This window comes from Ruegeria sp. BG10 (genome assembly GCF_056538575.1).
On sequence record NZ_JBQFTI010000005.1, the window covers coordinates 164,591 to 217,429 of the forward strand.

The 52,839-nt window shown below is 59.9% G+C and carries 66 protein-coding genes and 1 pseudogene (2 of these 67 only partly in view); 30 read left to right on the forward strand and 37 right to left on the reverse strand.

The features are described 5' to 3' along the window. Window positions 1-217, reverse strand: partial view of a LysE family translocator gene (locus tag ACR0D8_RS17895; protein WP_475163208.1) — the beginning only. Its footprint begins 380 nt before the window's first position; only the first 217 of its 597 coding nucleotides appear in the window; its start codon is at window positions 215-217; the stop codon falls past the left edge of the window. A 73-nt stretch (window positions 218-290) separates the two neighbouring features. Between ACR0D8_RS17895 and ACR0D8_RS17900 the strand changes: the two genes are divergently transcribed. Next, window positions 291-743 (forward strand): Lrp/AsnC family transcriptional regulator, encoded by a 453-nt coding sequence (locus ACR0D8_RS17900; RefSeq protein WP_480648543.1) that lies wholly within the window; start codon window positions 291-293, stop codon window positions 741-743. A 114-nt stretch (window positions 744-857) separates the two neighbouring features. Then, window positions 858-1,436 carry a PA14 domain-containing protein gene (locus tag ACR0D8_RS17905; RefSeq protein WP_480648545.1) on the forward strand — a complete coding sequence of 193 codons (579 nt, stop codon included), beginning with the start codon at window positions 858-860 and terminating at the stop codon, window positions 1,434-1,436. Between the two features lie 41 nt (window positions 1,437-1,477). Here ACR0D8_RS17905 and ACR0D8_RS17910 read toward each other — a convergent pair whose 3' ends face one another. Beyond that, the gene (locus ACR0D8_RS17910; RefSeq protein ID WP_480648547.1) at window positions 1,478-2,440 is read right to left on the reverse strand and encodes an L-malyl-CoA/beta-methylmalyl-CoA lyase; all 963 of its coding nucleotides are present in this window, start codon (window positions 2,438-2,440) and stop codon (window positions 1,478-1,480) included. 295 nt (window positions 2,441-2,735) lie between these two features. Here ACR0D8_RS17910 and dgcN point away from each other — a divergent pair, with 295 nt between their 5' ends. From dgcN to ACR0D8_RS17925, 3 genes are all read left to right on the forward strand, one after another. After that, a complete protein-coding gene (gene dgcN / locus ACR0D8_RS17915; RefSeq protein WP_480648549.1) occupies window positions 2,736-3,737 on the forward strand; it encodes an N-acetyltransferase DgcN in 1,002 nt (333 codons plus the stop codon). A gap of 64 nt (window positions 3,738-3,801) precedes the next feature. Further along, window positions 3,802-4,767 (forward strand): N-acetyl-D-Glu racemase DgcA, encoded by a 966-nt coding sequence (gene dgcA / locus ACR0D8_RS17920; protein ID WP_480648551.1) that lies wholly within the window; start codon window positions 3,802-3,804, stop codon window positions 4,765-4,767. Between the two features lie 11 nt (window positions 4,768-4,778). Beyond that, complete coding sequence (locus ACR0D8_RS17925) at window positions 4,779-5,639, forward strand: D-amino-acid transaminase (RefSeq protein ID WP_480648553.1); 861 nt, start codon at window positions 4,779-4,781, stop codon at window positions 5,637-5,639. A gap of 44 nt (window positions 5,640-5,683) precedes the next feature. Here ACR0D8_RS17925 and ACR0D8_RS17930 read toward each other — a convergent pair whose 3' ends face one another. The 3 genes from ACR0D8_RS17930 to ACR0D8_RS17940 form a co-directional block, all read right to left on the reverse strand. After that, on the reverse strand, window positions 5,684-5,998 hold the full coding sequence (locus ACR0D8_RS17930; protein WP_475163192.1) for a DUF1244 domain-containing protein: 315 nt from the start codon (window positions 5,996-5,998) through the stop codon (window positions 5,684-5,686). 101 nt (window positions 5,999-6,099) lie between these two features. After that, complete coding sequence (locus ACR0D8_RS17935) at window positions 6,100-6,339, reverse strand: DUF6868 family protein (RefSeq protein ID WP_475163188.1); 240 nt, start codon at window positions 6,337-6,339, stop codon at window positions 6,100-6,102. Window positions 6,340-6,425: 86 nt separating this feature from the next. Next, window positions 6,426-7,163 (reverse strand): N-formylglutamate amidohydrolase, encoded by a 738-nt coding sequence (locus ACR0D8_RS17940; RefSeq protein ID WP_480648555.1) that lies wholly within the window; start codon window positions 7,161-7,163, stop codon window positions 6,426-6,428. Window positions 7,164-7,280: 117 nt separating this feature from the next. Between ACR0D8_RS17940 and pyk the strand changes: the two genes are divergently transcribed. From pyk to rplT, 5 genes are all read left to right on the forward strand, one after another. Next, complete coding sequence (gene pyk, locus ACR0D8_RS17945) at window positions 7,281-8,726, forward strand: pyruvate kinase (RefSeq protein ID WP_480648557.1); 1,446 nt, start codon at window positions 7,281-7,283, stop codon at window positions 8,724-8,726. A 233-nt stretch (window positions 8,727-8,959) separates the two neighbouring features. Beyond that, entirely contained in the window at window positions 8,960-9,397 is a 438-nt protein-coding gene (locus tag ACR0D8_RS17950; RefSeq protein ID WP_475163180.1) for a universal stress protein, read from the forward strand. Between the two features lie 12 nt (window positions 9,398-9,409). Continuing rightward, the gene (locus ACR0D8_RS17955) at window positions 9,410-10,960 is read left to right on the forward strand and encodes an alanine/glycine:cation symporter family protein (RefSeq protein WP_480648559.1); all 1,551 of its coding nucleotides are present in this window, start codon (window positions 9,410-9,412) and stop codon (window positions 10,958-10,960) included. Window positions 10,961-11,142: 182 nt separating this feature from the next. Further along, the gene (rpmI, locus tag ACR0D8_RS17960) at window positions 11,143-11,343 is read left to right on the forward strand and encodes a 50S ribosomal protein L35 (protein ID WP_010443552.1); all 201 of its coding nucleotides are present in this window, start codon (window positions 11,143-11,145) and stop codon (window positions 11,341-11,343) included. 14 nt (window positions 11,344-11,357) lie between these two features. After that, window positions 11,358-11,723, forward strand: coding sequence for a 50S ribosomal protein L20 (rplT, locus tag ACR0D8_RS17965; protein ID WP_152457001.1), 366 nt, complete (start codon window positions 11,358-11,360; stop codon window positions 11,721-11,723). Window positions 11,724-11,837: 114 nt separating this feature from the next. Here the strand turns inward: rplT and ACR0D8_RS17970 are convergent, their stop codons facing one another. Both ACR0D8_RS17970 and ACR0D8_RS17975 read right to left on the reverse strand, forming a co-directional pair. Further along, window positions 11,838-13,397, reverse strand: a complete 1,560-nt coding sequence (locus ACR0D8_RS17970; protein ID WP_480648561.1) for a hypothetical protein — start codon at window positions 13,395-13,397, stop codon at window positions 11,838-11,840. Between the two features lie 202 nt (window positions 13,398-13,599). After that, window positions 13,600-14,991 carry an aminotransferase family protein gene (locus ACR0D8_RS17975; RefSeq protein WP_475163170.1) on the reverse strand — a complete coding sequence of 464 codons (1,392 nt, stop codon included), beginning with the start codon at window positions 14,989-14,991 and terminating at the stop codon, window positions 13,600-13,602. A 222-nt stretch (window positions 14,992-15,213) separates the two neighbouring features. On the opposite strand from ACR0D8_RS17975, the gene ACR0D8_RS17980 reads away from it, so the two are divergent. After that, the gene (locus ACR0D8_RS17980; RefSeq protein WP_480648563.1) at window positions 15,214-16,842 is read left to right on the forward strand and encodes an acyl-CoA synthetase; all 1,629 of its coding nucleotides are present in this window, start codon (window positions 15,214-15,216) and stop codon (window positions 16,840-16,842) included. Here ACR0D8_RS17980 and ACR0D8_RS17985 read toward each other — a convergent pair. The 9 genes and pseudogenes from ACR0D8_RS17985 to hmgA all read right to left on the reverse strand — a co-directional run. After that, window positions 16,839-17,096, reverse strand: a pseudogene (locus ACR0D8_RS17985) (DOPA 4,5-dioxygenase family protein); the annotation flags it as partial. The gene ACR0D8_RS17980 and the pseudogene ACR0D8_RS17985 overlap by 4 nt on opposite strands. Window positions 17,097-17,267: 171 nt before the next feature. Further along, window positions 17,268-17,906: a maleylacetoacetate isomerase gene (gene maiA, locus ACR0D8_RS17990; protein WP_480648727.1), complete on the reverse strand. Its 639-nt coding sequence runs from the start codon at window positions 17,904-17,906 to the stop codon at window positions 17,268-17,270. Window positions 17,907-17,910: 4 nt separating this feature from the next. Then, window positions 17,911-18,108, reverse strand: a complete 198-nt coding sequence (locus ACR0D8_RS17995; RefSeq protein WP_480648565.1) for a DUF2783 domain-containing protein — start codon at window positions 18,106-18,108, stop codon at window positions 17,911-17,913. A gap of 5 nt (window positions 18,109-18,113) precedes the next feature. After that, the gene (locus tag ACR0D8_RS18000; RefSeq protein ID WP_480648567.1) at window positions 18,114-19,724 is read right to left on the reverse strand and encodes an FAD-dependent oxidoreductase; all 1,611 of its coding nucleotides are present in this window, start codon (window positions 19,722-19,724) and stop codon (window positions 18,114-18,116) included. 134 nt (window positions 19,725-19,858) lie between these two features. Next, window positions 19,859-20,809, reverse strand: coding sequence for an MBL fold metallo-hydrolase (locus ACR0D8_RS18005; protein ID WP_480648569.1), 951 nt, complete (start codon window positions 20,807-20,809; stop codon window positions 19,859-19,861). Window positions 20,810-20,813: 4 nt separating this feature from the next. After that, window positions 20,814-21,350: a dihydrofolate reductase family protein gene (locus ACR0D8_RS18010; RefSeq protein ID WP_480648570.1), complete on the reverse strand. Its 537-nt coding sequence runs from the start codon at window positions 21,348-21,350 to the stop codon at window positions 20,814-20,816. A 3-nt stretch (window positions 21,351-21,353) separates the two neighbouring features. After that, window positions 21,354-22,610: a fumarylacetoacetase gene (fahA, locus tag ACR0D8_RS18015; protein WP_480648572.1), complete on the reverse strand. Its 1,257-nt coding sequence runs from the start codon at window positions 22,608-22,610 to the stop codon at window positions 21,354-21,356. Window positions 22,611-22,689: 79 nt separating this feature from the next. Continuing rightward, window positions 22,690-22,857: a hypothetical protein gene (locus tag ACR0D8_RS18020; protein WP_480648574.1), complete on the reverse strand. Its 168-nt coding sequence runs from the start codon at window positions 22,855-22,857 to the stop codon at window positions 22,690-22,692. Next, window positions 22,857-24,212 carry a homogentisate 1,2-dioxygenase gene (gene hmgA, locus ACR0D8_RS18025; RefSeq protein WP_480648576.1) on the reverse strand — a complete coding sequence of 452 codons (1,356 nt, stop codon included), beginning with the start codon at window positions 24,210-24,212 and terminating at the stop codon, window positions 22,857-22,859. The genes ACR0D8_RS18020 and hmgA overlap by 1 nt, the downstream gene beginning before the upstream one ends. 57 nt (window positions 24,213-24,269) lie before the next feature. On the opposite strand from hmgA, the gene ACR0D8_RS18030 reads away from it, so the two are divergent. After that, window positions 24,270-24,722: a MarR family winged helix-turn-helix transcriptional regulator gene (locus tag ACR0D8_RS18030; RefSeq protein ID WP_475163138.1), complete on the forward strand. Its 453-nt coding sequence runs from the start codon at window positions 24,270-24,272 to the stop codon at window positions 24,720-24,722. Between the two features lie 60 nt (window positions 24,723-24,782). Further along, window positions 24,783-26,018 (forward strand): adenylate/guanylate cyclase domain-containing protein, encoded by a 1,236-nt coding sequence (locus ACR0D8_RS18035; RefSeq protein WP_480648578.1) that lies wholly within the window; start codon window positions 24,783-24,785, stop codon window positions 26,016-26,018. On the opposite strand, the gene ACR0D8_RS18040 is transcribed toward ACR0D8_RS18035, so the two are convergent. Then, on the reverse strand, window positions 26,015-26,824 hold the full coding sequence (locus ACR0D8_RS18040) for a division plane positioning ATPase MipZ (RefSeq protein WP_475163130.1): 810 nt from the start codon (window positions 26,822-26,824) through the stop codon (window positions 26,015-26,017). The two genes, ACR0D8_RS18035 and ACR0D8_RS18040, sit on opposite strands and share 4 nt — an antisense overlap. A 217-nt stretch (window positions 26,825-27,041) precedes the next feature. On the opposite strand from ACR0D8_RS18040, the gene ACR0D8_RS18045 reads away from it, so the two are divergent. Then, window positions 27,042-27,929: an AEC family transporter gene (locus ACR0D8_RS18045; protein WP_480648580.1), complete on the forward strand. Its 888-nt coding sequence runs from the start codon at window positions 27,042-27,044 to the stop codon at window positions 27,927-27,929. Between the two features lie 80 nt (window positions 27,930-28,009). Next, window positions 28,010-29,605, forward strand: coding sequence for an MFS transporter (locus ACR0D8_RS18050; protein WP_480648582.1), 1,596 nt, complete (start codon window positions 28,010-28,012; stop codon window positions 29,603-29,605). A 44-nt stretch (window positions 29,606-29,649) separates the two neighbouring features. Here the strand turns inward: ACR0D8_RS18050 and ACR0D8_RS18055 are convergent, their stop codons facing one another. The 4 genes from ACR0D8_RS18055 to rplS all read right to left on the reverse strand — a co-directional run bounded on the left by ACR0D8_RS18055 (window position 29,650) and on the right by rplS (window position 31,462). After that, window positions 29,650-29,877 (reverse strand): hypothetical protein, encoded by a 228-nt coding sequence (locus ACR0D8_RS18055; protein WP_475163121.1) that lies wholly within the window; start codon window positions 29,875-29,877, stop codon window positions 29,650-29,652. 93 nt (window positions 29,878-29,970) lie between these two features. Continuing rightward, the gene (locus tag ACR0D8_RS18060) at window positions 29,971-30,717 is read right to left on the reverse strand and encodes a hypothetical protein (RefSeq protein WP_480648585.1); all 747 of its coding nucleotides are present in this window, start codon (window positions 30,715-30,717) and stop codon (window positions 29,971-29,973) included. Window positions 30,718-30,845: 128 nt separating this feature from the next. Then, window positions 30,846-31,067, reverse strand: a complete 222-nt coding sequence (rpmE, locus tag ACR0D8_RS18065; protein WP_170493714.1) for a 50S ribosomal protein L31 — start codon at window positions 31,065-31,067, stop codon at window positions 30,846-30,848. An 11-nt stretch (window positions 31,068-31,078) separates the two neighbouring features. Next, window positions 31,079-31,462: a 50S ribosomal protein L19 gene (gene rplS / locus ACR0D8_RS18070; protein ID WP_039541573.1), complete on the reverse strand. Its 384-nt coding sequence runs from the start codon at window positions 31,460-31,462 to the stop codon at window positions 31,079-31,081. A gap of 381 nt (window positions 31,463-31,843) precedes the next feature. On the opposite strand from rplS, the gene ACR0D8_RS18075 reads away from it, so the two are divergent. Further along, window positions 31,844-32,644, forward strand: coding sequence for a glycoside hydrolase family 25 protein (locus ACR0D8_RS18075; protein WP_480648587.1), 801 nt, complete (start codon window positions 31,844-31,846; stop codon window positions 32,642-32,644). Here the strand turns inward: ACR0D8_RS18075 and trmD are convergent. The 11 genes from trmD to ACR0D8_RS18130 all read right to left on the reverse strand — a co-directional run bounded on the left by trmD (window position 32,641) and on the right by ACR0D8_RS18130 (window position 39,579). Further along, a complete protein-coding gene (gene trmD, locus ACR0D8_RS18080) occupies window positions 32,641-33,438 on the reverse strand; it encodes a tRNA (guanosine(37)-N1)-methyltransferase TrmD (protein WP_475163116.1) in 798 nt (265 codons plus the stop codon). The two genes, ACR0D8_RS18075 and trmD, sit on opposite strands and share 4 nt — an antisense overlap. Continuing rightward, entirely contained in the window at window positions 33,435-34,250 is an 816-nt protein-coding gene (locus tag ACR0D8_RS18085; RefSeq protein WP_480648589.1) for a hypothetical protein, read from the reverse strand. The genes trmD and ACR0D8_RS18085 overlap by 4 nt, the downstream gene beginning before the upstream one ends. After that, window positions 34,250-34,753, reverse strand: a complete 504-nt coding sequence (gene rimM, locus ACR0D8_RS18090) for a ribosome maturation factor RimM (RefSeq protein WP_480648591.1) — start codon at window positions 34,751-34,753, stop codon at window positions 34,250-34,252. The genes ACR0D8_RS18085 and rimM overlap by 1 nt, the downstream gene beginning before the upstream one ends. Then, on the reverse strand, window positions 34,746-34,895 hold the full coding sequence (locus ACR0D8_RS18095) for a hypothetical protein (protein WP_480648593.1): 150 nt from the start codon (window positions 34,893-34,895) through the stop codon (window positions 34,746-34,748). Before ACR0D8_RS18095 ends, rimM begins: the two co-directional genes overlap by 8 nt. A 3-nt stretch (window positions 34,896-34,898) precedes the next feature. After that, complete coding sequence (bluB, locus tag ACR0D8_RS18100) at window positions 34,899-35,534, reverse strand: 5,6-dimethylbenzimidazole synthase (protein WP_480648595.1); 636 nt, start codon at window positions 35,532-35,534, stop codon at window positions 34,899-34,901. 12 nt (window positions 35,535-35,546) lie between these two features. Further along, window positions 35,547-35,936, reverse strand: coding sequence for a 30S ribosomal protein S16 (rpsP, locus tag ACR0D8_RS18105; protein WP_170350323.1), 390 nt, complete (start codon window positions 35,934-35,936; stop codon window positions 35,547-35,549). A gap of 71 nt (window positions 35,937-36,007) precedes the next feature. Further along, window positions 36,008-36,304: a chorismate mutase gene (locus tag ACR0D8_RS18110; RefSeq protein WP_475163106.1), complete on the reverse strand. Its 297-nt coding sequence runs from the start codon at window positions 36,302-36,304 to the stop codon at window positions 36,008-36,010. After that, window positions 36,301-36,852: a GNAT family N-acetyltransferase gene (locus ACR0D8_RS18115; protein WP_480648598.1), complete on the reverse strand. Its 552-nt coding sequence runs from the start codon at window positions 36,850-36,852 to the stop codon at window positions 36,301-36,303. Before ACR0D8_RS18115 ends, ACR0D8_RS18110 begins: the two co-directional genes overlap by 4 nt. Then, complete coding sequence (locus ACR0D8_RS18120) at window positions 36,849-37,403, reverse strand: GNAT family N-acetyltransferase (protein ID WP_475163101.1); 555 nt, start codon at window positions 37,401-37,403, stop codon at window positions 36,849-36,851. Before ACR0D8_RS18120 ends, ACR0D8_RS18115 begins: the two co-directional genes overlap by 4 nt. Then, entirely contained in the window at window positions 37,403-38,899 is a 1,497-nt protein-coding gene (ffh, locus tag ACR0D8_RS18125) for a signal recognition particle protein (protein ID WP_480648600.1), read from the reverse strand. The genes ACR0D8_RS18120 and ffh overlap by 1 nt, the downstream gene beginning before the upstream one ends. 161 nt (window positions 38,900-39,060) lie before the next feature. Further along, on the reverse strand, window positions 39,061-39,579 hold the full coding sequence (locus tag ACR0D8_RS18130; protein ID WP_480648602.1) for a hypothetical protein: 519 nt from the start codon (window positions 39,577-39,579) through the stop codon (window positions 39,061-39,063). A gap of 89 nt (window positions 39,580-39,668) precedes the next feature. On the opposite strand from ACR0D8_RS18130, the gene ACR0D8_RS18135 reads away from it, so the two are divergent. Next, entirely contained in the window at window positions 39,669-40,199 is a 531-nt protein-coding gene (locus ACR0D8_RS18135) for a prolyl-tRNA synthetase associated domain-containing protein (RefSeq protein ID WP_480648604.1), read from the forward strand. Here the strand turns inward: ACR0D8_RS18135 and ACR0D8_RS18140 are convergent, their stop codons facing one another. Both ACR0D8_RS18140 and ACR0D8_RS18145 read right to left on the reverse strand, forming a co-directional pair. Further along, a complete protein-coding gene (locus ACR0D8_RS18140) occupies window positions 40,200-40,940 on the reverse strand; it encodes an aspartate/glutamate racemase family protein (protein WP_480648606.1) in 741 nt (246 codons plus the stop codon). A 73-nt stretch (window positions 40,941-41,013) separates the two neighbouring features. Then, window positions 41,014-41,595: an FMN-dependent NADH-azoreductase gene (locus ACR0D8_RS18145; RefSeq protein WP_480648608.1), complete on the reverse strand. Its 582-nt coding sequence runs from the start codon at window positions 41,593-41,595 to the stop codon at window positions 41,014-41,016. Window positions 41,596-41,714: 119 nt separating this feature from the next. On the opposite strand from ACR0D8_RS18145, the gene ACR0D8_RS18150 reads away from it, so the two are divergent. From ACR0D8_RS18150 to ACR0D8_RS18165, 4 genes are all read left to right on the forward strand, one after another. Beyond that, complete coding sequence (locus ACR0D8_RS18150; RefSeq protein ID WP_480648609.1) at window positions 41,715-42,593, forward strand: LysR family transcriptional regulator; 879 nt, start codon at window positions 41,715-41,717, stop codon at window positions 42,591-42,593. Further along, window positions 42,590-43,504 carry a DMT family transporter gene (locus ACR0D8_RS18155; RefSeq protein ID WP_480648611.1) on the forward strand — a complete coding sequence of 305 codons (915 nt, stop codon included), beginning with the start codon at window positions 42,590-42,592 and terminating at the stop codon, window positions 43,502-43,504. Before ACR0D8_RS18150 ends, ACR0D8_RS18155 begins: the two co-directional genes overlap by 4 nt. 61 nt (window positions 43,505-43,565) lie before the next feature. Next, window positions 43,566-43,847: a hypothetical protein gene (locus tag ACR0D8_RS18160; RefSeq protein ID WP_480648613.1), complete on the forward strand. Its 282-nt coding sequence runs from the start codon at window positions 43,566-43,568 to the stop codon at window positions 43,845-43,847. A gap of 117 nt (window positions 43,848-43,964) precedes the next feature. Next, on the forward strand, window positions 43,965-44,378 hold the full coding sequence (locus ACR0D8_RS18165; protein ID WP_475163075.1) for a universal stress protein: 414 nt from the start codon (window positions 43,965-43,967) through the stop codon (window positions 44,376-44,378). Window positions 44,379-44,387: 9 nt separating this feature from the next. On the opposite strand, the gene ACR0D8_RS18170 is transcribed toward ACR0D8_RS18165, so the two are convergent. Next, window positions 44,388-44,720 (reverse strand): ArsR/SmtB family transcription factor, encoded by a 333-nt coding sequence (locus ACR0D8_RS18170; RefSeq protein WP_480648729.1) that lies wholly within the window; start codon window positions 44,718-44,720, stop codon window positions 44,388-44,390. A 231-nt stretch (window positions 44,721-44,951) separates the two neighbouring features. On the opposite strand from ACR0D8_RS18170, the gene ACR0D8_RS18175 reads away from it, so the two are divergent. From ACR0D8_RS18175 to ACR0D8_RS18200, 6 genes are all read left to right on the forward strand, one after another. Further along, window positions 44,952-45,284, forward strand: a complete 333-nt coding sequence (locus ACR0D8_RS18175) for an AtpZ/AtpI family protein (protein ID WP_480648615.1) — start codon at window positions 44,952-44,954, stop codon at window positions 45,282-45,284. A gap of 2 nt (window positions 45,285-45,286) precedes the next feature. Further along, window positions 45,287-46,045: a F0F1 ATP synthase subunit A gene (locus ACR0D8_RS18180; RefSeq protein WP_170694641.1), complete on the forward strand. Its 759-nt coding sequence runs from the start codon at window positions 45,287-45,289 to the stop codon at window positions 46,043-46,045. A 48-nt stretch (window positions 46,046-46,093) separates the two neighbouring features. Beyond that, complete coding sequence (locus ACR0D8_RS18185; protein ID WP_005981269.1) at window positions 46,094-46,318, forward strand: F0F1 ATP synthase subunit C; 225 nt, start codon at window positions 46,094-46,096, stop codon at window positions 46,316-46,318. Between the two features lie 86 nt (window positions 46,319-46,404). Beyond that, window positions 46,405-46,956 carry a F0F1 ATP synthase subunit B' gene (locus ACR0D8_RS18190; protein ID WP_480648617.1) on the forward strand — a complete coding sequence of 184 codons (552 nt, stop codon included), beginning with the start codon at window positions 46,405-46,407 and terminating at the stop codon, window positions 46,954-46,956. 5 nt (window positions 46,957-46,961) lie between these two features. Further along, window positions 46,962-47,522 (forward strand): F0F1 ATP synthase subunit B, encoded by a 561-nt coding sequence (locus ACR0D8_RS18195; RefSeq protein WP_480648619.1) that lies wholly within the window; start codon window positions 46,962-46,964, stop codon window positions 47,520-47,522. 173 nt (window positions 47,523-47,695) lie between these two features. Then, window positions 47,696-48,556: a glycosyltransferase family 2 protein gene (locus ACR0D8_RS18200; protein ID WP_480648621.1), complete on the forward strand. Its 861-nt coding sequence runs from the start codon at window positions 47,696-47,698 to the stop codon at window positions 48,554-48,556. Between the two features lie 27 nt (window positions 48,557-48,583). Here ACR0D8_RS18200 and ACR0D8_RS18205 read toward each other — a convergent pair whose 3' ends face one another. Then, window positions 48,584-49,072, reverse strand: coding sequence for a metal-dependent hydrolase (locus ACR0D8_RS18205; protein ID WP_480648623.1), 489 nt, complete (start codon window positions 49,070-49,072; stop codon window positions 48,584-48,586). Further along, window positions 49,072-49,842: an FCD domain-containing protein gene (locus tag ACR0D8_RS18210; RefSeq protein ID WP_480648625.1), complete on the reverse strand. Its 771-nt coding sequence runs from the start codon at window positions 49,840-49,842 to the stop codon at window positions 49,072-49,074. The genes ACR0D8_RS18205 and ACR0D8_RS18210 overlap by 1 nt, the downstream gene beginning before the upstream one ends. A 153-nt stretch (window positions 49,843-49,995) precedes the next feature. Here ACR0D8_RS18210 and ACR0D8_RS18215 point away from each other — a divergent pair, with 153 nt between their 5' ends. From ACR0D8_RS18215 to ACR0D8_RS18225, 3 genes are all read left to right on the forward strand, one after another. Beyond that, a complete protein-coding gene (locus ACR0D8_RS18215) occupies window positions 49,996-51,195 on the forward strand; it encodes an aminotransferase-like domain-containing protein (protein WP_480648626.1) in 1,200 nt (399 codons plus the stop codon). A gap of 57 nt (window positions 51,196-51,252) precedes the next feature. Beyond that, window positions 51,253-51,660 carry a hypothetical protein gene (locus ACR0D8_RS18220; protein ID WP_480648628.1) on the forward strand — a complete coding sequence of 136 codons (408 nt, stop codon included), beginning with the start codon at window positions 51,253-51,255 and terminating at the stop codon, window positions 51,658-51,660. Between the two features lie 138 nt (window positions 51,661-51,798). After that, window positions 51,799-52,839: the 5' portion of a chromosome segregation SMC family protein gene (locus ACR0D8_RS18225; RefSeq protein WP_480648630.1), read on the forward strand. 2,415 nt of this gene lie beyond the right edge of the window; 1,041 of the gene's 3,456 nt are visible here — the first part of the coding sequence; its start codon is at window positions 51,799-51,801; its stop codon lies beyond the right edge, outside the window.

Genomic DNA, 52,839 nt, shown 5'->3' on the forward strand with positions numbered 1-52,839 from the left:
TGTAGCTGACAGGGTAACGGTCGAACAGCTGAACCAGACCGGCCCCAACCAGTAGTACCATGAAGGTGAAACCCAACCCGATCCCCAGCATGTGCGGAACCGTTCGACGAAACCCGAAATTAGCCCCGGATGCCATCAGCATCAGATTGTTTGGCCCCGGCGTTATGGACGAGACGAAAGCAAAGGTGATCAGTGCCAGCAGGATGTCATAGGTCATGGCGCGGATATTTGCGGCAAATCTGCCAAATGAAATTGCGTTATAATGCGTGAGTGCGTTAGTTTTGCAATTAATGACGAAGATTGATCAGATAAACCGAAAGATATTGCGTGAATTGTCGCGCGATGGCCGCATTAGCAATCTGGAACTGGCCGATCGCGTCGGGTTGTCGCCCTCGGCCTGCCTGCGCCGGGTGCAGGATCTGGAACGGGCTGGTGTGATCTCGGGCTATCGTGCGGTGCTGAACCCGGCGGCGATGGGCGTCGGCTTTGTCGCCTATATCGGCGTGGGGCTGGGCGAGCATACAAAGGCTGCACAGGAAGGGTTCGAACGTGCGTTGCAGCGCGCGCCGGAAGTGGTGGAATGCCACAACATCACCGGCACCATCGAATACCTGCTGCGGGTCGAGTGCGCCGATCTTCCGTCCTACAAAACCTTCCATACCGAGGTGCTGGGCACCCTGCCGCATGTGACGTCCATCACCTCATACGTGGTGATGGGATCGCCCAAGGACATGCGTGCCTGACCGGGAAATGTGATCCTCAACCGACTTGCGGGGCAAATCCTCTCGTCCTACTGTCTTTGGGATAACCCTATAAGAACGGGAAAACCCAAGGGGTCCACACTCAGGGAGAAGATCATGAAATTCGTTCGGACCGGAGCGCTGGCCGCAGCTGTGGCGTTAATCGCCGGGGCAGTTATGGCCGCCCCGCTGAAACTGCAACCAGCCAGCCCGCAGCCCAGCCCAAAGGCGGGGCTGAATGTGAAATATGCGTGGGAAGGGAACCCGCCGCGCAAGATTCAGAACCTCACCAAGGTCAAGCAGATGGCCAAGAAGATGCAGCCGGGTCAGCCACTTCGGGGTTTGGACTATCGCGACACCACCGAGGGCGACCCGGTTCTGACCTTCAACGAAGCCTTCAACGTGGCGGCGGAAATCTCGGGTTACATCCGGTTCGACTCGCCCGGCATTTATGAGCTGGAAACCTGGTCGAATGACGGAATCGACGCCTGGGTCGGCGGGCAGCAGATCGGATATTTCAACGGTCGTCAGGGCTGTGAAGCCAATCAGCGCACCGAGGTCGAGGTACCGCAAGCCGGGTGGTACCCGTTGAAGATCAGCTATTTCCAGAAGTACGGTACGTCCTGCCTGATGATGAAATGGGGCAAACAGGGGGAGCGGTTCACCTGGACCCCCAACAACGTGTTTGGCCGATGAAACAAAAGGCGCCCATCGGGGCGCCTTACATTAGTACGGGATCAGCCGTTGGCGGCGATCAGTTCGGCCTGCGCCACGATCACCTCGGCCTGTTTGATCGAGGCGATATCGACCAAACGCCCCTTATAGACGGTCGCACCTTCGCCATTGGCTTTGGCCTGTTCCATCGCTGACAGAATCTCGCGCGCCTCCGAGACGGCCTCGTCCGACGGGGTGAAGACCTGGTTGGCCAGCGCAATCTGCTTGGGGTGAATGGCCCATTTGCCCACCATGCCCAGCGTGGCCGAGCGTTTGGCCTGTGCGATGTACCCCTCATCATCCGAGAAATCGCCGAACGGCCCGTCTACGGGCAGAACGCCGTGGGTCCGGCAGGCGGCAACGATGGCGGCCTGAGCCCAGTGCCAGGGATCTGACCAGTGTTTTTCACCCTCGCGCAGCATGTAATAGTTTTCCTGCGTGCCGCCGATCCCTGTGGTCTGCATGCCCATCGAGGCGGCAAAATCCGCAGCACCCAGGCTCATCGCCTGCATGCGGGGGGATGCGGCGGCGATTTCCTCGACATGCGCGATACCAGCGGCGGACTCGATAATGACCTCGAAACTGACTGGTTTTGTCCGGCCCTTGGCGCGTTCGATGGCAGTGACCAGCGCGTCGACGGCATAGACGTCTGCCGCGCAGCCCACCTTGGGGATCATGATCTGGTCCAGCCGGTCGCCCGCCTGTTCCAGCAGGTCGACCACATCGCGGTACCAATAAGGCGTGTCCAGACCGTTGATACGGACCGACATGTATTTGCCGCCCCAGTCGATTGTGTTCAGCGCGTCGATGACGTTGGCCCGGGCAGCATCCTTGTCCGACGGAGCCACCGAATCTTCGAGGTCGAGGTTGATCACATCCGCGGCCGACGCGGCCATTTTCGGGAACAGCTTGGTGTTCGATCCCGGCCCGAACAACTGGCAGCGATTGGGGCGCGCGGGTGCGGCGGGTTGAATGCGAAAGCTCATCTGGACCTCGTGCAAGAAAGGAAATTGCGATTTTCTTGCCTCATGGGGTATTAAATTGCGCAAGCATGCGCAAGCGTCTTTGTGCAGTCGCGGCAATGCATCCGCAGCATTTGCCGGATTGCGGGAAATATGAGGTGATTAAAGTTTAATCGCTTTGAAAACCTGAAAGATTCGTGCACGGATTTAAAAACTGACGCAAAATTTTCCCGCACGGCGGGGCGTTGGCGGTCGAAAACGCGAAACACTCGTCTGGCCCGTCCCATAGCCTGCGTCGGAATCAAAGGAGTGCACGGCAATGATCGAGACACCGTATCTGCTGTTTTTGGGCGACGCGCCCGACCAATTGGCGGCCAAGGTCGCAATCGGAATCCGCGACTGGCGCCCGGAAAATGCCGTTGGCCAATACAGGATGGACGGTTGCAAGGCGGATCTGGGGCTGACCGACATGTCCCTGACAGAAGCCAAAGAGGCCGGCGCCAAGACCTTGGTGATCGGCGTTGCCAACCGTGGCGGCGTGATCAGCCAGGACTGGAAAAAGGTTCTGGTGACGGCGCTGGAGGAAGGGTTCGATCTGGCGTCCGGCCTGCATAATCTGCTGCGGGACGAGCCGGATCTGGTCGCCGTCGCCGAAGCCACCGGCCGCAAACTGCACGATGTGCGCGTGCCCGAGGTCGAATACCCGATCGCCAACGGGATCAAGCGCAAGGGCAAGCGTTGTCTGGCCGTGGGGACCGATTGTTCGGTCGGTAAGATGTACACGGCGATGGCGATGGATGCCGAGATGCGCGCGCGGGGCATGAAATCGACCTTTCGCGCCACCGGCCAGACCGGGATCCTGATCACCGGTGACGGCGTTCCACTGGATGCCGTGATCGCGGATTTCATGGCAGGGTCCGTCGAATGGCTGACGCCGGACAATGATGACGACCATTGGGACCTGATCGAAGGGCAGGGATCCTTATTCCATGTGTCGTTTTCGGGCGTGACCATGGCTCTGATCCATGGCGGCCAACCGGATGCGCTGATCCTATGCCATGAGCCGACCCGCGAACATATGCGCGGCCTGCCGACCTATACTTTGCCGTCGCTGGAAACCCTGCGCGATACCGCACTTGCGCTGACCAAGGTCGCAAACCCGGAATGTCAGGTCGTGGGCATCTCGGTCAACACCCAGCACATGAGCGAGTCCGACGCGACCGCCTATCTGGCCAAGCTGGAGGCGGACATGGGTCTACCTGCAACCGACCCGTTCCGCTTCGGGTCGGGCAAGCTGGTCGACGCGCTGGCCGCAATGTGATCAAAGGACCCCGCCGGAGGATACTTTCGGCGGGAAATTTTCGAATAGATAAAGGAGCAGGCGCGTGCAGATTGAGGTCTCTCGTGATGTATTCCGGCTGGCTCAGGTCTTTACGATCTCGCGCGGGTCGCGGACCGAGGCAAAGGTGCTGACGGTTCGTGTCTCCGATGCAGGCCATCAGGGGTTGGGCGAATGCGTGCCCTATGCCCGATATGACGAGACGCTGGACTCGGTCGCGGCTGAGATAGCCAGTTTGCCGGATGCGTTTGATCGCACTCAATTGATGGACCTGCTGCCTGCCGGCGCGGCCCGCAATGCCGTGGATTGCGCGCTGTGGGATCTTGAGGCCAAGCGCGCGGGCAAACGCGTCTGGGAACTGGCCGGGCTGCCCGTGCCGGGGCCTGAGATTACCGCATATACTCTGTCCCTGGACACGCCTGAGAAAATGCAGGCCCAGGCAGCGGCCAACGCGCACCGCCCTTTGTTGAAGATCAAGCTGGGCACGCCGGATGACATGCCCCGGCTGGAGGCCGTTCGCGCGGGCGCGCCCAATTCAACGATCATCATTGACGCCAATGAAGGCTGGTCAGCCGAAGTTTATGCTGACCTCGCACCGCATCTGGTGCGGCTGGGTGTGGCGTTGGTGGAACAGCCATTGCCGGCGGGTAGCGACGACGCGCTGATCGGGATGGAGCGACCGGTGCCGGTTTGCGCTGATGAATCCTGCCATGACCGCACCAGCTTGCCAGCGCTGAAAGGCAAATATGATGTGGTCAACATAAAGCTCGACAAGACCGGAGGTCTGACCGAGGCGCTGGCGCTGCGCGAACAGGCGCTGGCCGAAGGCTACAAGATCATGGTCGGCTGCATGGTCGGCAGTTCCCTGGCCATGGCACCTGCGACACTGCTGGCGCAGGGTGCGATGGTAACGGACCTTGACGGGCCGCTTCTGTTGGCCGAAGACCGCGACAACCCGCTGAATTTTGATGACGCCGGAGTGCACCCGCCTGCGGCGGCGCTCTGGGGCTGAGGAGACAAGACATGACCCGCACCGTTTACGTGAATGGCGATTACCTGCCCGAGACCGAGGCCAAGATATCCATCTTCGACCGAGGGTTTCTGTTCGCTGACGCGGTTTACGAAGTCACCAGCGTTCTGGACGGCAAGCTGATTGATTTCGAAGGCCATGCCCTGCGTCTCAAACGGTCATTGGACGAACTGGACATGGCCGCGCCCTGCAGCAAAGCGGATCTGCTGGAAATTCACCGCAAGCTGGTCGAACTGAACGGCATCGAGGAGGGTCTCATTTACCTGCAGGTCAGCCGTGGATCGGATGGCGACCGGGATTTCGTATTCCCTTCGGCGGATACCAAGCCCAGCATCGTGCTGTTTACCCAGAACAAGCCGGGGCTGGCCGACAGCCCGGCAGCCCGGAAAGGGGCCAAGGTCATCTCGATCGAGGATATTCGCTGGGGTCGTCGCGACATCAAGACCGTGCAGTTGCTGTACCCGTCGATGGGCAAGATGATGGCTAAGAAAGCGGGTTGCGACGACGCGTGGCTGGTCGAAGACGGCTATGTGACCGAAGGCACAAGCAACAACGCCTATTTCGTCAAAAACGGCAAGATTGTCACCCGTCCGCTGTCCAACGACATCCTGCACGGGATCACCCGCAAGGCGGTTCTTCGCATGGCAGCCGAGGCGCAGATGGAAGTCGAAGAACGCCTCTTCACAATTGATGAGGCGAAAGAGGCGGATGAGGCGTTCACAACCTCGGCCAGCGCATTTGTGATGCCGGTGGTCGAGATTGATGGCGTGGCACTGGGCGATGGGACGCCGGGCCCGATCGCCAAGCGTCTGCGTGAGATTTATCTGGACGAAAGCCGCAAGGCCGCGATCTGACAATATGGCCCGCCGGAACGGCGGGCCTTTCTTTTATCAGCGCGTCAGCTCTTTTTGCCGACGTTTTCCTCGAACGCGACCTCGAAAGCCGCCTGTTTTTCTGGGCTGGCCTCGGTTTGATAATTGGCTTTCCATTCATCCATCGTCATGCCGTAGAAAATCTGGCGGGCTTCATCCTTGCCCATCTCGATGCCCTTTTCATTGGCGGCTTCCTGATACCAGCGCGACAGGCAGTTGCGGCAGAACCCGGCCAGATTCATCATATCGATATTCTGAACGTCGGTGCGATCTTCCATGAGGTGTTTCTGCAACCGGCGGAACGCGGCTGCCTGAAGTTCGATTTCCGTTTGTTTGTCCATTGTCTGGCTCCGGGTGGGGTTCATAAATGCTGGCTTTGACCTAACAACCTGGCCGCGGTGTTACAACAAACGGCAGGCTGTCAAATACATGCGACCACGCCTTAAGCCAGTTTCAGTGCCAGCCACGGCATCAGGCAAAAGATAAGCGTCAGGATCTTATAGTTCGCAAGATACCGGAAATACGCGCGCTTCACTTCCGGGCGCTCCATCTGAAACATCCGGGCGTGAATACCTGAAATCCGATCCTGCATCAGCACGATCATCAGCGTGGTGAACAGCAAAACCGCGAAATTCAGTACGGTCATCCAGCCGAAAACGGCCGTTAGAAACTCCTGGGTCATCAGGACCTCCTTTCCCTTGGAATATGGGGGTCAGGGCCGGTTCTCGCAAGAATGCAGGACTGGACATATTGTCGTAAGTGTCTGTTTCAAAGGTCACTATCGGACAGTGCATCTTCCAGAACGATGGCAAGACGTTCCGCCCAGGCGCGCTGTCCGGCGTGATCGGCGATCAGGTCGTTTCGCAGCTCGATCAGGGCGTTCGGGCGGCCATGTGCCGTGCAGTGCCGGTCAATGGCGTCACCGGGCAGGACGCCGGTATAGGGCTCGTTTACGCCGACACAAAGGTCATCCTCTGCGTTCAGGCGGTCGATCAGCGGGCGCGCGAACCGTTCATCCGGAGTGTGCAGCACACCCACATGCCACGGGCGCGGTGCGCGTCCCCGCAGTTGCCGGGTGAAGGAATGCATCGACACGATGATCGCGTGCGGCAGCGCCGACAATTGTCCCAGCGCCTGATGGTAAGGGCGATAGCACATGTTCAGGCGCCGTTCGCGCTCGGCCGCATCCGCATGGCGATTTCCGGGGATGATCGAGCCATCGTAAAGCTTCATCAGCAGGGTCGGGTCGTCCTCACCCCGGTTCGGGTCGATCACCAGACGCGAGAAATTTGCCGCAATCACCGGCGCATTCAGGATCTCTCCCAGATGCTTCGACACCTCATAAGCGCCGACGTCATAGGCGATATGACGTTCCATGTCCTCGCGCGGAAGACCAAGGTCACCGCCGTTGATTCCCGGTGGCACGGTGTTGGTTGCGTGGTCGCAGGTGATCAGCCAGCGCGCCGGGCGATCCGCGCCATGGATAAAAAACGGAGAATACGTCATGAGCCTGTCATCTAGTTTGCCGCAGGTGTAGGGCAGTTGCTTCGGAAAGGGAATTGCGCAATAAGCGGCTCAAGCTATGTTTGCGGTAACATCGACGACGTGAGGAGAGCAAGACCAATGCGACGCCTGAGAAGTGTAAAGATCGTGGCGACGCTGGGGCCGGCGTCCAACAACTATGACACCATCCGCGCCCTGCACGAGGCAGGGGCCGACGTGTTCCGCCTGAACATGAGCCATGGCAGCCATGACGAAATCCGTGAACGCCACCGCATCATCCGGCAAGTGGAAAAGGACCTGGACAGCCCGATTGCGATTCTGGCGGACCTCCAGGGGCCAAAGCTGCGCGTCGGCGTGTTTGCCAATGATGCCGAAGAACTGGAAGAGGGCGCCGCGTTCCGGCTGGACCTGGATCCTGCGCCCGGTGATGCCGGTCGCGTCTGCCTGCCGCACCCCGAAATTTTTGCTGCGCTGGAAACCGGCGCACGCCTGCTGGTCAACGACGGCAAAATCCGTCTGATCGTGCAGGATTGCGGCCAGGACTTTGCAAATTGTACGGTCGAGGTTGGTGGAACCATATCAAACCGCAAGGGCGTGAATGTTCCGGATGTCCTGCTGCCACTGGCCGCGCTTTCGGCCAAGGATCGCGACGATCTGGAATTTGTCTGCCAGCTGGGGGTCGACTGGCTGGCGCTGAGTTTTGTGCAGCGCGCCAAGGATGTGTTCGAGGCGCGCGCGCTGGCCGATGGCCGAGCCTCGATCCTGTCCAAGATCGAAAAGCCCGCCGCTGTCGAGGCGTTTGACGATATCCTTGATGCATCGGACGGGATCATGGTCGCGCGGGGCGATCTGGGGGTGGAACTGCCGGTTTCCGCAGTGCCGCCGATTCAAAAGCGCCTGGTGCGCAAGTGCCGCGGCGAAGCCAAGCCGGTGATCGTTGCAACACAAATGCTGGAAAGCATGATCGAAAGCCCGATGCCAACGCGGGCTGAGGTTTCGGATGTGGCCACGGCCATCTATGAAGGCACGGACGCCATTATGCTCAGCGCGGAATCCGCGGCCGGGTCCTATCCGGTCGAGGCCGTGCAGACCATGAACCAGGTCGCGATCGAGGTTGAGGCCGACCCGACCTATATGCAGATCATCGCCGCATCGCGTACGGCGCAGGGTACAACGATTGCCGACGGTATCGTGGCCGCTGCACGCGAAATCGCGGAAAAGACCGATATCAAGGCCATCTGCTGCTTTACTCAAAGCGGTACAACGGCCCTGCTGACGGCCCGGGAACGCCCCGAGGTTCCGATTATCGCGATGACACCAACCACCGGCACCGCGCGCCGTCTGTGCCTGAGCTGGGGCTGCCATTGCGTGATGACGCCCGAGCTGGAGCGGTTCAAGAGTGCGGTTGTGAACGCAGCCCGCGCAGCCCGCGCAGGCGGGTTCGCGTCCGAGTCCGATCAGATCGTTGTCACTGCCGGCGTTCCCTTTAACGTGCCCGGAACAACCAATATTTTGCGCATCGCGCCTTGTGACGAACGCCTGATCTACAACACCGATCCGGGTTGATCCGAGCTGGCATTTTCGCTCATGGCGCGGAAATGCCTGTTTTTTAGGCGGAAAAAGTACAATAATTACATATGTTTGCCGGGTTATTGGTTGAGCCCGGCAAAATCCTCTCTATTTTTCGGTGATTTTCCCGGATACTCCTTCTCAGGGGCAGTCTATTCATAAGTTCCAGGTTCCGGCTGCTCCGCCGGGGGCACGGGCCCCGGTTCAATCAACGATAACGGAGGAACGTCATGACAACGAAAATTGTCATAGGACTGGACGGGACAGAAACCGGAGAGCGCGCGATCGCCTTTGCCAAAGACCTGGCCGAGCGGATCGGGACATGCGAATTGCTTGTGGTCTATGTCATCGAATGGTCCCCATTTACCTTTCAGACACCAGAGGAAAACGCCCTGCGTCACAAACGGCGCGAGGAAGAGGTGGATCTGGCAACGACACGCATCGTCACACCGGCGGTCGACGCATTGAACGGCGCGGGCTTTTCCGCGCATGGCATTGTGCGCCATGGCGACGTGGCCGAGACGCTGAACACGATCACGGTTGAGAATGGCGGCTCGCAGATCATCGTCGGCCGCGCCTCGGCGGACGGGTTCAAGAAACGCCTGTTCGGCAGCTCGACCCAGAATCTGGTCATGCATGCCGATGTTCCGGTCACCGTTGTGAATTGAGGGAGGGACGAGATGACTAATTTGAAACATTTGGGTCTTGCCGCGACCACCGCCCTGATTGCCGGCCCCGCAGCGGCGCAAGAGGCAGTCGGTCTGGACGACAAGATCAATCAGGCTTTTGCCGATTTTACCGGGCCGTTTGTCAGCTTTATCTTCGCACCGTTTCCGGGAACGGGCTTCCCGTGGATCGTGGGGTGGCTGGTTGTCGCGGCGACGGTCTTCACGCTATATTTCGCATTTGTGCAGCTTCGGTTCTTTAGCCACGCGATCAGCCTTGTGAAAGGCGACTATTCCGATCCCAACGACGCGGGTGAGGTCAGCCACTTTCAGGCTCTGGCCACGGCTCTGTCCGGTACGGTCGGTCTTGGGAACATCGCCGGTGTGGCGGTGGCTGTCGGAATCGGCGGGCCCGGGGCGACGTTCTGGATGATCATGGCCGGCCTGTTGGGCATGGCGTCGAAATTCACCGAATGTACGCTGGGTGTGAAATACCGCAATGAATACGATGACGGCACCGTTTCGGGTGGTCCGATGTACTATATGTCCAAGGGTTTTGCCGAACTGGGTCTGCCCGGCGGCAAGATTCTGGCCATCCTGTTCTCGATCTTCTGTATCCTTGGTGCGCTGGGCGGAGGCAACATGTTCCAGGCCAACCAGGCGCATCAGCAGATCGCGGGCATCGTCGGGGATTACCCCGGGTGGATCACCGGTCTGGTTTTCGCGGCTATCGTTTTCCTTGTGATCGTGGGTGGCCTCAAATCCATCGCGCGCGTGACCGAAAAAGTGGTGCCGTTCATGGGCGTCATGTATGTGGCCGCTGCACTGGTCATCATCATCATGCATGCCGATCAGATCGGCTGGGCTTTCGGTCAGATCTTTGCAGGCGCCTTCACCGGTCTCGGTGTGGCAGGCGGCATGGTCGGCGCATTGATCCAGGGCTTCCGTCGCGCGGCGTTTTCGAACGAGGCGGGCGTGGGTTCAGCTGCGATTGCGCACTCGGCCGTGCGGACCAAGGAGCCGATTACCGAAGGCTTCGTATCCCTGCTTGAGCCGTTCATCGATACCGTTGTGATCTGTACCATGACTGCGCTGGTGATCATCATCACCCAGCAACTGATCGTCGATCCGCAAACCGGTCTCTACATGCTGACCGAAGACGGCAGCGCGATTGCGACGGTAGACGGGAACTCGGGCGTCAGCCTGACCTCGGCGGCCTTTGCCAGCGCCTTTGGCTGGTTCCCCTATGTGCTGGCCATCGCGGTGGTTCTGTTTGCCTTCTCGACCATGATCAGCTGGTCCTACTATGGTCTTAAGGCCTGGACCTATCTGTTCGGTGAAGGTCACACCAAGGAACTGGTGTTCAAGATCATCTTCTGCATCTTCGTCGTCATCGGTGCCGCAGCCAATCTTGGCCCGGTCATTGACTTCTCGGACGCGGCGATCTTTGCGATGGCGGTTGTGAACGTCTTTGCGCTCTACTTCCTGATGAAAGTGGTGCGTCAGGAACTGGCGTCTTACGCCGAACGGCTGAGAACCGGAGAAATCCGCAAGTTCGGCCACTAAAACCTGACACCGGGGCGGCATACGTCGCCCCGGTGTCCCCCGGGATCGCAAAAAGCGCAGATTCTGGTCCAAACCCCCTTGCCAGTATGAGCGAACTTGCGTAAACGGCGCTTCTGATCGCGTGACCGGCCGAGATGGCATGCCGAGTCGCGTCTGAAACCGAACCCCGAAAGGAGACGGAAATGCCTAAGATGAAGACAAAGTCGAGCGCCAAGAAGCGCTTTAAGGTGACTGCGACCGGTAAGGTCCTTGCTGGCCAGGCCGGCAAACGGCACGGCATGATCAAGCGGACCAAGAAGTTCATCCGCGACGCCCGTGGCAACACCACCCTGTCCGCCCCCGACGCCAAGATCGTCAAGGGCTACATGCCCTACGACCGCTAAGAGGAGATTAAGAGATGTCCCGCGTTAAAGGTGGAACCGTAACTCACGCCCGTCACAAGAAGGTTATCAAGGCCGCCAAAGGTTACTATGGCCGCCGCAAGAGCACCTTCAAGGTTGCCCGTCAGGCCGTCGACAAGGCCAACCAGTACGCAACCCGCGACCGCAAGAACCGCAAGCGCAACTTCCGCGCACTGTGGATCCAGCGTATCAACGCTGCTGTCCGTTCGCATGACGAGGCTCTGACCTATTCCCGCTTCATCAACGGCCTGAACCTGGCCGGTATCGAAGTGGACCGCAAAGTTCTGGCCGACCTGGCCGTGCACGAACCGGAAGCGTTCGGCGCGATCGTCGCCAAAGCTCAGGCCGCTCTGACCGCCTGATCCTCTTTCGAGAGACAGTGAATGAAAGGGTCGTTCCGAACCGGAGCGGCCCTTTTTTGTTTTCGCGACAGATTAGGACAACAGAACCCAGTGCTTTGAACTGAAAGCAGGCGGTCAGGGCGATTGGACAAGGTCAGGGTACTTGCGACCATCAATTTCAGCCACAACTGGCCCCTCAGCCAGATCATCGAAGAACCTGTTCATGGCCTGTTTGCTGTCGTCGCTCTGCCTGACGTCGGAAGTGGTCGGGATCGAAGACGCGCCGGCATGGTGGTGCAACAGGGAATAGAGCCTGCCCAGCGCGCGCGCGACCGGTGAGATTCGCGTGCACAACGCAATCAGGTCCCGGTCATTGAACGGGTTGACATAGTTCGGGGTGCCCAGCCCGATCAGGTTCGCGCCCAGAGTGTTGGGCAGCAAAAGCTCCGTAAACGCCAGATCGTATGTGCGATGCCGGGCGCATTCCGGCAACGTCGCCATCCAGGCACGATAGCGGTCGCCCCAATACGCCGTGTTTTCCTCGGCCGGACGACCGCCAAGGACCAGTTTTGCAATTGCATGATCAACGGAAAACGCAAAATTCCTGCGCGGCCATTGGTTTGCCCCGGCAATGTCCAGAACGTTCCCGCGTAGGACCAGCTCGCAATCGGGCACAAGGGCGGCGGCGACCAGCACGTCCTCGGACCCCTCTTTGTGAAAGCCGGTGCGCATCCTGAACATCCGCTTCAACTGCCGGATCTGTACCCGCGACATATGCCCTTCCTGAATGGCCCGGCGTCCGTCGATAAGGGTTAGGGTCCGGCCCAGATCCGCCGCGATCTGCGCACCGACGAAGCAGTCGACCTTGCTGATCCAGTTGATCCTGTGGGTGAAACAAAATTTCACGTCGCCGATCTGATTCCGCGCCAGATAGGCCAGAATTCGGCTGTCATTGCCGCCTGACAGGGGCAAGGCACAGGAATAGCTGCCGATAAGGGCGGCTATCGTCTGTTGCAAACGCGCTGTCATGGTTTGCGCGGCAGAGTCGATATCATCAATCTCGGCCAGATTTGTGGTTTCAGTAGGCCAGTGTCGGATCAGCCTGAACGAACTCAAATCCAGATAGTGATTGGCCATAGCGCGCAGAACATCCGGGTGACAGGTGTGCTGCATCCCGAAATTTCCGCCACGCGACAGGATCAGGTTATAATCAATGTGCGGGTTCACCTGTAGTTCGCCACGAGAGGCCAACAGCGGCGAGGTGGCAACAAGACCGTCCTTTGCATTGTACACAGCCGGCATATCCACCACCGGGTCGAAATAGGCCCGCTGGCCAGCCTGGCACAGAATGATGGTCACATATTTGCCGGCCATCCGGCATATGGTGTCTTCAATATTGGTCCAGAAATCGGTGTCAGAAGCCGCCGCATCCAGCTTTAGCGGACTTTTGCTTTGAACCTCGCCCGCAGCCGATACCGCAACACCCAATAGCCATCCGACAGGCTGCCCGGATGCATCCAGAATGTTCTGACGATCCAGTTTGGGGCAGTGGCTTAGAAACCAACCCTGCGCGGGATCAGGGGTTTCCCAATCGGTCAGGTTCGGAACGGGCGCCTGCGACAGGACAAATTGATGAAGAAAAACCGACGGGAAGGCAAAGCCTCGTTCCTGGCAAATTCTCTGACCGGTCAACATGTTCCGGACCTTAGGCAAAGGCTTGGCCAGACGCCAGCAGTTCGTTCAGGTGGATCGCGGCTGGGACATGCCATTCCGACCCGGGACGCCGAAAATGCGCGGTGGACTTGTCTGTTCCCAAAGAAAAACCGGCGCTGGGATGCGCCGGCTTCTGTTTTTGTACCGCCCCGCCTTTGCGGCAAGCGGCGTTCCGTGTCAGGCGTCAGCCAAATACCCGCCCAAGCGCGCCATCGACCGCGTCAGTGATCTGGTCGATGTCATCCGCCGTGGCGATCAGCGCGGGCGAGAAGCACAGCGTGTTGTTCCTGCCGGGGACCGAGCGGTTGGTGACGCCGATGATCACACCCTGCGCCATACAGTCGGCCACGACAGCCTGCGCCAGCTTTTCGTCCACCGGTTCGCGGGTCGACCGGTCAGCCACCAGTTCGGCGCCCAGGAACAGGCCCTTGCCGCGCACGTCGCCCACGACCTTGTGCTTTTCCATCAGCGCCTGCAGGTTGCCCATCATGCGGTTGCCCATATCCGAGCAATTGCCCAGCAGGTTCTCATCTTCGATGATCCGCATGTTTTCGATCGCCGCCGCCGGACCGGCGGTGCAGCCGCCAAAGGTCGAGATGTCGCGAAAATAGTTCATCGGGTCCGCCGCGTCGTCCTTGAACATGTCAAAGACGTCTTCGGTGGTCACAAGGCAGGCAATCGCCGCATAGCCCGAGGCAACGCCCTTGGCCATGGTCACGAAATCGGGCTTGATGCCATATTGCTGGTAACCGAACCAGGTGCCGGTCCGACCGACGCCGCAGACGACCTCGTCGATATGCAGCAGGATGTCGTACTTCTTGCAGATCTCCTGAACGCGCTGCCAGTAACCCTCGGGGGCTTCGATGACGCCGCCGCCGGCAGTGACCGGCTCAAGGCACAGCGCGCCGACGGTTTCAGGGCCTTCGCGCAGGATCACCTCTTCGATCTGATCCGCCGCCCATTCGCCGAAGTTCTCCTCGGGTGCGCCGTTCAGTTCATGCTTGCGGTATTCCATGCAGTGGGGCACGCGAACAAAGTCAGGGGCAAAGGGGCCGTACTGCGCGTTACGCTCGTCCTGACCACCCGCTGACATCGCCGCGAGGGTCGAGCCGTGATAGTCGCGGTCGCGGTACAGGATTTTGGTCTTTTTGCCGCCATAGCGCTTATGCGCGATCTGGCGCACCATCTTGAACGCCTTCTCGTTCGCCTCGGACCCCGAGTTGGTGTAATAGACGCGGCTCATGCCCGGCATTTTGCTGATCAACTTTTCGGCAAAGATCGATCCCGGGATCGAACCTGCCGAATTGGCGAAATAGCACAGTTTCATCAACTGGTCATAGACCGCCTTGCAGATCGATTCGCGGCCATAGCCGACATTCACCGTCCAGACGCCGCCGGAAACGGCATCCAGATGCTCTTTGCCGTTCTGGTCCCAGACGCGCATGCCCTTGCCTTCGACAATGATGCGCGGATCGTTGGTTTCAAAGGGCTTATGCTGGATCAGGTGGTGCCAGATATGGGCGCGGTCAGCCTCGACCACGCGGGAAAGATCGTTTTCGTTGAACGTGCCGTCCATGACATGTCCTTTCAGAAAAATTGGGTGCTCTGGGTGCGGGAACGATGCCGCCCCGGCTTGTGTTTTCGATGGCTCAGATCACCGCGAATGGCCATCGGTAGATAGGGCCAGATTGCATCATCCCGTAGCGCCAGTCCATGCCTTCGGCGTATTTCTACGGGTTTGTCAGACGTCCAAGTTTGTGTTCAAGTCGCGCAGGTTTTGACGTGGGAGGGTCAGCCAATGACAGAGGCCAACATATACGAGCGTCATCTGGACAAGTGCCGGGCGAATTACACGCCCCTGTCCCCGCTCAGCTTTATCGAACGGACGGCGCTGATCTACCCGGATTACCCTTCGGTGGTCTATCAGGACCGCCGCTATTCATGGGGTGAGACCTATGCGCGCTGCCGTTGTCTGGCAGGTGCGCTGGCCGCACGTGGGATCGGCAAGGGCGACACCGTGTCGATCATCGCGGCCAACATCCCCGAGATGTATGAGGCCCATTTCGCTGTTCCGATGACGGGCGCCGTGCTGAACGCGATCAATACCCGGCTGGACGCGCCGATCATTGCCTTCATCCTGAACCACGCGGAATCCAGGGTGCTGCTGGTCGATCCCGAGTTTTCGGGTGTGGTGAAACAGGCGCTGGATCAGGTCGATCACGATATTCTGGTCATTGATATCGAAGACCCAAGTTATGACGGCGGTGAAAAGCTGGGAAGCCAGACCTATGACGCGCTGCTGGCCGAGGGCGATCCCGAGTTCGCCTGGTCATTGCCGGATGACGAATGGGATGCGATCACGCTGAACTATACCTCCGGTACGACGGGCAATCCCAAAGGCGTGGTCTATCACCACCGAGGCGCGGCCCTGAATGCGCAGTCAGACCTGCTGGACTGGGATATGCCGAAACATTCGGTCTATCTTTGGACCCTGCCGATGTTCCACTGCAACGGCTGGTGTTTCCCCTGGGCGATGGCGGCCAATGCCGGTGTTTCGGTCTGTCTGCGCGCGGTCCGGGACGAACCGATCTACGCGGCTTTCCGGGACGAAAAAGTCACCCATTTCTGCGGCGCCCCGATCGTTCTAAACATGCTGGCCAATGCGCCCGATCACCTCAAGGATTTCGATCATCAGATCAAGGTGATGACTGCCGGAGCACCACCACCGGCCGCCGTCATCGCAAACATGGAGAACATGGGTGTCGAGGTAACCCATGTCTATGGCCTGACCGAGACCTATGGCCCCTCGGTCGTCTGCGCCTGGAAGGACGAATGGAACAGCAAAGAGCCCGAGGAACGCGCCGCGCTCAAGGTGCGACAGGGGGTCCGCTATACCGCCTTGTCCGGGCTGATGGTGGCTGATCCGGATACGCTGAACCCGGTGCCCGCCGATGGCGAAACCTTGGGTGAGATATTCATGCAGGGCAACGTCGTCATGAAAGGGTATCTGAAAAACGCCGAGGCAACGTACAAGGCGTTCCGGGGCGGCTGGTTTGCGTCGGGCGATCTGGGGGTGGTGCATCCGGACGGGTATATCGCGCTGAAGGACCGGTCCAAGGACATCATCATCTCGGGTGGCGAGAATATCTCGTCGGTCGAAGTGGAGGATATCCTTTATAAACACCCGGCGGTGATGGAGGCCGCAGTGGTTGCGCGCCCGGATGACAAATGGGGCGAAACCCCCTGCGCATTCGTCGAACTCAAACCCGGGGCGCAGGCGACCGAGGCAGACATCATCACTTTCTGCCGGGACAACATGGCCCATTTCAAGGCCCCCAAAACGGTGGTGTTCGGGCCGTTGCCGAAAACCTCGACGGGCAAGATCCAGAAATTCAAGCTGCGGGACCAGGCGCGGGCGCTGGCTTAGGCGCCCGTCCTGTCAAAGATCGACAGGTCCAGGTCGAGCATTTCACCCATCCAGACACTGCGGTCCCGGTGATCGGCCAGGTGGTCACCGGTTTCGGGGTGGGTCAGGATGGTCAGCCCGCGGCGGTTCAGGATCAGCCAGGGAAACACCCGGTCAAAATCTGCGGCGTCAAAGCCCAGCTGACAGCTCCAGCGCGGGTGCGGGCCGACGTTGCGGGTCAGCATCCGACCCATCCGAACGGGCAGCAAACGCGCTGCCTCTTCGCAGACCTGTTATGCGATGTCCTGCGTATCGGCATCAAAATAGACATGGGCGTGATAGCCGGTGATTTCAGGCATCGGGGTCTCCTTCATAGGTCTGACCGAGGGTAGGATTGCCGCTCGGCAATTCCTATCCGCGCCAGAACACAGACCCTGTGCATCGTCTCAGGTGGGGGCGTGAGCGTCCGGGTGGGCGGCCACGAATGCGGGATGTTCCCCACAGGCGGCCTCGACACCCAGAGCGCGCGACAGGTCGGAAAGGTCGACCTGCCAGCGGCGCGCATTGTACAGTTGCGGGATCAGGCACAGGTCCGCCAGTCCGGGCCGATTGCCGCCACAATAAGGGGCCTGTTCGAAACCGCTCAGGAGCGTCTCAAATGCCAGCAGGCCGGGGCGGATAAAGTGCCGCATCCAGTCGCCGGGCATCCCTTCGGGCTGTCCGCTGAGGCGCGTTGCGTATTGCGCAACCGACAGGTTGCACACCGGATGCACATCCACAGCGAGCGAATGCGCAAGCGCAATCACCGCCGCACGGTGCGCGGGGTCCGCCGGCAAAAGACCCAGCCCTCGCGTCTGATCCAGATAGTCGATGATGGCCAGCGATTGCGTCAGCCGCAGCCCGTCAATCTCCAGCACCGGAACCAGCCCTTGTGGATTGCGTTCCAGATGGCTGTCCGTGGTCTGTTCCCCGGCCCTTAGATCCACCGAAACGGCGTGATAGGCGACCCCGGCAAGGTTCAGCGCAATCCGAACCCGATAACTGGCCGAAGACCGCCAGTAGTCATACAGCACCACCTCGCCCATGCGGTCAGTGACCTTTGAACGCGGCGGCATCCAGGGCCTGGGCCAGCACATCGGATTTTCCGATATGGTTGGCCAGCACCAGCACCAGCCGCGCGTTCAGGGCGTCGCTTTCGGCATTGTCCAGACCTTCATGCGTGGCAAGAAGACCGGCGTAAAAGGCATCGGCATCGTCGATATTCGGGGTGAGGATCAGATCGGTCATGTCGCTTACTCCTTACCGGTCGCCCGGCGGATCGCCTGCCGGAACGCGTTTTCTTCGTAATTGTCGCGGCGCGCGGCCACGTGCTGGTCCGGCCGGATCAGGTAGACCGCGCTGGTGGCATCGCCCAGATACCGGCGTTTGAGTTCCAGCGTCAGGTCATCCTTGACCGACAGGGCCAGCCGGGCGACTTCGACCCCGCCTTCTTCGATCCGGTCCGGCGCATCGGCATCTATGGTTAACAAAGTGAATTTGCCCGCCAGTTTTGGCAACAGAAAATCGTCCCCGAGCGGCGCATCCGGGCAGGCCGACCCCGGACGTGTCAGATCGGGGCCGTTCAGCGCATCCGCTGAGCTCAGCGAACTTCGCTCATAGGTGCAGGGTGTACTCAGCCGGCCGGAATTGACCAGTGGTCTTGCGAATTCGTAATGTTCGCTCAGGTCCAGAACCGCGTCCCGGAACAGATGCGACTGTTCGGATTTCGGCGTGATGAACTCGGTCGAGCTGGTGGACATGCGGATGTTCTCATCGGCGGCCTGGACCCGTTCGCGGCTGTAGCTGTCCAGCAGAAGGTCAGGTGCCGTTCCGTCGATAACCAGCTTCAGCTTCCAGCACAGGTTATCCGCGTCCTGCATGCCCGAGTTGGCTCCGCGCGCGCCAAACGGGCTGACCTGATGCGCGCTGTCGCCTGCAAACAGCACGCGGCCATGGCGGAACCGTTCCATCCTGCGGCACTGAAAGGTGTAGATCGACACCCATTCCAGCTCGAACTCGACATCGTCACCCAGCATCGCCTTCAGGCGCGGGATGACGTTTTCAGGCCGCTTTTCGCGTTCCTTGTCGATATCCCAACCCAGTTGCAGGTCGATGCGCCAGACATTGTCCGGCTGCTTGTGCAACAGCGCGGATTGCCCGCGATTGAACGGCGGATCGAACCAGAACCACCGTTCCGTCGGGAAATCGGCCTGCATCACCACATCGGCGATCAGGAAGTTGTCCTCGAACACGCGCCCTTCGAAATCCAGCCCCAGCATCCGGCGGGTCGGCGAATTGGCCCCGTCGCAGGCGATCAGCCAGTCGGCCTCGACGTTATACGGTCCTTCCGGCGTTTCGACTTCGAGTTTGACATGATCGTCATGGGTGCCGATGGCTTCGACTTTGTTGCGCCCACGGATTTCAATCGGCGCGCCGTCGGCCTGCAATTCCCGCACGCGGTCAACCAGGGCGTTTTCAAAGTAGTATTGCTGCAGGTTGATGAAGGCCGGGTTCGCATATCCTTCGTCCGGTTGCAGGTTGAAATCATAGACCTGGCGGTTGTCGAAATAGACCTTGCCGACATTCCACAGCACGCCCTTGTCCACCATCCGGCGTCCGGCGCCCAGACGGTCGGCAATGTCCAGCGTGCGCTGAGAAAAGCAGATCGCCCGGCTGCCAAAGCTGACCTTGTCATTGTCGTCCAGAACGACAACGCTGATCCCCTGCTGGGCCAGGTCGATGGCTGTGGCCAGACCCACAGGCCCTGCGCCGATCACGATGACCTTGTGGCGCACCGGCCTTGTCGCGTCCTGATCCGGGCTGCGGTTGTAGGCATAAAGCGGGACTTCGAAGATCTTGTTCATGGGCTCTCCCCCGATGCTGATGCGCCTGGGCGCCAAGGTCCAGTTCCCCGGCGCGGCCGCACCGGGGTCTTGCCTGATGCTCTCACCGATGGTTCCGGGGCAAAACGATCTGGATCAAATGCGACACTATGTCCTCAGCCCTGCAGGGCCTCCCACATCTCAAGGTCGCGCTGGGCTGTCCAGATGCGCGGCGTGTCGATGCCGCGGGCCTCGTCATAGGCGCGGGCGACATTGAACGGCAGGCAGTGTTCATAGATCGCGTAATCGGCAAATTTCGGGTCGCATTCGGCGCGTACCGCGTCCCAGGCTTCTTTCAGGGAACCGCCGCGCGCCGCGACCTTCGCCACTGGCCGATAGGTGCTGTCGACGAAATTGCGGGTGCTTTCGATGGCGGCGTTCACCATTTCCTTGCCGATCAGGGCGTCACCCCGTCCGGGGGCGATGGCATCGACACCGAACCATCTGATTGCATCCAGCGTATCGCCCCAGTCCGCGAAATGACCGTCACCGCAATAGCAGGCCGAGTGATATTCGACGATGTCGCCCGTAAACATCACGTTCTGATCCGGCACATGGATGACGATATCGCCCGCGGTATGGGCGCGGCCCAGATGCATCAGGTCGATCCGGCGGTTGCCCAGATAAACGGTCATTGTATCGCTGAAGGTGGTCGTGGGCCAGGTCAGGCCGGGAATGCCTTCATGCCCTTCGAACAGGCGGGGGAAGCGTTGGAATTCGCTGTCCCAGTCTTCCTGCCCCCGTTCCACGACCATCGCGCGCGCCATATCAGACATGATGACCTGCTGCGCGCCAAACGCACTGGCGCCCAGTACACGAACAGCGTGGTAATGGGTCAGCGCAACGTGGGTGATCGGTTTGTCAGTGACCGAGCGCACGCATTCGATCACCTTGTTGGCCAGGCGCGGCGTGGCCTGCGCCTCGACAATCATCACGCTGTCATCGCCAATGATCACGCCCGAGTTCGGATCGCCTTCGGCGGTAAAGGCATAGAGCCCTTCGCCGATCTCGGTAAATGAGATCTTCTTTTCCGTCATGTCTGCCTGCGAGGCGAAGGCTTTGGCCATTGGATCAGTCCTTGATGTCATAGTCGATCTGTAAAATCCCGCCCGGCTGTTCCGAGACGGAGGTCAATGTCAGGCCAACCTGCTTTCCCGCTGCAAAACAGGGCAGTCCCCGGCCAAGAAGTGTGGGCATGATGAAAATCCGAAGCGTATCGAACATGCCTGCATCCATTGCGGCGCGCTGGGTTTTGCCTCCGCCCATGATCCAGACTTTCGAGTGCCCGGCCTGGGTAATCGCGTCACGCAACACCTGAATGTCGCCCGAACCCGCGACGTGCTTGCCCTGAAAATCTGTCTGATGCGTCAGCACGTAACCGGGGCGCTCGCCATAGGGCCAGCCCCAGCCAAGCACCTGCTCATAGGTCGGGCGTCCCATGATCAGCGCGTCGATCTGTTCAATGAACACACCATAGCCGCCGTCGCCCCCATCGGTGGACAAGGCTTCGTTGAAAGGGTTCAGCCAATCCACGCTGCCGTCTTCATCCGCGATGAACCCGTCCAGGCTCATCGCGATATAGCCGACATATTTGGTGTTTGCGGTCATGGATCAGCGGCTGTAGGGATCGGATAGCGCGGGCAGCACTGTGCCGGTGCAGTCGCCGAAGCCAATGCTGTATCCGTCACCCTTTGCCGCACCCTTCAGCTTAAGTGTGTCGCCGTCTTCGATGAAACTGCGCGTCTCGCCGCCGTTCAGCGTCAGCGGCTCTTTCCCGCCCCAGCTGAGTTCCAGAAGCGAGCCGCGCTCGGGCTTGGTCGGCCCCGAGATGGTTCCGGACCCCAGCAGGTCTCCGGTATTCATCGGGCAGCCCGACGTGCTGTGATGGGCCAGTTGCTGCGCGGCGGAATAGTACATCTCTTTATAGTTCGTCGCCGCGATGGTTGTCGCGTCTTTGCCAGCGGGAGCCATCGTCACCTCAAGCTCGATATCATACAACATCGGGCCGCAGTCCTTCAGATGGTCCAGTAACTCGAATTCGCGCGGCGGAGTATTACACCGGAATGGCTCCAGCGCGGCTTTGGTCACGATCCACGGGCTGATCGACGTGGCGGTGGCCTTGGCCTGAAAGGGCCCGAGCGGTTGATACTCCCAAGCCTGAATATCGCGCGCTGACCAGTCGTTCAGCAGGACATAGCCGAAGATGTTATCATCAGCCTCCTGCACGGAAATCGGGCCGTCCGACGGCGTACCGACGATTGCGCCCATCTCAAGCTCGATGTCAAATCGGCGGCTGGGCAGAAAGGCGGGTTTCTCTTGGTCCGGGGATTTCAACTGACCCCAGGGGCGGCGGATATCGGTGTCCGAGACCACAACCGACGACGCGCGCCCGTTATACCCGATGGGGATGTGCAGCCAGTTCGGCGGCAGCGCGTTTTCAGCGCCGCGGAACATCGTTCCCACATTCTGGGCGTGGTGCCGGCCAGCGTAGAAATCGGTATATTCGCTGACCGCGAAGGGCATGTGCAGTTCGGCGTCGCCTTGCGCCACGAGCAGGGGTTCGACTTGCTCCCGTTCCTCTGTCTCTTCGGCCAGCATCTCGGTCAGCCGGTTGCGCAGCGCCGCCCAAACGGCAGGCCCCTGTTCCATCAACGGGTTCCAGAACGGCAAATCGAACAGCGGCTCGTCCGCCAGTGCGATCAGCCCCTGCTCTTCGGCGGCGGTGACATCGAGGATCATATCCCCGATCGCCACACCGCAACGAAGGTCGGACCCATCGGTCGAAAACACGCCATATGGCAGGTTGTTCAGCGGGAAAGGGTGGTCTGCATCGTTGGCCGACGCCACCCAGGATTTCATCAAAGGCATCTGTGATCCTTGTCGTCTTTGTCGTCGTTTCGAAAGTGGCACCGGGAACGGGCGTGCCGCACTATTCTGTTTTCATCTTTCAATCGCCGCCGGGATCGGCTCCGCCGGATGAGCCTTCCTGGCGATGGCCGGGCATTGGATTGTGCTTATAGTGGTCGCTCTTGCCGTTCCAGCGTCCTCGCAGTGCCCATATCGACATCCCAATAAAGCCCAGGAACACCGCAATGACTAAGTAGCCAGCATCCATCACTTCTTGCCCGGGCTTCCGTCGAACTTTTTCTCAAGCGACGTCCAGCAGTCAATATAGTCGTCCTGCAAAGGCGCCTCGTTGGCGGCAAACGGCGTCAGATGTTGAGGGAAGCGGGTTTCAAACATGAAGGACATCGTATTGTCCAGCTTGTCCGGGCCCAGATTGGAATTCGACGCTTTTTCAAACGCTTCCTTGTCCGGCCCGTGGGGCAGCATCATGTTGTGCAGGCTCATCCCGCCGGGAACAAAGCCCTGCGGTTTGGCGTCATACTGGCCGTAAATATTGCCCATCAGCTCGGACATGATGTTCTTGTGATACCAGGGCGGACGGAACGTGTCTTCGGCCACCATCCAGCGTTCGCGGAACAGGACAAAGTCGATATTGGCCGTGCCCGGCTGCCCCGAAGGCGCGGTCAGGACGGTGAAAATCGACGGGTCAGGGTGATCGAACAGGATCGCGCCGACCGGGCAATAGGTGCGCAGGTCGTACTTGTAGGGCGCGTAATTTCCATGCCACGCCACGACGTCCAGCGGGCTTTGCCCGATCCTGGTGGTGTGGAACTGACCGCACCATTTGACGGTCACGGTCGAAGGCACCTCGCGGTCTTCAAACGCCGCAACCGGGGCCTTGAAGTCGCGCGGATTGGCCATGCAGTTTGCACCGATTGGGCCACGACCCGGCAGTTCGAACTTCTGACCATAGTTTTCGCAGACAAAGCCGCGCGCCGGGCCTTCCAGCACTTCGACCCGGTACAGCAGACCGCGCGGGATGATGGCGATCTCTTTGGGTTCAAGGTCGATGATCCCCAATTCGGTGGCAAAGCGCAGACGGCCTTCCTGCGGCACCACCAGTAATTCGGAATCGGCCGAGAAAAAATAGTCGTCCACCATGGATTCGGTGACCAGATAGATGTGGCTGGCCATGCCGACCTGAGTGTTGACGTCCCCGGCTGTGGTCATCGTCCGCATGCCGGTCAGCCAGGTCAGCCCCTCATCCGAATGGGGTATGGCGTCCCACCGGTACTGGCCCAGGCTGATCACGTCTGGATCAACGAAGGGTGCGGATTTCCAATGGGGAAGGTCGATTTTTTCGTAGCGATGCGAATGCTTTACCGACGGGCGGATGCGATAGCACCATGTCCGTTCGGGCGGGTTCGCCGTAAATGCCGTACCGCTAAGTTGTTCGCCGTACAGACCGTAATTGCAGCGCTGCGGGCTGTTCATGCCCTGCGGCAACGCGCCGGGCAGGGCCTCGGTTTCGAAGTCATTGCCAAAGCCGGGCATGTACCCCGCATGGGTGCCAACCGGCGTGCTGGCCTGGGTCATTTTGTGCGGATCAGTCGGATGATTCATCCTGTGTTCCTCCATTTGCTTCTTGTCCGATAATAGTTGATTTTGTAACTAACAAGCATGAGTCAGGAAAAATCAGCCAAAAATGATGAGTTTGATCTGCAGGATTTTCTGCCCTACCTGCTGAATCGCGCGGCCGAGGAAAGCGCCCTGGAATTCCAGAAGGTTTACAAGGACCGCTATGGCATGCTGCGGACCGAATGGCGGGTGCTGTTTCATCTGGGCAACTATGGCCAGATGACAGCCAAGCAGATCGGCGCGCGCGCCAAGATACATAAGACCAAGATCAGTCGCGCAGTGCATCGGCTGGAAGGGCGCAGATATCTGAAACGTGAGCGCAGCGAAACCGACCGGCGGGTCGAACAGTTGACCCTGACGCCCATGGGGCTGTCCGTCTATCGCGAACTCAGCACCGTTGCCGCGCAATATGATGCCACGCTGGCGGGCATGTTCACGGCCGATGAGGCCGCGCTTTTGCGCAAAATGCTGCGACGGCTGGCTCATATGGGCTGAGGACTGGAAATCAGGGGCCGGCGACACCAGATCAAGCGCAAATGATAACAGGAATGTGAAATGACAGCCCCGGACCCCAACGCGGCAAAATCAACCGATCTGATCAACTGGCTCGTCTCACGAGGACTGGAAGGCGCCGAGAAAGAAGAACTGCTGGACGGCTATTGCAACAGGCTGGTCGACCTGGGTGTCCCGCTGATGCGTTTTCATGCCGCGCAATCGGCGCTGCATCCGGTTTACGGGGGCACAGGGTTCAGTTGGTACCAGGGACAGGGTGGCGAATCCGAAACCTACGAATATACCGAGGAACCCAGCGAACAGTGGATGCAAAGCCCGCTCTTTGCCATTCTGAACGACGAAGTGGACGTGATCCATGAACGGCTTGTCGATCAGAACGAGGCAAGTCGCTTCCCCTTGCTCAACGACCTGCGCGAAGTTGGCGCCACCGATTACTATGCAACGGGCGTCACCTTTGACGTGCCAACGCATAACGGTCCGAAAGACGCCAAGAAGGCTGTTGATGGCGTTCTGATGTCCTGGACGTCCAATGCGCCGGACGGGTTTCACGACGACGACCTTTCGCTGATCAATACGGTGATGCCGCATCTGGGGCTGGCACTGAAATCCGCGGCCAGCGCGCGGGTTTCCAAGGATCTTATGCGTGTCTATCTGGGACGTGATGCGGGCCGCCGCGTCTTGTCGGGCGAAATCCGGCGCGGCTCGCTTCAGCAGATTGATGCCGTGATCTGGAATTTTGATCTGGAAGGGTTTACCGGCATGTCCGAGGAACTGCCGGGCAATGAGATCATCGACATGCTGAACGATTATCTGGCCGTCGCGGTCAGCGTCGTCCATGACAGCGGCGGGAACATCCTGAAATTCATGGGTGACGGCCTGATGGCCATGTTCGATGTGGGCGAAATAGACGAAGACGCGCGCGCGGCGCTGAAAGCCGTGCCCTTGTTGCAGGAACGGATGGATGAGCTGAACGCCAGTCGGCAAGCAGCAGGCCTGCCTGTTGCCAAGTTTACGCTGGCGCTGCATTCGGGCGAAATCCTGTATGGCAACATCGGGTCGGAAACCCGGCTGGACTTCACCGTGATCGGCCCGGCCGTCAATCAGGCTGCCCGGATCGCCGGAATGCACCGTTCGCTGGGTCAGCGTATTCTGATCTCGGATGACGTTGCCCGCGCGGCGCAGCCTTGCGCGCAGGACCTGATCTCGGTCGGGCGGTATATGCTGCGCGGTGTGACCGAACCCAAAGAGCTGTTCACCGTTTACGCGCCGTCGGCCTAAAAGTCGATTTCAACGCCGGGCAGGTTCAGCTCTTTCATCATGTCACGCAATTCCTGCCGCGCGGCAATGTTCGAGATGTTCAGCTGCTTGACCCCGATATCCTTGAGGTCCAGCAGCGTCAGACCACGCGGAAACAGTTCACGGAAGATAACGCGTTCGGAAAAGCCTGATGCGACCCGGAAGCCGATGCGTTGCGATAGCATTTCGATCGCGCGCTGCATCTTTTCCTTGTTGACCATGCGCTGTGTCCCGACGCGGTTGCGCACGACGACCCAGTCGATGGGTTTCAACCCGGCCTGCGCCCGCAATTGCCGCGCGTTCCAAACCATCTCGGAATAGACCGACGGCCCGAGGATTTTTTCACCCTTCGAGTCAATCCGGGCCAACAGGTCAAAATCGATGAAACTGTCATTGAGCGGTGTAATCAGCGTGTCCGCCAGCGAATGCGCCACCTGGCTGAGCCGCGTATGCGAGCCGGGGCAGTCGATCAGGATGAAATCACTGTCGCTTTCCAGTTCGGCCACGGCGGCAGACAGGCGATGGTCATAGATGTTCTCGCCGGGTTTCAACGAAGAGGCGTCAATCTCGGGCAGGTCGTGATGCCGTGGGGTGGGCAGGGTCGTCTCGGACCCGTTCAAAAACTTACCGCGGTTTTCAAAGTAGCGCCCCAGACTGCGCTGCCGAAGGTCCAGATCCAGCGAACTGACTTTGTGCCCCAGTCGCGCCAGCGCCGTGGCCACATGCATCGACACGGTTGATTTACCCGCGCCGCCCTTCTCGTTCCCCACTACGATGATATGTGCCATGCCTGTATTCCCATGTCCCGCCGTGCTTACCCACACGTTGTTGTCAGCCACTATATGTTGTGGAAGCCTGGAAGGGAAGAACCCCAAGCGTTGTTGCAGGGCGATAACAGGCTCTAATTTGGAAAACCAAGGCAGCGGGGCAGGTTAGGGCGCGCGCTTGCCAAATCAGCCACCCTGTTTCACTGTCCCGGACAGTCATTTGCAACAGGGGCACTGGTTGGACCATCTGTTTCTGAACGTTCTGAACGTGGTTCTGCCGGTACTGATCTGCGCCGGGATCGGGTATTGTCTGGCGCTGATCAAGGCGCCGTTCGACAATAAGATTATTGGGGGGATCGTGTCGCGTGTGGGCTACCCGACACTGATCATTTCGCACCTCTCTGCAACCAAGATCGCCGTTGGCACATTTCTGGACGTGATGGCCGCCGCAGCATTGGCAATTGCGGGCTTCGGTGTGTTGGGTGCCGTTGCGCTCAGGGCGATGCGCCTGCCGATACGCGCCTTTCTGACGCCGCTGATGCATGGCAATGTCGGCAATATTGGCCTGCCGATCACCTTGCTGGCGCTGGGCGACGCCGGGATGGCCTATACGATGGGATTTGTGGTTGTCGTGCTGATCAGCATTTTCACGGTCGGCATGTGGATCCCGGCCGGAGAATTCTCACCCAAAAAAATCGCCACTTCCCCGATCATCTACGCTGTGGTCATCTCGCTGATCCTTATGGCCACTGGGTACAGCCTGCCGCAGCCGGTGGCCAAATCTTTCGATATCCTCGGCGGTCTGTCGATACCGCTGATGCTGCTGACGCTGGGCCACACGCTGGCGACACTGCGGATCAAATGCCTGGGTCGGGCGGTGATCCTGACCCTGTTGCATCAGGTGATGGCCGTGGTGATCGCCTTGGCGCTGGTCTGGGCATTTGGCTTTACCGGGGCCGAGCGCGGCGCTGTGATCCTGTGTTGCCTTATGCCCTCTTCAGTAGCGACCTATCTTTTCATCGACCAGCATGTGCCGGAGTACGGGCCGGACGTGGCTGGGTTCATTCTGGTCTCAACACTGACCACGATTGTCGTGCTGCCGGTTGCGCTGTCCTACTGGATCTGACGCGCACCCTATGCGCAGCGATAAAAATCGCTAAACTGCTGATAAATTGCATTAAAGAACCACAGTTTCAGGAAAAGTTGATGAGCGGCGAGACCTCCCCGGACCCATCCCCAAAGGCGCGCGCCCGCGTTGTACTGGCGATGACGGCCATCTGTATGATGGTCGTTGGCTTTAACACGACCGCCGTTGCGACCGTGTTGCCCAACCTGAAGGCCGAGTTCGACCTAACCCCGTCGGGGCTGCAATGGGTGATGGCGACCTACACTGTGGCCAGCGCCACGCTTGTCACAATCGTCAGCCGCATGGGCGATATCACCGGCAAGATGGGCGTGTTTTTCTTTGGCATGATCGTCTTTGCCATCGGGTCCGCGTCGGTTCTTTTTGCGCAGGACGCGCCGATGCTGTTGTTTGGCCGCGGCGCGCAGGGGGCCGGGGCGGCGGCACTGTTCGGCACCTCTTTGTCCCTGCTGACAGCCGCCACGCCCGAGGAGCAGCGTGCCAGTGTCACCGGGGCCTGGGGGGCCATAGTGGGGCTTGCTATCGGCGTCGGACCGATTGTGGGCGGCGCCTTTGCGCATTACCTGAGCTGGCGCGGAGTGTTCGCGACCGATCTGCTGCTGCTGGCCATCGCCTTTGTCATCGGGCTGCGCGTCAGCAAACGGAACTACGTGCCCGATACCCGCCTTGCCGGAGCACGGTTCGATTACCCCGGCGCATGTGCGGTGTTGCTGTTTCTGGGGCCGCTGTCCTTTGCGCTCAGCAATGGTGAAAGCGGCGGGTGGGGTACGACTTTGACACTTGTGCCGCTGGGTGTGGCGGCGGTGGCGACGCTGGTTCTGGTGATTGTGTCCCGCCGCAGCCCCGACCCGCTGATCGAGCTGCGCTATTTCCGCCATCCCCGGTACTTCATGGCCGCGGCTGGCATGTTCTTTACTGGCTTTACGCTGTTTTGCTTTTTTGTGTATTTCAACACCTTCGTCCAGTCGCCGGACGCCTTTGGCTATACCCCCATCGGCGCGGGGCTGGCGATCATGCCGCTCAGCCTCAGCATGTTCGTCATTTCGGTCACGGCACCTCGGTTTCTGGCGCCCTACAGCTTTCAATGGCCGATTGCGATTGGGCTGGGCGCGATGGCCTGCGGGTTCCTGCTGTTGATGACGACCACAAATACCACGCAATATGCCGAAATCTGGTGGAAGCTTCTGATCGTCGGGATCGGATTGGGCATTTGTTTTTCCCTGTTGCCACGTCTCGGCCTGCGCCTGCTGCCCGAAGAGCATGTGGGGCAGGGGTCCGGTGTGATCAACGCCTGTTTGTATTTCGGTGCCACCCTTGGCGCGGTCGTTGGCGGTCTGGCCGAGGCGGTCACAACCCGCCGGGGCCTGTCCGAGGTGATCGCTGCGCTACCCGCCGGATCGACCCAGCGCGCGGAATTGGCCCATGCACTGACCCACGGCACGCCCAGCCAGATCCAGCAGCTGATCGCTGGAATGAAGCCCGACGTAGGAACCGCTTTGGCCAAAGCGCTGCGGGACGTGCAGGACAACGCCTTTGACAGCACCATGGTCATCGCTGCGATCGCTGCATTGTTGGGAATGGCGCTGGCGCTGCTGTTGCTGAGGGGACCGGTGCCACCCTTGCACAGCGCGGCGGAACTGACGCGCGCGCCCCGTTGAATGTGCCGGATCTTTGGGTGCCGTCAGAGTCAGCGTAGATTGACCTACCCACCCAGATACACGCCGTCTTTGGGGCGGTAAAAAACCTTCTGGTCGTGCAGCTTGCCGAGAAGATCGTGTACCCGGCGCAAGGTATCTTCGCGGTCCGCCTTGCTGTCCACCGTCTCATCCAATGTGGCCTGCGACAATGAAGCAGCCGAGCCGCGCAATGCAGTTTCGATCAGATCCAAATCCTCGACCGAAAGCTCGAACATATCGTTGTACTGGGGCATTTACGAGGTCTCCGCAGAATCTGAGAGCATGTTGCGGCTAAGTGTACCACTTACCGATCCTGGACGAAATCGCCCAGGGGCTTGTGCCGTTCGCTACAGCTGAAAGTGTATGTGGTCATCATGGCGCGCCGCCCGGCATCCTTGGAAACGGATATTCGGATGAGAAACTTTCAGGCTTTGGGCTAGATGCGGTTCAATGAAAATCTTGGACACACGCGCATCATCGGACAGTATTCGCAGCAGCGAACGCATGCGTTCCTGGTCGAGACCGAACTCTTTCCAAAGGTGCTGTAAGAAATCCAGATTCCATCTTAGGGTGGGCCAACGCTCCGAACAGGTGCTGGTCCCTTGTTCAAATGCGAAATACCCGACCGGCGATCGGGTGGCCCCGCTCGGGTAGCCATTTTCATCTGCATAATAGAACGCAAGGTCGGCTTTTTCTCCGTCGTCGTGTGACAGATGCGGCAGTAAGGGGAACCCATCCAGAAACGGAAAGTTGGCATCAAGAACCAAGGTTATGGTTCCCGGATGACGCCTGTCCATTTTTTCAGCGGTCTGTTGCAGTACATCCGCGAGTTCCGGAGAAACGTAGTTTCTGATTAGGGCACAATACACCCAGCTTTGAACCTGCAGAGGGCCGCTCTCTGAACAGCTCAACGCGACGCGCCCGAAAAGCGGAGCGATCCAAATCGCAGCGAGAAGGAGCGCAACATACGCCACTACAAATGAAACCAGTCTTCTCTTGAAGAAAAGCGCGACGATCCAGGCAAGCCCGCCAATCTGTGTCAGAAGTGTCAAAACCAGAATGATAAGAGTGTGAACGACAACAGAAGGGAACATAGAAGCTAAATGTCATTGCCCACTGTTGGCTGCAATAGAATTAGCGGGCGAGTGCCAAACCGACCTGCAGCCAAATAAAAAAGGCCGCCCCAACCGGGACGGCCCTTCGCAACACAAAAAGGAATGGCTTAGAAGCCCAGACCTTCGTATTTCTTCTTGAACTTCGACACGCGGCCGCCGGCGTCCATCAGGCGCGACGAGCCACCGGTCCACGCAGGGTGCGAGGAGGGGTCGATTTCCAGAGCCAGCTGGTCGCCTTCGCTGCCCCAGGTGGATTTCATCTGAACCACGGTGCCATCGGTCATTTTGACGTTGATGACGTGATAATCGGGATGGATGTCTTTTTTCATCTTTCCGCTCCTTACGCCTCGGCGCCAGCCTTGGGCTTGTAGTTGGTGACCTCTGCGATACGGGCGGATTTACCGCGACGGGTGCGCAGATAGTACAGTTTGGCGCGACGGACGCGGCCACGGCGGACAACGGTGATGCTGTCGATGTTGGTCGAATGCAGCGGGAACACACGCTCCACGCCTTCACCAAACGAAATCTTACGGACGGTGAACGAACCGGCGATGCCGCTGCCACCTTTGCGCGCGATGCAGACGCCTTCGTAGTTCTGCACACGGGTGCGCGACCCTTCGGTCACTTTAAAGCCGACACGGATGGTGTCACCGGCTTTGAAATCGGGGATGTCTTTCCCCAGGGCGGCAATCTGTTCCGCCTCAAGCTGTGCGATCAGGTCCATCGCAGTTACTCCTATCTGCTCGTGGTTGGTCCACGAAGTTTGGGCACGGCCTGAGAGCTCTTGGTCTTCACCGGGTCCTGCGAACAGCCCGCCAGAGGTCAGATCGAATGTTCCTTTGGTCTGGTCCGCCCTGACACGCTGCGGCTGAAGAAAGCCCGGCGTTGCGCCATGATGCAAACCAAAACACCGGAGTCGCGCGATTGCGGCACCGGATTGCGGTCGTTTAAGGGCTTTGCGCACGGGGATCAAGCCTAAATCGCCAAAGATTTCAGGTTCGGACGGTGAGATTTCGCCGTCCGGCAACTGTACCGTTGCCTTGTGCCAGCGATCAGGCATTCTGGAACCAATTATACGAGCAGAAATTTGAAACAGGAATGGATCATGCGCAAAGCGTTGATGCTGGCCGTTATGGCTCTGGCGATCATGTCCTGCGGTCGCAATGGCGCCAGGCCGCAAGAGGTTGAGGCAAAGTCCTTTCTGGGCACCACCTCGCCTTCGGTCATCTATCCGGCCTTTGGCGATGCCGATCCGCATGACTGGGACGGGCGGCATCCCGGCCAATATCCGGTGCACGGGCTGGACGTGTCACGCTGGCAGGGGCCGATCGACTGGCGTCGCGCCAAGGCGTCCGGGGTCAGCTTCGTCTTCATCAAGGCGACCGAGGGCGGAGACGTGGCCGATCCGATGTTTGACGCGCACCGGCGTGGTGCGCAGTCGGCGGGCGTGCCCTGGGGGGCGTATCATTACTACTACTTCTGCCGCCCGGCCCATGAGCAGGCGCGCTGGTTCATCCGCAACGTCCCCAGAGGGGCTGACCTGCCGCATGTGCTGGATATGGAATGGACGCCGCATTCCAAGACCTGCAGGCTGCGTCCGGATGGTGCGACCGTCCGGGCCGAAGCGCAGCGGTTTCTCGATATTCTGGAACGCCATTATGGCCGCCGCCCCATTGTCTATACGACAGTGGATTTTTATGGCGATACGAATATCGGCCGCCTACCCAAGACTGAATTCTGGCTGCGCTCGGTGGCGGGACATCCGCGGAATGTCTACCCCAGAGCGGTCTGGCGGTTCTGGCAATATACCGGCACCGGGCTGGTGCCGGGCGTACAGGGGCCGGTGGACATCAATACTTTCAACGGTCAGCCCGACATCTGGGCACGCTGGAAAACGGGGGGTTAATCCCCTTTCTTCTGATAGCTGTCCCAAAGATCAGGGCGCCGCTCGCGCGTGATCTGTTCCGACATGTCGTGACGCCATTCGGCGATCCGGCCGTGATGGCCTGACATCAGGATGTCGGGTATGGGCCGCCCTTTCCATTCCGCAGGGCGGGTGTATTGGGGATGCTCCAGCAGACCCGAGGAAAAGCTTTCTTCCTCGGCCGAGGCCTGATTGCCCAGCACGCCGGGGATCAGTCGCACGGTCGCATCGATCAGAGCCTGCGCTGCGATTTCGCCGCCGGTCATGACGAAATCGCCCAAGGAAACCTCCTGAACGCCGTAATGCTCCAGAACCCGTTCATCGACGCCTTCGAAACGCCCGCACAGCAGGGTCATGCCGTCGCAGCGGGCCAGGTTTTGCATCATCGTCTGATCCATCCGGCGGCCGCGTGGGCTGAGGTAGATCAGCGGCCAGTTGCCCTGAATGCCCGCCATCGTGTGCTCAATCGCCTCGCCCAGCACATCGGCGCGCAGCACCATGCCCGCGCCACCCCCGGCAGGGGTGTCGTCGACATTACGGTGCTTGCCGATGCCGAACTGGCGCAGGTCGACGGTTTCCAGTTGCCACAGCCCGTCCTGCAGTGCCTTGCCCGTAAGGCTTTCGCCCAACACACCGGGAAAGGCCGACGGAAACAGGGTGATGATCTTGGTCTTCCACACGCCATGCAGATCGGGAGTGGGGGTTAACAGCTCGCGTGGCTTCAGGGTGGGCCGGATCGCCTTGCGGCCGTGGGATTTGCTGGGCTTGTCTGTCATGTCGTGCCGATCAGCGCTGTCTTCGCGCGGTCTATCAGGGCGTCTTTCTGCCTGGTCAACGCCGCCTCGTCCAGCCGCGAGCGGTTCAGGTCAAGCAATTCGGCCAGGACATCTTCGGGCAGGCGGTTGTTGACCCGGGCGGGCGGCACCAGCAGGTTTGCCTTGTCCCGGGGCAGGTCCAGAAACTCTGCAAATGGCATACCGGGTCCAAAGCGCCGCAGCCGCAGCTCTTCCAACCAGTCCGAGGTTACTTCGACCGCGGGCAACCTGTCGCGGATCCGGTTCACGGTGTCCTCAAGCGGCGGCAAATGGTCCATGCCGGCCCGGAAGGTTTCGAAATCCTGCACCTGCCGCATGCGTTCCAGATCATGGGCCCAAAGGCTGCGCAGCCAGCCGCCGCGCTGGCGCAGGGACAGATAGATTGTGATCCGGACCTCTTGTCCGGAAAACCGGTGCCGGACCGCATCCACCAGACAGGCCGCCAGTTCCGGCGCCGCCGCATAGCCCTGTTCGACATTGCGGCTGGGGCGCAGACCGGCGAAGTTTTCCTCGCTGATGATCAGTCCGCGCTTGTCGCCGAAATCCAGCGTGTCCAGAAAGGCGCGCAACTGGCTGCCAAACTCGGACAGCGTGCCAACGGTGCCGTATACGGAATGGTTGGTGGCCGCCCGCGACAGGCCGGAATTGCGCGTGCGATACGGCAGAATCAATGCGAAATGGGGCCAGATCAGCTCGCGGTTTTCATAGAGGAACGACTGCGCCGCTGTGGTCCCGGTCTTGTGCAGGCCCAGATGCAGCAAAACGCGCCGCATTAGATCAGGCCCTCGGGCGGATCGGCGATGATGCGGCCCTTGTCCAGATCAACCGTCGGCACGACCTCTAGCGTGAAGGGCAGCAAGAGAGTCGATTTCAGACCCGGGCCATGCAATTCCAGCAGGTCCGCCGCGCCGTGGTTCTGAACGGCTTTGACCCGGCCTAGCAAAGTGCCGCCAGTGTCATAGACCTCCAACCCGATCAGATCGGTATGATAGAACTCATCATTAGGCAGAGATGGCAACTGATCGCGCCGCGCAAACAGGCGCAGGCCTTTGATGGCGTCGGCCTCTTCCTTGGTTTCGATCCCGCCCAGCCGGGCGGCGAAACCGTTCTTGATCGTGCGGGTCAGGACCAGAGGATAGCGTTCAGCCCCGCTTTCATCGGTCAGCGGCGAATAGGCTTCGATGTCCTCGGGCACGGCGCAATAGCTTTTCAGGCGCACTTCGCCCCGCACCCCGTAAGAGCCCGCAATGCTGCCCACGCAGATCAGATCACTCATTTGGCTCATCCGTCGTCATACATATTCCGTCGCGCCATTGCCCGCGGTCGGCGCAGGCCTCGCGCTGATTGCTGCGTTCAAAGAACACGCCGACAATAAAGGCGATCAGCAGCAGGATGGGAAGTCGAATAAGTCCGAACATTTCTTATCGCACCTCAACCGGAAGGGTGCCGTCGCGGCATTCCCAGCCTGCGCGCTCCAGCTCTGGGGTGTCAGACATTTCCTCTGGCCAGCCGATACAGAAATAGCCGATCAGGCGCCAGCTTTCCGGTACGCCCAGATCCTGCGCGATACGGTCGGGGTCCAGAATGGACACCCAGCCCAGCCCCAGCCCTTGGGCCCGAAGGGTCAGCCAGAACAGGGTGACGGCCGATACCACCGAATAGCGCCGCATCTCGGGCATGGTGCCCGCGCCCAGACCCAGACCCTTGTCGGTCGCATCGTCGCAGAACACGGCCAACTGCACCGGGGCATCCTGCATCCCGGACAGTTTCAGGCGGCTGTAGAGCTTGGCCTTTTCGCCGGAATATCCGGCCAAAGCGGCGTTATTGGCGGTTTGAAAGTTGTTCAGCGCGGCCGCACGAGCAGCAGCGCTTTCGACGCGGATCACGCGCCAGGGTTCGCTCAGCCCCACAGAAGGGGCCAGCCGAAATGCGTCGAGGCAGCGCATCAGCACTGCCTCGTCTACCGCGTCGGTGCGGAACCGGCGCACGTCGCGCCGGAGCCGCATCAACAGATCGAACTGCGTGCGGAAATCGTCGGTGAAGGCCTGATCCTGCACGCGCCCGCCTGCTTATTCTTCTGCGGCTGCTTCTTCAGCAGGAGCAGCCGCCGCTTCGGCAGCTTCAGCCGCCTTTGCAGCTTTCTCTTCCGCGCGTTCCTGAGCTTTCTTGCCCGGGGTACCCTTGTTGGGGTTGTTGCGCTCGGCCTTGTCACGGGTGCCGGCAGCTTCCAGCATACGGGCGATCCGGTCGGTGGGCTGAGCGCCCTGGTCCAGCCAGTACTGGATGCGCTCCATGTTCATTTTCACGCGCTCTTCGCTGTCTTTCGGCAGCAGCGGGTTGTAGGTGCCCAGCTTTTCGATGAAACGGCCGTCGCGGGGCATGCGGCTGTCAGCAGCCACGATGCGGTAGAAGGGACGTTTTTTCGAGCCGCCGCGGGCGAGACGAATTTTCATTGCCATGGTGGTATCTCCTTTGAATGGCGTATCCGGCAAAAGGCCGGTTTAGTTCTGGTGTTTGTTGAACCGGAGGTTCACTTTTGATGTTTCCGGTGGTGTCGGATGACTTCCTGAATGATGAAATTCAGAAAAGCCTTGGCGAAATCGGGGTCCAGATCGGCCTCTTTCGCCAGGTCTTCTAACCGTGCGATCTGCGCCGCCTCGCGCGAGGGATCGGACGGGGGAAGGTCGTGTGCGGCCTTGAGCTTGCCAACAGCCTGCGTGTGTTTGAACCGCTCGCCCAGCGTATAGACAAGGATCGCGTCCAGCCGGTCGATGCTTTCGCGATGGTCCTTCAACAGCGCGGCGGCCTGGGTCACGGGGTTGGTCATTGGCCGATCCTTTCGGGGGTCAGGGCGGGGGCCGCGATGTCGATCCGGGGGTGCCGCCAGACCTGGCAGGGCGTGCCCATGACTTCGCCTTCGCGTTCATAGGTGGCACCAAGCCGTTCAGCCAATGCGCGCGATCGATCGTTTTCGTGGGCGATGTAGGAAATCGGTCCGTTCACACCCAGATGCTGCGCGGAATAGGTGCGTGCGGCCAAGGCGGCCTCATAGGCGATACCCTTACCCTCGAATGTTTCCATGATTGTCCAGCCAAGCTCGGGCTCGTCCCAGCCCGGAGCGTTGATGATCCCGACCCAACCCGCAAAACCGCCGCTGGCCTTGTCAGAGATATGCCAGCCGCCATAGCCCATCACGGCCCAGTGCCCGAAACGCCCCAACAGAGACCGCCAGCTTTCCATTGCGGTTTTCGGACCGCCAACCATATGGCTGCGTTCGGACGCGAAAACCGCAGTCATCGCAGGCAGATCGTCCTGCCGTGGCGCGCGCAGGATCAGACGTTCGGTTTCAACGGTGGGAATGGTGAATGAGGTCATGCGTAGGCCTCCATCCCGCCATTCACCAGATCAGAGGGGGCAGGGTGACGCCAGATCTGCATGGTTCCGAAGCCGGGGTGTTCGAACAGTGAATCGAACCGTGCACCCAGACGGGTGGCAACCGCCTTGCTGCCCTCATTGTCCGGGTCGATCAGAGAAATGGCGGTTTCCCAGCCCAGCACGTCATAGGCATGGGTGCGGGCGGCCAGCGCAGCTTCGGTCGCATAACCCTTGCCGGTGGCGCCGTTCATCAGCGTCCAGCCAATTTCGGGTTCGGGCCAGCTGTGCGGGCACCACAGGCCGACATGGCCGACATAAGCGCCGGTATCCTTTTCCTCGACGCCCCAAAAGCCATACCCGCGCATCGCCCAATGCCCCAGCAGCATGGCAATCGCCCGCCAGGTTTCGTCCGGGCGCAATGGTCCACCGACGAATTTTGAAGCGTCCGACGCGAAAAACTCGGCCTCTGCCTCAAAGTCCGCCTCGGACGGCGCGCGCATGATCAGGCGCTCCGTCTCAAGCCGGGGGATATGATGCGCAAAGGCGTGCATTACTTCTTTTTCCCAAAGCCACTGAGCCCCGGCGGCAGGGCCATGCCGCCACCCATGCCGGGCATCTTGCCGCCCATCGCCCTGGCCGCCTGTTCCAGCGCCTTGGGGTCCATGCCCGCGGCCATTTCCTCGGGGCTGGGGCCGCCTTTGCCGAACATTCCCTTCATGGCCTGTTTCAGCATCTTGCCTTTGCCCATTTTGCCCATCTTCTTCATCATGTCCGACATTTGCCGGTGCATCTTGAGCAGCTTGTTGAGGTCGCTGACCTCCATGCCCGAACCGGCGGCAATGCGCTTCTTGCGGCTGGCCTGCAGCAGTTGCGGGTTGGCGCGTTCGCGCTTGGTCATGGACTGGATCATAGCGATCTGCTGGCGCAGGATCTTGTCGTCCAGACCGGCCTGATCCATCTGCTTGGCCATCTTGCCCATACCCGGCATCATGCCCATCATGCCCTGCATGCCGCCCATCTGGATCATCTGTTCCAGCTGCATTTTCAGGTCGTTCATGTTGAACTGACCTTTGACCATGCGCTTCATCATGCGCTCGGTCTGTTCGATCTCCATCGTTTCCTGGGCTTTTTCGACCAGGGCCACGATGTCGCCCATGCCCAGAATGCGACCGGCAATCCGGTCCGGCTCGAAGGTTTCGAGCGCGTCCATCTTCTCACCCAGGCCGACAAAGCGGATCGGCTTGCCGGTGACCGCACGCATCGACAGCGCCGCACCACCGCGCCCGTCACCATCCATCCGGGTCAGAACCACGCCCGAGATGCCGACCTTGGCGTCGAACTCTTCGGCAACTTCAACGGCGACCTGACCGGTCAGGCCATCGACCACCAGCAGGGTCTCGCGCGGGTCGACTGCATTACGGACCTGCTCGACTTCGTCCATCAGGACTTCGTCGATATGCAGACGGCCCGCAGTATCGAGCATATAGACGTCATAGCCGCCCAGCGTCGCCTGTTGCTTGGCGCGCTTGGCGATATCGACGGGTTTCTGACCGGGAACGATCGGCAGCGTATCGACGCCGACTTGCGTCCCCAGCACGGCCAATTGATCCATCGCCGCCGGGCGATAGACGTCGAGCGAGGCCATCAGGACCTTTTTGCCCTCTTTCTCTTTCAGGCGCTTGGCCAGCTTACCGGTGGTGGTCGTCTTGCCCGAGCCCTGCAGACCGACCATCAGGATCGGCGCGGGCGGGTTGTCGATCTTCAGCGCGCCGGGATCCTCCTCACCGCGCAGGGTATCGACCAGCGCATCGTGTACGATCTTGACGACCTGCTGGCCGGGGGTGATCGATTTTGTGACGGCCTGACCAGTCGCCTGTTCCTGCACTTTCTTGACGAATGCGCGGGCCACCGGCAGCGAGACGTCAGCCTCAAGCAGCGCCACGCGGACCTCGCGCAGGGCGGTCTTGACGTCTTCTTCGGACAGAGCACCCTGTTTGGTCAGCCGGTCAAAGACGCCAGAGAGGCGTTCGGATAGATTTTCAAACATGCCTTCGGCCTCCTATGCCGGTTATCTCGTGGCGCATCCTAGATAGGATGCGTCGGTTAAATGCACAAACGCCCCCACGGGCGAAACTCGCTGGTGGGGGGCGATCCCTGAACGACTCAAGGGACCGGAAGGTTGGTCTCTTCCGGATGTTTGCGTGGGCTTTAGGCCGATTGGCTGGCAGAGTCAACCTTGCGCGCGGGCAGCCATTCATTGACAGCGTCAACCAGTCGTTGCGAACCGCGACCGTTGGAAAACGCGTCCACAATGGGGTGACGGCCCGCGCTCATGCCTTTGTCGAGAATTAGAACCGGGCGATACAGCGTCGATGTGCGCCCTTCGCGGGTAGAAATCGTGCGCTCCAACTCGGCGTGGGACAGGTTCGACAATATATGCGCGACACTGTCATAGCCAAAAACCGACTGACGCCGGATCAGAATGCGGTCTTTGCTGCGATCCAGAATGACCTGCACCCGGCGGACGAACACGCAAAAGGCGCCAAATCCCAGACCGCCACCGCCCAGGGCAAAGATCAGGCCGAACCAGATGTTTTCGCCGCCGGTGCTCATCAACAAAATGCCGGGGCCGACAAATGCCAGAATGAATATGATCAGCATGACCCCGATAAACCAGGGCGTGTCGGCTAGGATAAGCTGATCGGAGGTATTGCGCGTTACTTTCATGGCGGCAAGCTAACACCGATCGTCCGGGCTGTCGCCGCTTGAATTTACCGGTCCGTTGCGCGATGAGCGCATCACACGAGGAGGTTCCCATGGACGCATCATCCGCCTTTCAGGATACATTGCCGCTGAGTTCAGACGCCCTGATGGCGCAACTGGACGAATGGGGTCTGCGCTATCGCCTGTACACCCACATCCCTTTGCGCACGGTCGAGGATGCCAAGGGGGTGGAACACCAGTTCATGGTACCGGGGGAAAACGCGCTGCGGCTCAAGAATCTGTATCTGCGCGACAAGAAAAAGCGGAACTATCTGGTGACGCTGGAGCAGAGCCGTGAAATTGATCTCAAGGCTCTGGGGGTCGAGATCGACGCGCGCAACCTGTCTTTCGGGTCCGCCGACCGGCTGATGCAGAATCTCGGCATCCGTCCCGGCGCGGTCAGCCCTCTGGCGATGATCACCGGGGCTGAAAACAATGTGCGGTTCTTTATAGATGGGGCTGCGCGGCAAGCCGACGTTATCTTCATGCACCCGCTGGTCAACGATCGCACGGTGGCGATGCCGCGTGACGATCTGATGGCGTTTTTTAACCGGATCGGGTGTGAGGTGACCTGGTTGCCGTGATCAGCCTTCCAGCGCTTCCTTCAATGCAGCCGCCACATGTGCAGCCGACGGGTTGACGAACAGGTGCCCGTCCGCCCGGAACACCGGATCGTCCAGATGATCGGGAAAGGCCAGCGGTAGCTCGGTACAGGCCAGCAGGATGGCGGTTCCCGGTTCAGCGTGCCTGTTGCAGAAGGCCAGCAGCCGGTCGCGGGCCGCATCGGATGCGCCACCGTAAAAATCGGTGTCGATCATGGCTTGCATTTCGGCGATTTCAGGCTCGGGCAGGCGTGGGTTCGCGGTGACGCCCACATCGGCAAGGTGGTCGGCGTAATTGCCGGCCTGCATCGTGACGGTTGTCCCCAAAACGAGGGCGCTGGTTGCTCCTGTTTTGGCGGTGACCCCGGCTGCGGCGTCGAAAATGCTGAGGATGGGCATCGAAACGCCCCGTCGAATTGCGTGCAGCCGGGTGTGCGGGGTGTTGGATGCGATGATGCCGAAATCGCAGCCCGCGCGTTCCAGTGTCATCAGCGCTTCGCGAAATACGGCGTCAAATGCGGCCCAGCTTTCTTCGTTGCCGGCTTCGCCCCGCAAAGCACGGGTTCTGGCCTGTGTGACGGATTCGATGGTCATTGCCGGAATAGGCAGGGGCGAGCCATGGCCGCGTTCCGCAAAATAACGACCGGCACCTTCCGCAATCGCGCGGTAATAATCCACGGTCGACGCCCAGCCAACACCGCCCAGAATTCCAATCTTCTTCATGAGAAACGCCCAGTCTGCCGAATATCATTCTGGCGCAGACTGGACGTTTCGTCAGCCGATTGCCAGAGGCCAATCAGGCGGCAAGCTCTGTGACTGCCCTGCGGGCGTTATTGATCGAGGTGTCGGGGTCCAGTGCCATTTGATCGGCGGCGACAACGTCAACGTCCTGAATGCCGATGAAACCCAGAAAATGCCTTGCGTAGCTTGTGGCAAAGTCGACGTCCGAGCCGACAATTGTGCCGCCGGATGCAACGGCCAGAACGGCCCGCTTGCCGCTCAGCAGACCGACGGGTCCGCTTTCTGTGTGGTAAAACGTCAGGCCGACGCGCGCGACCAGATCGATCCAGGCTTTTAAGGCGGCGGGGACCGAGTAGTTATAGATCGGCAGGCCGATGACGATCGTGTCGGCCTGCTGCAACTCAGCCACCAGATCGTCGGACTGCGACAGCAAATGGCGCTGCGCGTCGTCACGTTGATCGGCAGGGGTGAAGTTGGCGTTGATCCAGCCTTCGGTCAGCATCGGCAGCGGTGTCGCCAGATCCCGACGGATGATGCGCCCGGGTTTCAGATGCTTGACGATCCGGTCGGACAGGTCGCGGGTAGCAGAGCCGTCGCGGCGGGCCGAGGCGTCGATATGCAGGATTGTTTTGGTCATGTCTAAGTGTCCCTAGAGTGTGGAAATCGCGTCTGATCCAAATATGAATGTTGCGTGGATGAACAAAACTCTGATAAGTCAACAAGTGCTGTTAAAATTTGCACAGTGGAACAGATGCAATGGACAATTGGGACGAAGTGAGAACCGCCTATCAGGTGGCGCGTATGGGAACGGTCAGCGGCGCGGCCGAGGTTCTGGGCGTGCACCATGCCACGGTGATCCGCCATATCGACGCAATCGAGTCGCGGCTGGCCGTCAAGCTGTTCCAGCGCCACGCGCGCGGCTACACGCCCACCGAGGCCGGCGAGGACCTGCTGCGCGTGGCGCAGGCAACCGAAGATCAGTTCAACCAGCTGGTCGGGCGGATGAAAGGGCGGGGCGATGATGTTTCAGGCGAACTGGTCGTGACCTCTCTGAACTCGTTCGCGCCGCTGGTGGTGCCTGCGCTCAGCGAATTCCAGCGGGCCCATCCGGGGCTGATCGTGCGCTATCTGACCGGGGACCGTCTGTTTCGCCTGGAATATGGCGAGGCGCATGTGGCCATTCGCGCAGGCTCGGCCCCGGATCAACCGGACAATGTGGTGCAACCCTTCATCACGCAAGAGGTCGGCCTCTACGCCAGTGCCAGCTATATCGAGCGTCACGGCAAACCGACCGGTATCGAAGATTTCGGCAACCATTTCTTTGTCAGCACCGATGATGAAAACAGCCGCGCCCCGTTTTCCCGCTGGTTGCGGGCGAATGTTCCGGATGAGCGGATCACCTTTCGCTGCACCAACAATTTCTGTATCCGCGAGGCCGTTCTGGCAGGTGCCGGCATCGGTTTTATGGCCCGGTGGGAAGCCGCGCGCGACCGCAACTTGATCGAGGTGATCGACCCCTTGCCTGAATGGTTCGGCAATCTGTGGCTGGTCACCCATGTTGATCTGCACAGAACCACCAAGGTTCAGGCATTCCTGACCTACCTGAAAGAGCAATCCAAAGGCTGGCTGCCATGACCCCGCAGGCCAGCGGGCATCTGGCCATGCTTGTTTTTTCGGCGCTGGTTGCAGGCAGCTTTTCTCTGGGCGCGCTGATCGCCAATCAGATTGCCCCCGAAGCCATTACTGCGGCCCGGTTCGCCATCGCTTTTGTAGTGATTGGCGTTGCGGCGTTGATGACCACGGGTCTGCCGCGCAGCGCCGCACAGGCGCCTTGGCGCTATCTGGTGCTGGGCGGATTATTCGCCAGCTATTTCGTGCTGATGTTTCATGGGTTGAAAACCGCGCCCCCCGTCAGTGCCGCCGCAGTGTTCACCCTGACCCCGATTATGTCAGCCCTGGCCGGCTGGGTGCTGCTGCGACAGATCACAACGCCCCGAATGGCGCTGGCGCTGGCCGTTGGGGCCGCGGGGGCGCTCTGGGTCATTTTTCGCGCGGATTGGCAGGCTTTCACGGCGTTCCAGATCGGCGGCGGCGAAATCATCTATTTCTGGGGCTGCATGGCGCACGCGATCTATACCCCAATGGTGCGCAAGCTGAACCGGGGCGAACCGGCGGTGGTGTTCACTTTTGGCACGCTGGTGGCCGGATTTATTTTGCTGACCCTCTACGGCTGGTCCGACATCCGGACGACCGATTGGGCCAACCTACCGTTGATTGTCTGGGTCGGGCTTCTCTATGTCTCGATCTTTGCCACGGCGGCCAGCTTTGTGCTGGTGCAGTTCGCCACATTGCGCCTGCCTTCGGCCAAGGTCATGGCCTATACATACTTGACGCCCAGCTGGGTGATCCTGTGGGAGGTCGCCTTGGGCCAGCACGCGCCAGCCGCGCTGGTTTTTGTCGGAGCGGGCTTGACGATCCTGGCGCTTGTAATGCTGCTGAAGGCAGAAGATCAGCCCGTCAATGCGCCGGACCCGGTTCGCGAATGACACTTGAGCATGTCTCAGTTCATGCCCGCACTGATCGCAGGCTTAATGAAGGTAAACATCAATGAAGCACGCCCTACACCTGATCTCAGCCGCGACCCTGACGGCCTGCACGCAGCCCGGCACCGGCAACACCGTCAGCGAAGCGGATTTGCAGGGCAGTTGCGCGGCGCTGGTGTCCGCAGAAACCGGCATCCGCCCCGACGACGTGACGGCCGTTTCCACGCAGACCGGACCGACCGGTTCTGTAACCACGGTCTCAGTTGCAGGGGCGCAGACGCCGTGGTTGTGCGCCGCAGACCCGTTTGGTGTGATCACGGGAGTTGAGGTCAGCCCCATGGGCTGAAGCCAGGTCCGGCGGCGCCTGCCTGTGCGCCGGATGCCCGCAACTCCACCCTTGAGGCAGATCAAGGCTTTGGCCGCCCAAACACTTTACCCTATGAGCCGGTTAGAGGAGGAAGCCATGTTCAGCCACATCATGATACCCGTTGATCTGCATTTGCCGCCCGAGGTCCGCAAGGCCGCCGATGTCGCTGCGCAAATTGCCAAGTGGCAGGGCGCTGACATTACGGTTGTCAGCGTTACGGGGACACAACCGGGCGATCCCGTGCAGACCGACGAGACGATTGAACGCGACCTTGGCAGTTTTGCCGAACAACTGGCCAGTAACAGCGGCACCAAGGTTGGTTTTCGAAACATACACTCGGTCGATGTCGCGGCTGAAGTCGATGGTGACCTGATGCGCGCGGCCGAAGACATCGGCGCAGACCTGATCGTTGTTGGCACCCATGCGCCGAGGATCACCGACTATATCTTTTCCAGCCATGCAGGGTATCTGGCCAATCACGCGAAGGTTTCGGTTTTCGTCGTGCGTTGATACCGGGCTTCAGTCTTCGGTCGCGGGCAACTCGACCTCAAGAAAACGTTCGAACGCATCCAGATTGACCGGCTCGAACTGTCCAAACCCCTGCATCCAGACCGAGGCCGCGCGAAGGGCATCCGGTTCCAGCTTGCACCATTTCACGCGCCCGCGTTTTTCCTGCGAAATCAACCCGGCTCTGGTCAGAATGACCAGATGTTTCGAAATCGCGGCCAGCGACATCTCGAACGGTTCGGCCACGTCTGTGACCGCCATGTCATCCTCAAGCAGCATCGCCAGAATGGCGCGGCGCGTGGGGTCGGCAAGGGCTGCGAAAACGGTATCGAGATCGTTGGACATGCTCTGGCTGAACCACAGCGCCAGGGATTGGTCAACCATTTGGTTGAATATGCGGATTCAGCGCATTTTTGACGGACAGTGCCGGCGCAGGCTGTCGGCACGGGTCGGGTGACTTGATAAAATCAATATTTTACAAAGACTTAACCCGCGACAATTCGGGGATTCAACGGCGTTGACTCTGTGCGCCCGGCCCCTTAGCACCGTGCCCAAGATTGTGCGAGGAAAACGCCCGTGACCGATGACGACCAAAAGCAGCGTATGGCGCAGCTTGAGGCCAAGATCGAAGCGGCGAAAAAGGCGAAAGCGCCGAAACCTCGTGCAGATGCTGACGTGTCCGGGGGCGAACTTGCCTGGAGGATGGTCATCGAAATGGTATCCGGTCTGGGGATCGGATTTGGCATCGGATACGGGCTGGACAGCCTGTTCGGGACGATCCCGATCTTTCTGGTGCTGTTCACATTGCTGGGCCTTGTCGCGGGTGTGAAGGTTATGCTCCGCAGCGCGAAAGAGGTTCAAGAGAAACAAGCGGCTGCAAGCGTGGCCGAGAAGGACGAGAGGGACTGAACGTGGCGACCGAGACCACCGCAGCAGAAGGCAGCAGCCTGGTTTTCCATCCGATGGATCAGTTCATCGTCAAGCCGTTGTTCGGCGACGGTGCAATTGCATGGTACACGCCCACCAACGTGACCCTGTGGATGTTCCTGGCGATTGCGGCGATCTTTGGCCTGCTGGTGCTCAGCACCTCGAAGCGCGCGATTGTCCCGACCCGGATGCAGTCGATCGCCGAACTGGCCTATGGTTTCATCTACAAGATGCTGGAAGACATCTGCGGCAAGGAAGGCGTCAAGTACTTCCCCTATGTCATGACCCTGTTCATGTTCATTGTCTGCGCGAACTTCCTTGGGATGATCCCCACATCCTTCACAACCACATCGCATTTCGCCGTAACCATCCCGCTGGCGCTGGCCGTGTTTCTGACCGTGACCGTTCTGGGTTTCGTCAAGAACGGAGCCGCATTTCTGGGCCTGTTCTGGGTCTCCAGCGCGCCGCTGGCGCTGCGTCCGGTTTTGGCGATCATCGAGCTGATCTCGTACTTCGTGCGCCCTGTCAGCCACTCTATTCGTCTTGCCGGTAACGTCATGGCAGGCCACGCGGTGATCAAGGTGTTCGCAGGTTTTGCCGCGATTGCCGTGATTTCACCCGTGTCGGTTCTGGCGATCACCGCAATGTATGGTCTTGAGGTCCTCGTGTCCTTTATCCAGGCCTACGTTTTCACCATTCTGACCTGTGTTTATCTGAAAGATGCGCTGCATCCTTCGCACTAAGGTCCGATACCCCAACATCGAAACTTCCAATTCGTAAGGAGATACATCATGGAAGGCGATCTCGCACACATCGGCGCAGGCCTGGCAGCAATCGGTTCCGGCGCAGCCGCAATCGGGGTTGGCAACGTTGCAGGCAACTTCCTGGCCGGCGCCCTGCGCAACCCTTCGGCGGCTGCTTCGCAGACCGCAACCCTGTTCATCGGTATCGCATTCGCAGAAGCGCTGGGCATCTTTGCATTCCTGGTCTCGCTGCTGCTGATGTTCGCCGTCTAATCTGCGGAACCTGATCCTTACGCGCAGGTGGGCCCAAGCCATAGCGGCCCACCTGTTGTAAAGACAACGTTCCGACGGAGGACATCATGGCGACTGAACCCATTAGCGAAGAAGTGGTTGGCTCGTGCGTCGACTCGCATGGCTCTGCCATCGGGATGCCGCAGCTCTGCTTCGATTGGTTCCCCAACCAGATTTTCTGGCTGGTCATTACGCTGGTCGTCATCTTTCTGGTCCTGTCCCGCGTGGCCTTGCCGCGCATCGCGGCAATCCTGGCGGAACGTCAGGGGACCATTACAAATGACCTGGCTGCGGCCGAAGATCTGAAGGCCAAGGCGGTCGAGGCTGAAGAGGCCTATAACAAGGCGCTGGCCGATGCCCGTTCTGAGGCACAGCGTATCGCAGCGGAAGCCCGCGCCGAAATCCAGTCTGGTCTGGATGACGCGATTGCCAAGGCAGACGCGGAAATCGCTGCAAAGGCGGCTGAATCGGAAAAGGCAATTGCCGACATCCGTGCCGGTGCGCTGGAAAGCATTCAAGTGGTTGCCAAGGATACGGCGGCTGAACTGGTCACAGCACTGGGCGGCGAGGCGGATACCGATGCCATCAACAATGCCGTAGACGCGCAGACGAAAGGATAAGCGACATGCGGAACACTCTTGCCCTTATCCTGACTGTTGGTGCCGCCAGCCCCGCGCTGGCCGCAAGCGGCCCGTTCTTCTCGCTTGGCAATACCGACTTTGTTGTCCTTCTGGGCTTCATCGTCTTCATCGCGGTCCTGTTCTACTTCAAGGTCCCGGGCATGATCGGTGGCGCGCTGGACAACCGCGCCGAAGGCATCAAGTCCGAACTGGACGAAGCCCGCGCCCTGCACGAAGAAGCGCGCAGCCTGCTGGCCTCGTACGAGCGCAAGCAGCGCGAAGTGCAGGGTCAGGCAGATGCCATTGTGGCTGCGGCGAAAGAGGACGCGGCACTGGCGGCGGAACAAGCCAAGGTTGATCTGGAGAAATCCATCGCACGGCGTCTGGCCGCCGCACAGGATCAGATCGCGTCAGCCGAGGCTTCGGCGGTCAAGGAAGTTCGCGACCAGGCTATCACCGTGGCGGTTTCGGCTGCCAACGCAGTGCTGGCCAAGCAAATGACAGCGACGCAAGCGAACAAGCTGATCGACGCGGCAATTGCCGACGTCGGAGACAAGCTTCACTAACCTCGCGCGACCCGGCGAAATGACGCCGGGTCGACCCTTTGTCAGGGCTTTGTCACTTGTTGCAGGACCTCGGTTTTCTTCCGCTATTGCGCGAAGCCCGAAATAAGCTAACCTAAAGCGATATTTACAGCCTGCCGACTTTTCCAGCAGGATTGATTTAATGCGAGAATACCATGGCTGAGCTGCCGCTGATCAGCGTTGTGATTCCAAACCTGAACTGTGCCGACTTTCTGGAACGCGCAATCAGGTCCGTGCTAGATCAGGAATACCCCAACCTTGACCTGATCCTTGCAGATGGCGGCAGTACAGACGCATCGCTTGAAATCGCTGAGCGATATCGCGATGCGTTCTCACATATCATCTCTGAGCCTGATACCGGTCAGGCAAATGCCCTGAACAAGGGCTTTGCGGTGTCACGCGGAGAGGTGATGGGCTGGATCAACTCGGACGACACTTTGGTTCAGGGGGGGCTTTCCGTCGTTGGCTCGTTGTTTGCGCTGAACAAGGACATCGAATGGCTGACTGGTCGCATCACCTGCATTGACGAAGAGGACAACGTTCTGAGTGTCCGCCGGCCCAAGCCGATATCCCGGGCCAGATTGCTGGCGGGCGACTACCAGTGGGTACAGCAGGAATCGACATATTGGCGGCGCAGCCTGTGGGAGTGCGCCGGCGGTCAGTTTGACGAGACGTTGAAGCTTGCCGTCGACGGCGAACTTTGGCTGCGGTTCTCGCGCCATGCTGATCTGGTTCCGGTTCACGCCCAGATCGGAGCGTTCCGGTTCCGGGAAGGTCAGCGATCCGAAGCCAAGGATGAATATCATGAGGAAATGCTTGAAGCGATCCGTCGCGAACGGCGGATGGAGTGCAGCGCTGACAAGCTGATCCGGTCCATTCTGGACACACCCATTGTGCTGCGCAGCCAGGATGAGGCTGAAGGCAGTTTTCCCTCGCTGAGTGAGGAGGACCCGTTGCCTCTGAAGCGCCTGCAGCTTTGGAAGCACGGTGTCATGCGATTATTGCACAGGATTTGACGCCCGCGCGAGCAGGTGGGTCTTGCTTTAACGGGTGTTGACGGCCTGTCTTCGGGTCCGGAACCACACGATCAGGGCAAGGACGGTTATCGCGATCTCGACCGCGAAGGTCCAATGATTGAGAAAAGACAGGATCCAGTGCGAATGCGTCGCCTGTACGGTTACCAGGGGGCGCGAAGCGTCTGATAACGGCCAGGCCCAGGCAATCTCTCCGACGACCGAGTCCAGTACCATATGCAAAAGCCCACCGGCACCAAAAAAGGTCAGAACGCGGCCTGATCGTGGCCAGCGCAACCCCAACAGAAATCCCGCCAGCAAAAATCCCGCCCACAAAATCGGGCGATGCGTCAGGTAGGCATGGTGGTGATGCGCGCGTCCGTCGACGAAATAGAACCAGAACATGTCCAGATCAGGTGCGACAGCGCCCACCAGTGCGGCTGCAAACGCCAGTCTTCCAATGTTCGGTGTCGCGGCGCGAAAGACCAGATAGGCACCCGGCAAATGTCCGATGAACATCAGGTCTGCCCTGTCTCATGCTCCAGCCGCTGCTGCGCGATGGTTTCGTTCCGGGCGGCTTTCTGATGATCTTCCATGCAGCGTCGGACGAAGCTCAGGTGACGGTGCACTGCGTCGCGCGCGTCCTCCGGGTCACGCGCCTGTAGCGCGGTGTTGATTGCACGATGCTGGTCCAGAATGGCTTCGCGTGTGGCGCGCTGCTGAAACATCATCTGGCGGTTATAGAACACGCCTTGTTGCAGCAGGTCATACATGGACCGCATCATATGCAGCATCACGACATTGTGGCTGGCTTCGATGATGGCCATATGGAACTGCGCGTCCAGATGGGCCTCGTCTTCCGTGGCGTTGCGGGCGTGCGCAGCTTCCATCTTGTCGAATATCGCCTGGATGACTTTCAGATCGCTGACCGATCCCAGCCGGGCGGTACGCTCGGCGGCAAGCCCTTCCATGTCTCGCCGGAACGAGAGATAGTCGAAAACGGCTTCCTCGTGACTACCAAACAATCGGACGAGCGCCGGAGAAAAGGCCGAACCCAAAACCTCGGCCACGTAAATGCCGGAACCCGCTTTGGCGGTCAGCAGTCCCTGATCCTGCAGTTCCGCGATCGCGTCGCGCAGGGATGGGCGTGAAACGCCCATCCGGTCGGCCAGTTCACGCTCGGGCGGAAGGCGTTCGCCGGGGCGCAGGATGCCGCGCAAAATCAGCAACTCGATCTGTTTGACCACCGCGATGGACAGCTTTTCGGTCTGAACTTTTTGAAAGGGCATTCTGCTAGTGTTTTGGGATTGGTCAAATCATATGACCACGTATTTCCGAGCTGTTCAAGAATGCCATTCCGATGTTCTGAAATATTAGGTCAGAAGTGTTGACATTAACGTTGCGATACCTAGGCTGACCCCACGTGAGAGTGGAGGAGACTCATGTTGACCAAAGACCTGTTTGCTACACGAACGGCCCGGATGAAGGCGTCCGAGATACGCGAGTTGCTCAAGCTTCTGGATCAGCCGGGCATCATCTCGTTCGCGGGTGGAATTCCTGACCCGGCATTGTTCCCCGGGGACGCGTTTCAGCAGGCTTTTCAGGCAGCGCTGTCACCGGAACAGCGGGCGCAGGCGCTGCAATATTCGATCAGCGAGGGATATGTGCCTTTGCGCGAATGGCTGGTCGATCACATGCGTCAGATCGGGATCGAGTGTGACATCGACAACATCCTGATCACCTCCGGGTCGCAACAGGCGCTGGATTACCTGGGTAAACTCTATCTATCGCCCGGCGACACCGCGCTGGTCGGCTGGCCCACATATCTGGGTGCGATAAATGCGTTCGACGCCTATGAGCCGCGTTTTGACCGCCTCAGCGTCGATGGCAATCTGGGCGCGGCGGAATACGCCGCAGCGGCAGGCGAGGGTCGGGTCAAATTCGCCTACCTGTCTCCGGATTTTGCCAACCCAACGGGCGAGACCGTAGACCTGCGCGGCAGAGAGGCGTTGCTGGATCTTGCGGAGGACCTGAATTGCGCCGTGATCGAGGACGGCGCGTATCAGGCGCTGCGCTATGACGGCGAGGCGATCCCGCCGGTGCTGGCGCTGGAACTGGCGCGGAAGGGCTCGATCGAGCGTTGCCGGACGATCTATTGCGGCAGTTTCTCGAAAACACTTTCGCCGGGGCTCCGGGTCGGGTGGGTTGTTGCCGCAAAGCCGGTGATTTCCCAGATCGTGCTGTTGAAACAGGCGGCCGACCTGCATTCGGCAACGGTTAATCAAATGGCGGTGCATCAGGTGGCGCAAGCCTGTTTTGACACCCACATACCCATGTTGCGCCGAACCTATGCCGCACGCCGCGATGCCATGCTGTCCGCATTGAAAGAACATATGCCGGATGGCGTCAGCTGGACCCGGCCCGAGGGCGGGATGTTTGTCTGGCTGACTCTGCCCGCCGGGTACGATGGGGCCGAATTGCTGGAACGGTCGCTGGAAAGCGTGAAACTGGCCTTTGTTCCGGGGCGCGCCTTTTTCCCGGACGGAACGGGCGGCAATACGATCCGGTTGAGCTTTTCCAACTCGGATGAACCGACGATCCGCGAAGGTATCCGCCGGTTGGGTACGGTTCTGCGCGCCTGACCGCAGGCAAAGGTCGTGGAAAGGTTCTGTTAACCCTATTGCGCCAAGACTGGCGGCATGATCCGCTATCTGTGCCTGCTGATGCTGGCCGCCTGTTCGGCCGGCACTCCTCATTTTCGCGATGTGCCCGCCACCCGCGTTGCGGTGAACGGCAGCGTTTTTGACGTGCGCGTACGGGGCAATCTTGCCGAGGCGGTTCGGATCAACATGCAGTACGCCCCGCGACTAGGCCCGATCCGCGACCGGGCCGGGCTGGCCATGGCGCAGGTTTCGGGCTGTCCTATTCTGGATGTGCTGGGCGACGCGGCGGTGACTGTCGGCGTTCTTGGCTGTGACAGGGCGGCGGGTGAACGTCTGCTTCTGACGGCTGTATCAACGCCGATTTACGAATGCGTCGATTACGGTGTCTACGAAGATGTGGGCTCTGACCACGGCTATCAGGTGTTCGAGTGTACGCCCTATTGAGATACGCGTTTTCCTGCGCATTTCGGCAAGATGTTGTGGATAACTCCGGCTGATATCCCATATCCTGCGCAACCTCGTTGACTCAGCCCCAATCAGTTGCGCAAACTTCTAGATATAGGAATCACAGGACCCCTGCCTTTGCGTTTCAGCAAACTCAAACTCACCGGCTTCAAAAGCTTTGTCGATCCGACGGACCTGATCATTGCGGATGGGTTGACCGGTGTGGTGGGTCCCAATGGCTGCGGCAAATCAAATCTGCTTGAAGCGTTGCGCTGGGTGATGGGGGAAAACCGCCCGAAATCCATGCGCGGTGGCGCGATGGAGGACGTGATCTTTGCCGGTGCCGCCACGCGCCCCGCCCGCAACTTTGCCGAGGTCGTCCTGACCATGGACAACTCGGAACGGCTGGCACCGTCAGGCTTTAATGACAGCGATCAGCTGGAAATCGTACGCCGCATCACCCGCGATGTCGGCAGCGCCTATAAGACCAATGGCAAGGATGTGCGCGCGCGGGACGTTCAGATGCTGTTTGCCGATGCCTCGACCGGGGCGCACTCGCCCGCGCTGGTGGGTCAGAACCGCATCGCCGAACTGATCAACGCCAAGCCCCGCGCCCGTCGCCGTATTCTGGAAGAGGCCGCCGGGATATCGGGTCTTTACCAGCGCCGGCATGAGGCCGAGTTGAAGCTGAAAGGGACCGAAGCCAACCTGACGCGCGTGGATGACGTGCTGGAACAACTGGGCACGCAGCTGGCTCAACTGGCCCGTCAGGCCCGTCAGGCCGCCCGGTATCGCGAAATCGGAGAGTTGCTGCGGCAGGCCGAGGGCATGCTCCTTTATCGCCGCTGGAAAGAGGCGGACATCGCCCGCCAGCTGGCCGAAGACAAGCTGCGCGACCGCATCACCGAAGCCTCGCGTGCCGAGGCCGAAGCCCGTGCCGCAGGTGCCAGACGCGCTGAGATCGAAGAAACCCTGCCGCCCCTGCGCGAAGAAGAGGCCATCGCCGCCGCCGTCCTGCAACGCCAGCAGGTGCAGCGCGACGCGTTGGCCGATCAGGAAACCCGCGCCCGCCAGACCATCGAAACGCTGAGCAATCGCATTCAGCAACTGGGCAACGATATCGAACGCGAGACCGGGCTGAACCGGGATGCCGGCCAGATGATCGAGCGTCTGGAATGG

What these genes read in the sequence shown, in the direction of transcription:
- ACR0D8_RS17900 (WP_480648543.1), top strand. Translation starts at nt 291, where the DNA reads ATGACGAAGATTGATCAGATAAACCGAAAGATATTGCGTGAATTGTCG.
- ACR0D8_RS17905 (WP_480648545.1), top strand. Translation starts at nt 858, where the DNA reads ATGAAATTCGTTCGGACCGGAGCGCTGGCCGCAGCTGTGGCGTTAATC.
- ACR0D8_RS17910 (WP_480648547.1), bottom strand. Translation starts at nt 2,440, where the DNA reads ATGAGCTTTCGCATTCAACCCGCCGCACCCGCGCGCCCCAATCGCTGC.
- dgcN (WP_480648549.1), top strand. Translation starts at nt 2,736, where the DNA reads ATGATCGAGACACCGTATCTGCTGTTTTTGGGCGACGCGCCCGACCAA.
- ACR0D8_RS17925 (WP_480648553.1), top strand. Translation starts at nt 4,779, where the DNA reads ATGACCCGCACCGTTTACGTGAATGGCGATTACCTGCCCGAGACCGAG.
- ACR0D8_RS17930 (WP_475163192.1), bottom strand. Translation starts at nt 5,998, where the DNA reads ATGGACAAACAAACGGAAATCGAACTTCAGGCAGCCGCGTTCCGCCGG.
- ACR0D8_RS17935 (WP_475163188.1), bottom strand. Translation starts at nt 6,339, where the DNA reads ATGACCCAGGAGTTTCTAACGGCCGTTTTCGGCTGGATGACCGTACTG.
- ACR0D8_RS17940 (WP_480648555.1), bottom strand. Translation starts at nt 7,163, where the DNA reads ATGACGTATTCTCCGTTTTTTATCCATGGCGCGGATCGCCCGGCGCGC.
- pyk (WP_480648557.1), top strand. Translation starts at nt 7,281, where the DNA reads ATGCGACGCCTGAGAAGTGTAAAGATCGTGGCGACGCTGGGGCCGGCG.
- ACR0D8_RS17950 (WP_475163180.1), top strand. Translation starts at nt 8,960, where the DNA reads ATGACAACGAAAATTGTCATAGGACTGGACGGGACAGAAACCGGAGAG.
- ACR0D8_RS17955 (WP_480648559.1), top strand. Translation starts at nt 9,410, where the DNA reads ATGACTAATTTGAAACATTTGGGTCTTGCCGCGACCACCGCCCTGATT.
- rpmI (WP_010443552.1), top strand. Translation starts at nt 11,143, where the DNA reads ATGCCTAAGATGAAGACAAAGTCGAGCGCCAAGAAGCGCTTTAAGGTG.
- rplT (WP_152457001.1), top strand. Translation starts at nt 11,358, where the DNA reads ATGTCCCGCGTTAAAGGTGGAACCGTAACTCACGCCCGTCACAAGAAG.
- ACR0D8_RS17970 (WP_480648561.1), bottom strand. Translation starts at nt 13,397, where the DNA reads ATGTTGACCGGTCAGAGAATTTGCCAGGAACGAGGCTTTGCCTTCCCG.
- ACR0D8_RS17975 (WP_475163170.1), bottom strand. Translation starts at nt 14,991, where the DNA reads ATGGACGGCACGTTCAACGAAAACGATCTTTCCCGCGTGGTCGAGGCT.
- ACR0D8_RS17980 (WP_480648563.1), top strand. Translation starts at nt 15,214, where the DNA reads ATGACAGAGGCCAACATATACGAGCGTCATCTGGACAAGTGCCGGGCG.
- maiA (WP_480648727.1), bottom strand. Translation starts at nt 17,906, where the DNA reads ATGGGCGAGGTGGTGCTGTATGACTACTGGCGGTCTTCGGCCAGTTAT.
- ACR0D8_RS17995 (WP_480648565.1), bottom strand. Translation starts at nt 18,108, where the DNA reads ATGACCGATCTGATCCTCACCCCGAATATCGACGATGCCGATGCCTTT.
- ACR0D8_RS18000 (WP_480648567.1), bottom strand. Translation starts at nt 19,724, where the DNA reads ATGAACAAGATCTTCGAAGTCCCGCTTTATGCCTACAACCGCAGCCCG.
- ACR0D8_RS18005 (WP_480648569.1), bottom strand. Translation starts at nt 20,809, where the DNA reads ATGGCCAAAGCCTTCGCCTCGCAGGCAGACATGACGGAAAAGAAGATC.
- ACR0D8_RS18010 (WP_480648570.1), bottom strand. Translation starts at nt 21,350, where the DNA reads ATGACCGCAAACACCAAATATGTCGGCTATATCGCGATGAGCCTGGAC.
- fahA (WP_480648572.1), bottom strand. Translation starts at nt 22,610, where the DNA reads ATGCCTTTGATGAAATCCTGGGTGGCGTCGGCCAACGATGCAGACCAC.
- ACR0D8_RS18020 (WP_480648574.1), bottom strand. Translation starts at nt 22,857, where the DNA reads ATGGATGCTGGCTACTTAGTCATTGCGGTGTTCCTGGGCTTTATTGGG.
- hmgA (WP_480648576.1), bottom strand. Translation starts at nt 24,212, where the DNA reads ATGAATCATCCGACTGATCCGCACAAAATGACCCAGGCCAGCACGCCG.
- ACR0D8_RS18030 (WP_475163138.1), top strand. Translation starts at nt 24,270, where the DNA reads ATGAGTCAGGAAAAATCAGCCAAAAATGATGAGTTTGATCTGCAGGAT.
- ACR0D8_RS18035 (WP_480648578.1), top strand. Translation starts at nt 24,783, where the DNA reads ATGACAGCCCCGGACCCCAACGCGGCAAAATCAACCGATCTGATCAAC.
- ACR0D8_RS18040 (WP_475163130.1), bottom strand. Translation starts at nt 26,824, where the DNA reads ATGGCACATATCATCGTAGTGGGGAACGAGAAGGGCGGCGCGGGTAAA.
- ACR0D8_RS18050 (WP_480648582.1), top strand. Translation starts at nt 28,010, where the DNA reads ATGAGCGGCGAGACCTCCCCGGACCCATCCCCAAAGGCGCGCGCCCGC.
- ACR0D8_RS18055 (WP_475163121.1), bottom strand. Translation starts at nt 29,877, where the DNA reads ATGCCCCAGTACAACGATATGTTCGAGCTTTCGGTCGAGGATTTGGAT.
- ACR0D8_RS18060 (WP_480648585.1), bottom strand. Translation starts at nt 30,717, where the DNA reads ATGTTCCCTTCTGTTGTCGTTCACACTCTTATCATTCTGGTTTTGACA.
- rpmE (WP_170493714.1), bottom strand. Translation starts at nt 31,067, where the DNA reads ATGAAAAAAGACATCCATCCCGATTATCACGTCATCAACGTCAAAATG.
- rplS (WP_039541573.1), bottom strand. Translation starts at nt 31,462, where the DNA reads ATGGACCTGATCGCACAGCTTGAGGCGGAACAGATTGCCGCCCTGGGG.
- ACR0D8_RS18075 (WP_480648587.1), top strand. Translation starts at nt 31,844, where the DNA reads ATGCGCAAAGCGTTGATGCTGGCCGTTATGGCTCTGGCGATCATGTCC.
- trmD (WP_475163116.1), bottom strand. Translation starts at nt 33,438, where the DNA reads ATGACAGACAAGCCCAGCAAATCCCACGGCCGCAAGGCGATCCGGCCC.
- ACR0D8_RS18085 (WP_480648589.1), bottom strand. Translation starts at nt 34,250, where the DNA reads ATGCGGCGCGTTTTGCTGCATCTGGGCCTGCACAAGACCGGGACCACA.
- rimM (WP_480648591.1), bottom strand. Translation starts at nt 34,753, where the DNA reads ATGAGTGATCTGATCTGCGTGGGCAGCATTGCGGGCTCTTACGGGGTG.
- ACR0D8_RS18095 (WP_480648593.1), bottom strand. Translation starts at nt 34,895, where the DNA reads ATGTTCGGACTTATTCGACTTCCCATCCTGCTGCTGATCGCCTTTATT.
- rpsP (WP_170350323.1), bottom strand. Translation starts at nt 35,936, where the DNA reads ATGGCAATGAAAATTCGTCTCGCCCGCGGCGGCTCGAAAAAACGTCCC.
- ACR0D8_RS18110 (WP_475163106.1), bottom strand. Translation starts at nt 36,304, where the DNA reads ATGACCAACCCCGTGACCCAGGCCGCCGCGCTGTTGAAGGACCATCGC.
- ACR0D8_RS18115 (WP_480648598.1), bottom strand. Translation starts at nt 36,852, where the DNA reads ATGACCTCATTCACCATTCCCACCGTTGAAACCGAACGTCTGATCCTG.
- ACR0D8_RS18120 (WP_475163101.1), bottom strand. Translation starts at nt 37,403, where the DNA reads ATGCACGCCTTTGCGCATCATATCCCCCGGCTTGAGACGGAGCGCCTG.
- ffh (WP_480648600.1), bottom strand. Translation starts at nt 38,899, where the DNA reads ATGTTTGAAAATCTATCCGAACGCCTCTCTGGCGTCTTTGACCGGCTG.
- ACR0D8_RS18130 (WP_480648602.1), bottom strand. Translation starts at nt 39,579, where the DNA reads ATGAAAGTAACGCGCAATACCTCCGATCAGCTTATCCTAGCCGACACG.
- ACR0D8_RS18135 (WP_480648604.1), top strand. Translation starts at nt 39,669, where the DNA reads ATGGACGCATCATCCGCCTTTCAGGATACATTGCCGCTGAGTTCAGAC.
- ACR0D8_RS18140 (WP_480648606.1), bottom strand. Translation starts at nt 40,940, where the DNA reads ATGAAGAAGATTGGAATTCTGGGCGGTGTTGGCTGGGCGTCGACCGTG.
- ACR0D8_RS18145 (WP_480648608.1), bottom strand. Translation starts at nt 41,595, where the DNA reads ATGACCAAAACAATCCTGCATATCGACGCCTCGGCCCGCCGCGACGGC.
- ACR0D8_RS18150 (WP_480648609.1), top strand. Translation starts at nt 41,715, where the DNA reads ATGGACAATTGGGACGAAGTGAGAACCGCCTATCAGGTGGCGCGTATG.
- ACR0D8_RS18155 (WP_480648611.1), top strand. Translation starts at nt 42,590, where the DNA reads ATGACCCCGCAGGCCAGCGGGCATCTGGCCATGCTTGTTTTTTCGGCG.
- ACR0D8_RS18160 (WP_480648613.1), top strand. Translation starts at nt 43,566, where the DNA reads ATGAAGCACGCCCTACACCTGATCTCAGCCGCGACCCTGACGGCCTGC.
- ACR0D8_RS18165 (WP_475163075.1), top strand. Translation starts at nt 43,965, where the DNA reads ATGTTCAGCCACATCATGATACCCGTTGATCTGCATTTGCCGCCCGAG.
- ACR0D8_RS18170 (WP_480648729.1), bottom strand. Translation starts at nt 44,720, where the DNA reads ATGTCCAACGATCTCGATACCGTTTTCGCAGCCCTTGCCGACCCCACG.
- ACR0D8_RS18185 (WP_005981269.1), top strand. Translation starts at nt 46,094, where the DNA reads ATGGAAGGCGATCTCGCACACATCGGCGCAGGCCTGGCAGCAATCGGT.
- ACR0D8_RS18190 (WP_480648617.1), top strand. Translation starts at nt 46,405, where the DNA reads ATGGCGACTGAACCCATTAGCGAAGAAGTGGTTGGCTCGTGCGTCGAC.
- ACR0D8_RS18195 (WP_480648619.1), top strand. Translation starts at nt 46,962, where the DNA reads ATGCGGAACACTCTTGCCCTTATCCTGACTGTTGGTGCCGCCAGCCCC.
- ACR0D8_RS18200 (WP_480648621.1), top strand. Translation starts at nt 47,696, where the DNA reads ATGGCTGAGCTGCCGCTGATCAGCGTTGTGATTCCAAACCTGAACTGT.
- ACR0D8_RS18205 (WP_480648623.1), bottom strand. Translation starts at nt 49,072, where the DNA reads ATGTTCATCGGACATTTGCCGGGTGCCTATCTGGTCTTTCGCGCCGCG.
- ACR0D8_RS18210 (WP_480648625.1), bottom strand. Translation starts at nt 49,842, where the DNA reads ATGCCCTTTCAAAAAGTTCAGACCGAAAAGCTGTCCATCGCGGTGGTC.
- ACR0D8_RS18215 (WP_480648626.1), top strand. Translation starts at nt 49,996, where the DNA reads ATGTTGACCAAAGACCTGTTTGCTACACGAACGGCCCGGATGAAGGCG.
- ACR0D8_RS18220 (WP_480648628.1), top strand. Translation starts at nt 51,253, where the DNA reads ATGATCCGCTATCTGTGCCTGCTGATGCTGGCCGCCTGTTCGGCCGGC.